Annotated in this window: 50 protein-coding genes and 1 pseudogene (1 of these 51 running past the window's edge); 34 read left to right on the top strand and 17 right to left on the bottom strand. The window is 69.5% G+C overall.

Features of this window, described 5'->3' with window-relative positions; all coding sequences use genetic code 11:
* From QIS99_RS27145 to QIS99_RS27100, 10 genes are all read left to right on the top strand, one after another.
* A protein-coding gene (locus QIS99_RS27145) for a nitrilase-related carbon-nitrogen hydrolase (protein ID WP_282516309.1) crosses the window boundary here: on the top strand, nucleotides 1-346 show its 3' portion. The gene continues 485 nt to the left of window position 1, outside the view; only the last 346 of its 831 coding nucleotides appear in the window; the start codon falls outside the window, past its left edge; it ends in the stop codon at nucleotides 344-346.
* A gap of 74 nt (nucleotides 347-420) precedes the next feature.
* Nucleotides 421-1,248, top strand: coding sequence for a DUF6282 family protein (locus QIS99_RS27140; RefSeq protein WP_282516308.1), 828 nt, complete (start codon nucleotides 421-423; stop codon nucleotides 1,246-1,248).
* 53 nt (nucleotides 1,249-1,301) lie between these two features.
* On the top strand, nucleotides 1,302-4,274 hold the full coding sequence (locus tag QIS99_RS27135; RefSeq protein ID WP_408909647.1) for an FAD-binding and (Fe-S)-binding domain-containing protein: 2,973 nt from the start codon (nucleotides 1,302-1,304) through the stop codon (nucleotides 4,272-4,274).
* Between the two features lie 62 nt (nucleotides 4,275-4,336).
* Complete coding sequence (locus QIS99_RS27130) at nucleotides 4,337-5,188, top strand: IclR family transcriptional regulator (RefSeq protein ID WP_282516307.1); 852 nt, start codon at nucleotides 4,337-4,339, stop codon at nucleotides 5,186-5,188.
* A 250-nt stretch (nucleotides 5,189-5,438) separates the two neighbouring features.
* Nucleotides 5,439-6,374, top strand: a complete 936-nt coding sequence (locus QIS99_RS27125) for an alpha/beta hydrolase (protein ID WP_282516306.1) — start codon at nucleotides 5,439-5,441, stop codon at nucleotides 6,372-6,374.
* Between the two features lie 13 nt (nucleotides 6,375-6,387).
* Nucleotides 6,388-7,035: an ABC transporter permease gene (locus QIS99_RS27120; protein ID WP_282516305.1), complete on the top strand. Its 648-nt coding sequence runs from the start codon at nucleotides 6,388-6,390 to the stop codon at nucleotides 7,033-7,035.
* 1 nt (nucleotide 7,036) lies between these two features.
* Nucleotides 7,037-8,206 carry an ABC transporter ATP-binding protein gene (locus tag QIS99_RS27115; RefSeq protein WP_282516304.1) on the top strand — a complete coding sequence of 390 codons (1,170 nt, stop codon included), beginning with the start codon at nucleotides 7,037-7,039 and terminating at the stop codon, nucleotides 8,204-8,206.
* Between the two features lie 3 nt (nucleotides 8,207-8,209).
* Nucleotides 8,210-8,962, top strand: coding sequence for an ABC transporter permease (locus tag QIS99_RS27110; RefSeq protein WP_282516303.1), 753 nt, complete (start codon nucleotides 8,210-8,212; stop codon nucleotides 8,960-8,962).
* A 34-nt stretch (nucleotides 8,963-8,996) separates the two neighbouring features.
* On the top strand, nucleotides 8,997-10,004 hold the full coding sequence (locus tag QIS99_RS27105; RefSeq protein ID WP_282516302.1) for a glycine betaine ABC transporter substrate-binding protein: 1,008 nt from the start codon (nucleotides 8,997-8,999) through the stop codon (nucleotides 10,002-10,004).
* Between the two features lie 276 nt (nucleotides 10,005-10,280).
* Nucleotides 10,281-11,027: a prepilin peptidase gene (locus tag QIS99_RS27100; RefSeq protein ID WP_282516301.1), complete on the top strand. Its 747-nt coding sequence runs from the start codon at nucleotides 10,281-10,283 to the stop codon at nucleotides 11,025-11,027.
* Between the two features lie 172 nt (nucleotides 11,028-11,199).
* Here the strand turns inward: QIS99_RS27100 and mgrA are convergent, their stop codons facing one another.
* On the bottom strand, nucleotides 11,200-12,237 hold the full coding sequence (mgrA, locus tag QIS99_RS27095; protein WP_282516300.1) for an L-glyceraldehyde 3-phosphate reductase: 1,038 nt from the start codon (nucleotides 12,235-12,237) through the stop codon (nucleotides 11,200-11,202).
* A 115-nt stretch (nucleotides 12,238-12,352) separates the two neighbouring features.
* On the opposite strand from mgrA, the gene QIS99_RS27090 reads away from it, so the two are divergent.
* The 4 genes from QIS99_RS27090 (at nucleotide 12,353) to QIS99_RS27075 (ending at nucleotide 17,456) form a co-directional block, all read left to right on the top strand.
* Nucleotides 12,353-13,114 (top strand): isoprenyl transferase, encoded by a 762-nt coding sequence (locus tag QIS99_RS27090; protein WP_282516299.1) that lies wholly within the window; start codon nucleotides 12,353-12,355, stop codon nucleotides 13,112-13,114.
* A gap of 342 nt (nucleotides 13,115-13,456) precedes the next feature.
* On the top strand, nucleotides 13,457-14,779 hold the full coding sequence (locus tag QIS99_RS27085) for a PhoH family protein (protein ID WP_282516298.1): 1,323 nt from the start codon (nucleotides 13,457-13,459) through the stop codon (nucleotides 14,777-14,779).
* A gap of 427 nt (nucleotides 14,780-15,206) precedes the next feature.
* Complete coding sequence (locus tag QIS99_RS27080; protein ID WP_282516297.1) at nucleotides 15,207-15,920, top strand: aggregation-promoting factor C-terminal-like domain-containing protein; 714 nt, start codon at nucleotides 15,207-15,209, stop codon at nucleotides 15,918-15,920.
* A gap of 123 nt (nucleotides 15,921-16,043) precedes the next feature.
* Nucleotides 16,044-17,456 carry an AI-2E family transporter gene (locus tag QIS99_RS27075; protein ID WP_282516296.1) on the top strand — a complete coding sequence of 471 codons (1,413 nt, stop codon included), beginning with the start codon at nucleotides 16,044-16,046 and terminating at the stop codon, nucleotides 17,454-17,456.
* A gap of 106 nt (nucleotides 17,457-17,562) precedes the next feature.
* Here QIS99_RS27075 and QIS99_RS27070 read toward each other — a convergent pair whose 3' ends face one another.
* Entirely contained in the window at nucleotides 17,563-18,093 is a 531-nt protein-coding gene (locus QIS99_RS27070) for an alkyl hydroperoxide reductase (RefSeq protein ID WP_282516295.1), read from the bottom strand.
* A 20-nt stretch (nucleotides 18,094-18,113) separates the two neighbouring features.
* Nucleotides 18,114-18,668, bottom strand: a complete 555-nt coding sequence (locus QIS99_RS27065; protein WP_282516294.1) for a peroxiredoxin — start codon at nucleotides 18,666-18,668, stop codon at nucleotides 18,114-18,116.
* Nucleotides 18,669-18,913: 245 nt separating this feature from the next.
* On the opposite strand from QIS99_RS27065, the gene QIS99_RS27060 reads away from it, so the two are divergent.
* A complete protein-coding gene (locus tag QIS99_RS27060) occupies nucleotides 18,914-19,900 on the top strand; it encodes a LysR substrate-binding domain-containing protein (protein WP_282516327.1) in 987 nt (328 codons plus the stop codon).
* A gap of 109 nt (nucleotides 19,901-20,009) precedes the next feature.
* On the opposite strand, the gene QIS99_RS27055 is transcribed toward QIS99_RS27060, so the two are convergent.
* Both QIS99_RS27055 and QIS99_RS27050 read right to left on the bottom strand, forming a co-directional pair.
* Nucleotides 20,010-20,291: a hypothetical protein gene (locus QIS99_RS27055; protein WP_408909646.1), complete on the bottom strand. Its 282-nt coding sequence runs from the start codon at nucleotides 20,289-20,291 to the stop codon at nucleotides 20,010-20,012.
* Entirely contained in the window at nucleotides 20,237-21,187 is a 951-nt protein-coding gene (locus tag QIS99_RS27050; protein WP_282516292.1) for an SPFH domain-containing protein, read from the bottom strand. The genes QIS99_RS27055 and QIS99_RS27050 overlap by 55 nt, the downstream gene beginning before the upstream one ends.
* A gap of 304 nt (nucleotides 21,188-21,491) precedes the next feature.
* On the opposite strand from QIS99_RS27050, the gene QIS99_RS27045 reads away from it, so the two are divergent.
* A complete protein-coding gene (locus QIS99_RS27045; RefSeq protein WP_282516291.1) occupies nucleotides 21,492-23,864 on the top strand; it encodes a transglycosylase domain-containing protein in 2,373 nt (790 codons plus the stop codon).
* A gap of 97 nt (nucleotides 23,865-23,961) precedes the next feature.
* Here the strand turns inward: QIS99_RS27045 and QIS99_RS27040 are convergent, their stop codons facing one another.
* The 4 genes from QIS99_RS27040 to QIS99_RS27025 all read right to left on the bottom strand — a co-directional run bounded on the left by QIS99_RS27040 (nucleotide 23,962) and on the right by QIS99_RS27025 (nucleotide 29,370).
* Nucleotides 23,962-26,088 carry a SpoIIE family protein phosphatase gene (locus tag QIS99_RS27040; protein WP_408909648.1) on the bottom strand — a complete coding sequence of 709 codons (2,127 nt, stop codon included), beginning with the start codon at nucleotides 26,086-26,088 and terminating at the stop codon, nucleotides 23,962-23,964.
* Between the two features lie 385 nt (nucleotides 26,089-26,473).
* The gene (locus QIS99_RS27035) at nucleotides 26,474-27,145 is read right to left on the bottom strand and encodes a class I SAM-dependent DNA methyltransferase (RefSeq protein ID WP_282516289.1); all 672 of its coding nucleotides are present in this window, start codon (nucleotides 27,143-27,145) and stop codon (nucleotides 26,474-26,476) included.
* 132 nt (nucleotides 27,146-27,277) lie between these two features.
* The gene (fomD, locus tag QIS99_RS27030) at nucleotides 27,278-27,940 is read right to left on the bottom strand and encodes a cytidylyl-2-hydroxypropylphosphonate hydrolase (RefSeq protein WP_282516288.1); all 663 of its coding nucleotides are present in this window, start codon (nucleotides 27,938-27,940) and stop codon (nucleotides 27,278-27,280) included.
* Nucleotides 27,941-27,963: 23 nt separating this feature from the next.
* Complete coding sequence (locus QIS99_RS27025) at nucleotides 27,964-29,370, bottom strand: class II fumarate hydratase (protein WP_282516287.1); 1,407 nt, start codon at nucleotides 29,368-29,370, stop codon at nucleotides 27,964-27,966.
* Nucleotides 29,371-29,485: 115 nt separating this feature from the next.
* Between QIS99_RS27025 and QIS99_RS27020 the strand changes: the two genes are divergently transcribed.
* Entirely contained in the window at nucleotides 29,486-31,039 is a 1,554-nt protein-coding gene (locus QIS99_RS27020) for a ricin-type beta-trefoil lectin domain protein (RefSeq protein WP_282516286.1), read from the top strand.
* A gap of 72 nt (nucleotides 31,040-31,111) precedes the next feature.
* Here QIS99_RS27020 and QIS99_RS27015 read toward each other — a convergent pair whose 3' ends face one another.
* Complete coding sequence (locus QIS99_RS27015) at nucleotides 31,112-32,821, bottom strand: fumarate hydratase (protein WP_408909645.1); 1,710 nt, start codon at nucleotides 32,819-32,821, stop codon at nucleotides 31,112-31,114.
* Nucleotides 32,822-32,992: 171 nt separating this feature from the next.
* On the opposite strand from QIS99_RS27015, the gene QIS99_RS27010 reads away from it, so the two are divergent.
* A complete protein-coding gene (locus QIS99_RS27010) occupies nucleotides 32,993-33,706 on the top strand; it encodes a DUF1707 SHOCT-like domain-containing protein (protein ID WP_282516284.1) in 714 nt (237 codons plus the stop codon).
* Nucleotides 33,707-33,842: 136 nt separating this feature from the next.
* A complete protein-coding gene (locus QIS99_RS27005; RefSeq protein ID WP_282516283.1) occupies nucleotides 33,843-34,232 on the top strand; it encodes a WhiB family transcriptional regulator in 390 nt (129 codons plus the stop codon).
* Nucleotides 34,233-34,313: 81 nt separating this feature from the next.
* Here QIS99_RS27005 and glpX read toward each other — a convergent pair whose 3' ends face one another.
* Nucleotides 34,314-35,345: a class II fructose-bisphosphatase gene (gene glpX, locus QIS99_RS27000; protein ID WP_282516282.1), complete on the bottom strand. Its 1,032-nt coding sequence runs from the start codon at nucleotides 35,343-35,345 to the stop codon at nucleotides 34,314-34,316.
* A 192-nt stretch (nucleotides 35,346-35,537) separates the two neighbouring features.
* On the opposite strand from glpX, the gene QIS99_RS26995 reads away from it, so the two are divergent.
* Nucleotides 35,538-36,050 carry a DUF4245 domain-containing protein gene (locus QIS99_RS26995; RefSeq protein ID WP_282516281.1) on the top strand — a complete coding sequence of 171 codons (513 nt, stop codon included), beginning with the start codon at nucleotides 35,538-35,540 and terminating at the stop codon, nucleotides 36,048-36,050.
* 187 nt (nucleotides 36,051-36,237) lie between these two features.
* Here QIS99_RS26995 and QIS99_RS26990 read toward each other — a convergent pair whose 3' ends face one another.
* From QIS99_RS26990 to QIS99_RS26975, 4 genes are all read right to left on the bottom strand, one after another.
* Nucleotides 36,238-36,828, bottom strand: a complete 591-nt coding sequence (locus tag QIS99_RS26990) for a malonic semialdehyde reductase (protein WP_282516280.1) — start codon at nucleotides 36,826-36,828, stop codon at nucleotides 36,238-36,240.
* Between the two features lie 176 nt (nucleotides 36,829-37,004).
* Nucleotides 37,005-37,301, bottom strand: coding sequence for an exodeoxyribonuclease VII small subunit (locus QIS99_RS26985; RefSeq protein ID WP_282516279.1), 297 nt, complete (start codon nucleotides 37,299-37,301; stop codon nucleotides 37,005-37,007).
* Nucleotides 37,302-37,367: 66 nt separating this feature from the next.
* Complete coding sequence (gene xseA, locus QIS99_RS26980) at nucleotides 37,368-38,606, bottom strand: exodeoxyribonuclease VII large subunit (protein WP_282516278.1); 1,239 nt, start codon at nucleotides 38,604-38,606, stop codon at nucleotides 37,368-37,370.
* 198 nt (nucleotides 38,607-38,804) lie between these two features.
* Complete coding sequence (locus QIS99_RS26975; protein WP_282516277.1) at nucleotides 38,805-40,181, bottom strand: APC family permease; 1,377 nt, start codon at nucleotides 40,179-40,181, stop codon at nucleotides 38,805-38,807.
* Between the two features lie 94 nt (nucleotides 40,182-40,275).
* Between QIS99_RS26975 and QIS99_RS26970 the strand changes: the two genes are divergently transcribed.
* Nucleotides 40,276-41,292 carry a 4-hydroxy-3-methylbut-2-enyl diphosphate reductase gene (locus QIS99_RS26970; RefSeq protein WP_282516276.1) on the top strand — a complete coding sequence of 339 codons (1,017 nt, stop codon included), beginning with the start codon at nucleotides 40,276-40,278 and terminating at the stop codon, nucleotides 41,290-41,292.
* Between the two features lie 170 nt (nucleotides 41,293-41,462).
* Nucleotides 41,463-42,227, top strand: a complete 765-nt coding sequence (gene ppgK / locus QIS99_RS26965) for a polyphosphate--glucose phosphotransferase (protein ID WP_282516275.1) — start codon at nucleotides 41,463-41,465, stop codon at nucleotides 42,225-42,227.
* Between the two features lies 1 nt (nucleotide 42,228).
* On the opposite strand, the gene QIS99_RS26960 is transcribed toward ppgK, so the two are convergent.
* On the bottom strand, nucleotides 42,229-42,822 hold the full coding sequence (locus QIS99_RS26960) for a DUF6542 domain-containing protein (protein ID WP_408909644.1): 594 nt from the start codon (nucleotides 42,820-42,822) through the stop codon (nucleotides 42,229-42,231).
* A gap of 420 nt (nucleotides 42,823-43,242) precedes the next feature.
* Here QIS99_RS26960 and ychF point away from each other — a divergent pair, with 420 nt between their 5' ends.
* The 4 genes from ychF (at nucleotide 43,243) to QIS99_RS26940 (ending at nucleotide 46,436) form a co-directional block, all read left to right on the top strand.
* Complete coding sequence (ychF, locus tag QIS99_RS26955; protein ID WP_282516274.1) at nucleotides 43,243-44,331, top strand: redox-regulated ATPase YchF; 1,089 nt, start codon at nucleotides 43,243-43,245, stop codon at nucleotides 44,329-44,331.
* A gap of 269 nt (nucleotides 44,332-44,600) precedes the next feature.
* A complete protein-coding gene (locus tag QIS99_RS26950) occupies nucleotides 44,601-44,885 on the top strand; it encodes a hypothetical protein (RefSeq protein WP_282516273.1) in 285 nt (94 codons plus the stop codon).
* Nucleotides 44,867-45,280, top strand: coding sequence for a DNA-binding protein (locus tag QIS99_RS26945; protein WP_282516272.1), 414 nt, complete (start codon nucleotides 44,867-44,869; stop codon nucleotides 45,278-45,280). Before QIS99_RS26950 ends, QIS99_RS26945 begins: the two co-directional genes overlap by 19 nt.
* Before the next feature lie 445 nt (nucleotides 45,281-45,725).
* Nucleotides 45,726-46,436 (top strand): helix-turn-helix transcriptional regulator, encoded by a 711-nt coding sequence (locus QIS99_RS26940; RefSeq protein WP_282516271.1) that lies wholly within the window; start codon nucleotides 45,726-45,728, stop codon nucleotides 46,434-46,436.
* A 28-nt stretch (nucleotides 46,437-46,464) separates the two neighbouring features.
* Here QIS99_RS26940 and QIS99_RS26935 read toward each other — a convergent pair whose 3' ends face one another.
* A complete protein-coding gene (locus QIS99_RS26935; protein ID WP_282516270.1) occupies nucleotides 46,465-47,331 on the bottom strand; it encodes a UbiA prenyltransferase family protein in 867 nt (288 codons plus the stop codon).
* 572 nt (nucleotides 47,332-47,903) lie between these two features.
* Here QIS99_RS26935 and QIS99_RS26930 point away from each other — a divergent pair.
* The 8 genes and pseudogenes from QIS99_RS26930 to ilvN all read left to right on the top strand — a co-directional run.
* On the top strand, nucleotides 47,904-48,803 hold the full coding sequence (locus tag QIS99_RS26930) for a sugar phosphate isomerase/epimerase family protein (protein ID WP_282516269.1): 900 nt from the start codon (nucleotides 47,904-47,906) through the stop codon (nucleotides 48,801-48,803).
* 49 nt (nucleotides 48,804-48,852) lie between these two features.
* Nucleotides 48,853-49,521, top strand: coding sequence for a cupin domain-containing protein (locus QIS99_RS26925; protein ID WP_282516268.1), 669 nt, complete (start codon nucleotides 48,853-48,855; stop codon nucleotides 49,519-49,521).
* Nucleotides 49,522-49,579: 58 nt separating this feature from the next.
* Entirely contained in the window at nucleotides 49,580-50,737 is a 1,158-nt protein-coding gene (locus tag QIS99_RS26920; protein WP_282516267.1) for an FAD-dependent monooxygenase, read from the top strand.
* Between the two features lie 18 nt (nucleotides 50,738-50,755).
* Nucleotides 50,756-52,582: an FAD-dependent oxidoreductase gene (locus QIS99_RS26915; protein WP_282516266.1), complete on the top strand. Its 1,827-nt coding sequence runs from the start codon at nucleotides 50,756-50,758 to the stop codon at nucleotides 52,580-52,582.
* Nucleotides 52,583-52,593: 11 nt separating this feature from the next.
* On the top strand, nucleotides 52,594-53,658 hold the full coding sequence (locus QIS99_RS26910) for a methyltransferase (protein WP_282516265.1): 1,065 nt from the start codon (nucleotides 52,594-52,596) through the stop codon (nucleotides 53,656-53,658).
* Nucleotides 53,659-53,688: 30 nt separating this feature from the next.
* A complete protein-coding gene (locus QIS99_RS26905) occupies nucleotides 53,689-54,903 on the top strand; it encodes an MFS transporter (RefSeq protein WP_282516264.1) in 1,215 nt (404 codons plus the stop codon).
* A 645-nt stretch (nucleotides 54,904-55,548) separates the two neighbouring features.
* Nucleotides 55,549-57,279: an acetolactate synthase large subunit gene (locus QIS99_RS26900; RefSeq protein ID WP_282516263.1), complete on the top strand. Its 1,731-nt coding sequence runs from the start codon at nucleotides 55,549-55,551 to the stop codon at nucleotides 57,277-57,279.
* Nucleotides 57,276-57,506: pseudogene (gene ilvN, locus QIS99_RS26895) on the top strand (acetolactate synthase small subunit); the annotation flags it as partial. The gene QIS99_RS26900 and the pseudogene ilvN, both read left to right, overlap by 4 nt.
* Nucleotides 57,507-57,671 lie beyond the last annotated feature (165 nt).

Below are 57,671 nucleotides of genomic sequence, written 5' to 3'. Positions count from 1 at the left end.
CGTGCCGACCAACAGCGGGGTGGGGCTCGCGCCCGGCGCCATCGACACCGCCGAGTACTGGCAGAGCCTGCTGCTCAACATCGCGCGGCTGCAGCAGTGCTGGGTGGTCTTCGTGAACCGGGTCGGCGAGGAGGGCAAGGCCACCTTCTGGGGCGGCTCGCGGGTGCTCGACCCGTGGGGCGAGGTCGTCGCCGAGGCCCCGCGCGACCGGGAGGCGCTGACCGTGGTCGACCTCGACATCTCCGCGGTGCGGCGGCGGCGCCGCGAGATGCCGCTGATCGAGGAGCCGCGCTTCGGCCTGGTCTCGCGCGAGGTGCGGCGCCTGATGAGCGAGGGCGTGGACTGAGCCGGTCCCTTCGGCGGTTGCCGTCGCAGCAACTGCCGTTGTCCTGAGCGCCGTCGTCGGCGCAGCCTTGCCCCGTGTTCGACCTCCATGTGCATGCCGCACCCGATGTCACCCCACGCCTTGCCGACGATCACGACGTGGTCGCGGGCTACGCCGCAGCCGGGTTCACCGGCTGCGTGCTCAAGGCCCACTACGAGTCCACCGTCGGCCGGGCGGCCGCCGCCGCCCGCGCCGCACCCCTGAAGGTCTACGGCGGCATCGCCCTCAACCAGCACGCCGGGGGCGTCAACCCGGCCGCCGTGGCCGCCGCCCTGGACGCCGGGGCCCGCGTCGTGTGGATGCCCACCGCCGACGCCCACACCCAGCAGACCGCCGGACTGCCCCGGCTCTGCGGTCTGCGTACGGGACTCTCCCCGCACACCTACGCCGTACCGCCGGTCGACCCGGACGCGGGCGAGGCCGCGCGCGCCGTGTGCCGGATGGTCGCCGAGGCCGACGCGGTGCTCGCCACCGGGCACCTGTCGGCCGCGGAGTGCCGGTGGCTGGTGGCCGAGGCGCGGGCCGCCGGGGTGCGCCGGATTCTCCTCACCCACCCCTCGTACACCGTGCCCGGCATGGACGCGGAGCTCGCCGCCGCACTGACGGCGCAGGGTGCACTCGCCGAGATCACCACCTTCCAGCTCCTGCACCAGCCCGGTATGACCCCCGCCCGGCTCGCCCGCTTCGCGCGCACCGTCGGCCTCGACCGGATCGTGCTGTCCTCCGACGCGGGCCAGCCGGACTCGCCGCCGCCGCCCGCGGCGCTGCGGCTCCTGATCGACACCCTGGCCGCCGAGGGCCTCGACCGGGGCGCGCTGACGGCCTGCGCGGCCGACCTCCCCGAGGCCCTGGTCACCCCCTGACCCACCGACAGCACAAGCCCCGCAAGACGAACCCACCCAGGAGGCACCCGCCCGTGACCGGCACAGACTTCGACGCCAGAGCCGAGGGGAGCGGCGGGCCCGCGTACGACCTCGGGGCCTTCGCCCAGGAGCTGCGACGCGCCGCGCCCGGCGCCTTCGCCCTCGACGCCGGGACCCGGGCGCTCTACACCACCGACGCCTCCAACTACCGGCGCGCCCCCGACGCCGTCCTGGTGCCCCGGCACACCGACGACCTGCTCGCGGCCGTCGACGCCTGCCACCGCCACGGCGTGCCCCTGGTGACGCGCGGCGGCGGCACCAGCGTCGCCGGGAACGCCTTCGGCGGCGGCCTCCTCGTGGACACCTCGCGCCATCTGACCGGCATCGGCGAGGTGGACCCCGGGCGGCGCACCGTCACCGTCCAGCCGGGCGTCGTCCTCGACGACCTGCGCGCCGCCGCCGCCCCGTACGGCCTGACCTTCGGGCCCGACCCGTCCACCCACGGCCGCTGCACCCTCGGCGGCATGATCGGCAACAACGCCTGCGGCTCGCACTCGGTCGCCTGGGGCACCACCGCCGACAACGTCGAGTCCCTGGACGTCCTGCTGCCCGACGGCACCCGCACCACCGTCGGCGCCACCTCGGGCGACGAGCTGGAGCGGCTGGCCAACCGCCCGGACCGCGTGGGCCGCCTGTACGCCGGGCTGCGCGACCTCACCGGACGCCACCGCGCCGCCCTGCGCACCCAACTGCCCACGCTGGCCCGGCGGGTCTCCGGCTACGCGCTCGACCAGCTGCTGCCGGAGAACGGCACGCAGGTCGCCCGCGCGCTCACCGGGTCCGAGGGCAGCTGCGCGGTGGTGCTCGGGGCGACCCTCAAGCTGGTCGAGGCGCCGGCCGCCCGCGCCCTCGTCGTCCTCGCCTACCCGGACGCCCCGGCCGCCGGGGACGCCGTGCCCGCGCTGCTCGCCCACCATCCGCTCACCGTGGAGGGCCTGGACCGCGGCCTGGTGCGGGCCTGGCAGTCCCGGCAGCCGTCGAAGGCGGCCGTGCGGCTGCCGGACGGCGGGGCCTGGCTGCTCGTGGAGACCGGCGGCGCCGACGCGGCCGAGGCCGCCGCGCACGCCCGCGCCCTGGTCACCGCCCTGGACGGCGGCCACCGCCCGCTCTCCGCCCGGATCGTCACCGAGCCCGCCGAGCAGCGGCTCCTGTGGCGGATCCGGGAGGAGGGCGCGGGCGTCGCCACCCGCGTGCCCTCCGCCACCCCGGGCGGCGCGACGGCCGAGGCCTGGCCGGGCCTGGAGGACGCCGCCGTACCGCCCGAGCGGCTCGGCGACTATCTGCGCGACTTCCAGAAGCTGATGTCGGACCACGGCAGGCAGGGCCTGGTCTACGGGCACTACGGCGAGGGCTGCCTGCACGTACGCCTCGACTTCGACCTGCTCACCGACTCCGGCACCCGGAAGTTCCGCGGGTTCATGGAGGAGTCGGCCGAGCTGATCGCCGCGTACGGCGGCTCGCTGTCCGGGGAGCACGGCGACGGCCAGTCCCGCTCGGAGCTGCTGCCGCGCATGTTCGGGCCCGAGGTGTGCGACGCCTTCACGGAGTTCAAGGAGCTGTGGGACCCGCGCGGCCTGATGAACCCGGGCGTCATCGTGCGGCCCGCGCGCATCGACGCCGACCTCCGCCCGGCCCGGGTGACGAGCCCGCCCGGCGGGGTGCTCCCGGTCTTCGAGTACGAGGACGACGAGGGCGACTTCGCCCGCGCCGTGCGCCGCTGCGTGGGCGTCGGCAAGTGCCGGCAGGAGGAGAGCCCGGGCGTGATGTGCCCCAGCTTCCGGGCCACCCGCGAGGAGCGGCACTCCACCCGGGGCCGCGCCCACCTCCTGTCGGAGATGATCGACGGCGAACTCCTCACCGACGGCTGGCGCTCCGAAGAGGTGCGCGAGGCCCTGGACCTCTGCCTGTCCTGCAAGGGCTGCAAGAGCGACTGTCCGGTCGGCGTCGACATGGCCACGTACAAGGCCGAGTTCCTGCACCACCACTACGCGGGACGGCGGCGGCCCGCCTCGCACTACTCGATGGGGCGGCTGCCGCAGTGGCTGCGCCTGCTCGCCCGGACGCGGACCGCGCCGCTCGTCAACCTGCTCGCCCGGGTACGGCCGCTGGCCGCGCTCGGCAAGCGGCTCGGCGGGATCGCCCCGGAGCGGGACCTGCCCGTCCTGCCGCCCCGGCCGTTCACCCGGGAGCGGCGCCGCGAGGACGCGCCGCCGGGCCCGGAGCGGCCCGCGGTCATGCTGTGGCCGGACACGTTCAGCAACCATCTGTCGCCGCGGGTGCTGCACGCCGCCGCCGGGGTCCTGGAGGACGCCGGGTTCCGGGTGCTGCTGCCCGAGGACGAGGTGTGCTGCGGGCTCACCTGGATCTCGACCGGCCAACTCGACGCCGCCAGACGGGTGTTGGAGCGGGCGGTACGGACCCTCGCCCCGGCCGTGCGGGCGGGGATACCCGTCGTCGGACTCGAACCGAGCTGTACGGCGGCGCTCCGCAGCGACCTCACGGAGCTGCTGCCGGGGGAGGAGGCGGAGCGTACGGCGGCGGCGGTGCACACCTTCGCCGAGTTCCTTGAGGCCTTCGCCCCGCACTGGGACCCGCCCGAGGTGGCCCGGCCCGCCCTCACCCAGGTCCACTGCCACCAGCACGCCGTGACCGGCACGGCCCCGGACACGTCCCTCCACGACCGGATGGGGCTGCGCCAGGAGCGACTGCCCTCCGGGTGCTGTGGGCTCGCGGGCAACTTCGGCTTCGAGAAGGGGCACTACGAGCTGTCGCAGGCCATCGGCGAGCAGGCGCTGCTGCCCGCCGTGCGCGCCGCCGCCGACGACACCCTGGTCCTGGCCGACGGCTTCTCCTGCCGCACCCAGATCGAGCAGGGCACGGGCCGCGGGGCACAGCACCTGGCCGAGGTGCTGTGGGAGGGCGTCAGGGCCCGCCGCGCGGGGTCCGGGGAAGGACGGCAGTCATGAATACGTTGCTCACAGGGCAACAGGGGTTGTCCTGCGCAACACCTCGCCCACATGATTCCGTCATGACAGTTGAGGGATCGACCGGGCTCCACCGCACCGTCGCCATCCTCACGGTCCTGGGGACCGGCGAGGCGGCGGAGCAGGGCGGACTCGGCGTCGTCGAGATCGCCCGCCGGGTCGGCAAGGAGAAGACCCAGGTGTCCCGGGCCCTCAAGTCGATGGAGCAGACCGGCCTGGTGGAGCGGGACCCGCACTCCCTGGTCTACCGGCTCGGCTGGCGGATGTTCACCCTCGCCGCCAACGCGGGACGGCCCCGCCTCCTCGCCGAGGGACCGGCCGTCCTCAAGCGCCTCGTCGGCGTGCTCAAGGAGCGCGTCCACGTGACCGTGCTCTGCGGCGAAGGCGTCCTGACCGTCCTCTCCGAGAGCCCGATGCGCGCCATCCAGGCGACCGGCTGGGTCGGCAGGGTCACCCCCCTGCACTCCACCTCGTCCGGCCGCGCCCTGCTCTTCGACCACTCGCCCGACGAGATCCGGCTGCTGTGCGCGGGCCTCTCCTTCGGCCCCGGCTCGTACGGCGCGGACGCGCCGGGCGCGTCGCGGGCACCCCGGGACGCCGACGACCTGATCGCCCGCGTGGGCCAGGCGCGGAAGACCGGATACGCCCTGGTGGACGAGGAGTTCGAGGCCGGGCTCGTCGCGGCCGCCGCCCCGGTGCGGGACTTCCGGGGCCGGGTGATCGCGGCGGTCAACGTCTCCGCGCCCGCCCACCGGATGAGCCGGGACCTCGACCGCGCGGGCCGCCTCACCCAGGCCGCCGCCGACCAGCTGTCCCGCGCGATGGCGGGCATCGGCTCCACCAACGGAACGAGGCCGCCCGCCGCCTGTGCGACGCCTTCGCCGGTACGCACCTGACCCGCTCGCCCGTACGCACCTGACCCGCTCGCCCGTACGCACCTGACCTGTCCGCTCGTACGCACCTGACTGTTCGCAGTACGACCTGACCCGACCGTCCGGACCGATCCGCACCCCCTCCGTACGCCACCGCCCTACCCACCCCTGCCCACATCCAGCTCACATCCAGCTCACATCCACCCAGATCCAGCCCAGATCCAGCCCAGAACCAGCCCAGAACCAGCCACATCCAGCTCACCGAGGAGCCCCCGTGATCACTCGCCCCTTCCCCTTCTTCAGCGAAGGCATCCGCCTCGACGCCGACCTCCACCTGCCCGACGACAACGGCGCCGGTGCCCCGTACCCCGTGCTCATCCCGTCCTCCGGCTACCAGGGCCTGAAGGTCATCCACCCCGAGCGGTTCGCCCGCGCCCTCACCCAGCGCGGTTACGCCGTCCTCGCCTTCGACTACCGCGGCTTCGGCCTCTCCGAGGGTGAGCGCGGCCGCCTCGCCCCGCAGGAGTGGGCCGACGACCTGCGCGCCGCCGTGGACCGCGCCGCCGCCGCCGAGCAGCTGGACGCCGACCGGATCGGCCTGATCGGCTGGGGCATGGGCGGCGGAGTCGTCGTCGCGGAGGCCGCGGACGACCCGCGGGTGCGTGCCGTCGCCTCGCTCAACGGCATCTCCGACGGCCGCCGCTCGACCCGCGCCATGCACGACGAGGAGTCCTGGAACAGCCTGGTCGAGCGGGTCGCCGCCGACCGCGGCCACCGCGCCGAGCACGGCCGCTCGGAGATCACCAGCCCCTGGGACATCATCCGCCTGGACCTGGACGGCCGTACGGACGGGTACGTCGGCGAGGAGCTGTACAAGGCGCCCGGCTTCGGCTCCGGCGTGAGCCTGGAATCCGCCGACCTGCTGCTCCGCTTCTCCGCCGAGGCCGTCGCCGACCGGATCTCGCCGCGCCCGCTGCTGATCATCCACGGCGCCGAGAACGAGCTGCACAAGCCGGAGGAGGCAGAGGCGCTGTACGCGGCCGCCAAGGAGCCCAAGCAGCTCAAGTTCCTCGAAGGGCGCGGCCACACGGAGTGGATGTTCGACGACGACCCGACGTTCAAGTCGGTGGTGGAGGACCTGGACGCGTTCTTCGGCTCGGCCTTCGCGCAGGAGCGGCAGCCGCAGCCCGCGACCGCCGACGCGCACTGATCTGCTCCCCGCCATGACCTTCCTCGACTACTTCGCGTCCAACTGGACGGACGTCGCCGACGCCACGCTCGCGCACGCCGTCCTGGTGCTCCAGGGACTCGGTCTGGCGGTGCTCATCGGGGTGCCGGTCGCGGTGGCCACCTACCGCACCGGCGCCCCGCGCACCGCGGTCCTCGGCTTCGCCGGACTGCTGCTCACGATCCCGTCGTACGCGCTGTTCGGCCTGCTCATCACCCCGCTGGGGCTCGGCACCGGCCCTTCGGTCGTGGCCCTGACGATGTACGCGCTGCTGCCGGTGCTGCGCAACGCGGTGGTCGGCCTGCGCGCACTCGACCCGGCGGTCGTGGAGTCGGCCAGGGCGATGGGCATGACGCGGCCACGGGTCCTGCTGACCGTCGAACTGCCGCTCGCCTGGCCGGTGCTGCTCACCGGCCTGAGGGTGGCGACCCAGCTGCTCCTGGGCATCGCCGCGATCGCCGCGGCGGTGAACGGGCCGGGCCTCGGCAACCTCATCCTCGACGGCCTGGCCAGCGCGGGCACGCCGTACGCCGCGTATCTCACCGTGGAGGGCTGCCTCGGCATCGTGCTGCTCGCGGTCGTCTTCGATCTGCTCTTCGCCGGACTGAACCGGCTCACCACTGCGAAGGGACTGGGTGCCTGACATGACGGACGCCACCCCCGGCACGGAAACAGCCGAGCGCCCCATGATCCGCCTCGACCGCCTCGCCAAGCGCTACCCCGGCCAGGCGCAGGCGGCCGTCGAGGAGCTGTCGCTCGACATACCCGAGGGCCGCATCGTCGCCTTCGTCGGGCCCTCCGGCTGCGGCAAGACCACCACCATGAAGCTGATCAACCGCCTGATCGAGCCGACCTCGGGCCGCATCCACCTCGACGGCCAGGACGTCACCGAGCTGCCGGTGCACGAACTGCGCCGCCGCATCGGGTACGCCATCCAGTCCTCCGGGCTCTTCCCGCACCGCACCGTCGCCGACAACATCGCCACGGTGCCCCGGCTGCTCGGCTGGCCCCGGCAGCGCGTCACGGAGCGGGTGGACGAACTCCTCACCATGGTGGGCCTGGCCCCGGCGACGTACCGCGACCGCTACCCGAAGCAGCTCTCCGGCGGCCAGCAGCAACGCGTGGGCGTGGCACGGGCGTTGGGCGGCGACCCGCAGGTGATGCTGATGGACGAGCCGTTCGGGGCGATCGACCCGCAGAACCGGGAGGCGCTGCAGGACGAGTTCCTGCGCATCCAGCGCACCGTCCGGAAGACCATCGTGTTCGTCACCCACGACATCGACGAGGCCTGCAGGATGGGCGACCTGATCGCGGTCTTCGGCGAGAACGGCAAGGTGCGCCAGTACGACACCCCGGAGCGCATCCTCGCCGAGCCCGCCGACGAGTTCGTGGCCGCGTTCATCGGCTCGGGCGCGGCCGTACGGCGCCTCTCGCTGACCCGGCTCGACGCCCTGGACGTGCCCGAGTGGCCCACGGTCGACGCGGACGCCGACCCGGAGCGGCGGCTCGCCGTCGCGCGTGCGCAGGACCGGGAGTACTGCCTGCTGCTCGACGCCGACCGGCGCCCCGCGGGCTGGCTGCCCACCGAGGAAGCCGACACCGAACCCCCGTCGCACTTCCCGGTGTTCTCCACCCTCGGCCCGCACAGCACCCTGTTCGACGCGCTCGACCTGATGCTGTCCGCGGACACCTCCACGGTCGTCGCGGTCGACGACGAGGGCCGTTACCGGGGCGTCCTGGAGATGGACACGGTGCGGGAGCTGATCAACGGTGAGCGGACCGCTGCCGGTCACGGCCGGCTCCAGGAGGCCTGACCGATGGAAACGGCCCCGTCCCCGCGCCTCCCACGCGCCGCCGCGTACGCGGTCACCCCGCTCTGCCTCGGCACCGCCCTGGCCCTGCTGCTCTGGTACGTGGCGGGCCGCCCGCACGACCTGATCGAGCAGCGCAGCCTCAACTCGGCCTATCTGCTCAGCCGTACGCTCACCCACCTGGAGCTGACCGCCGCCGTCACGGCGCTGATCCTCGCGATCGCCGTGCCGCTCGGGGTGGTGCTCACCCGCAGCTGGGCGCGGGCACTGTCCGGGCCGGTCCTCGCGGTGGCGAACATCGCGCAGGCGGTGCCGTCGATCGGCCTGATCGTGCTGCTCGCGGTGGTGTTCGTGAGCCTCGGCGTGCAGCAGATCGCGCTGATCGCGTTCGTCGCGTACGGGGTGCTGCCGGTGCTGCGGAACACCATCGCCGGGCTGCGCCAGGTCGACCCGGCCGTCATCGAGTCGGCGCTCGGCATGGGCATGAAGCGGTCCACCGTACTGTGGCGCATCGAACTCCCGCTGGCCGTACCGGTGATGCTCGCCGGCATCCGTACCGCCCTGGTCATCACGGTCGGCACGGTCGCGCTCGCCACGTTCATCGGCGCCGGCGGCCTGGGCGACGTCATCTCCAACGGCATCAACTCCGGCCGCAACCTGGTCCTCGTCACCGGGTCCGTGCTCGTCGCCGTGCTCGCGCTGCTCGTCGACTGGCTCGCCGGGATCGCCGAGGACACCCTGCGCCCCCGTGGCCTCTGAACCCGCACCCCCCTACCGGAGGGAGGCACCCGCCGTGCCCCGAAGCACCTCACACGCACCCCGGCGCCTGGCCGCGACCGCCCTCACCCTCGCCGCCCTCACGACGGCCTGCGGCCCCGGCGCCACCGGAGGCCCCGCGGCGCACCAGCTCCAACAGGGCTCCCTGGCCCGCGACTTCGACCTGAAGGGCACCCGGTTCACCGTCGGCTCCAAGGAGTTCACCGAGCAGCAGATCCTCGGCAAGATCCTCCTGTACGCGCTGCGTGCCGCGGGCGCGAGGACCACGGACCAGACCGGCCTGAACGGCACGAACGTGGTGCGCCAGGCCCTGAAGCAGGGCGAGGTCGACATTTACTGGGAGTACTCCGGGACCGGCTGGACCCAGTTCCTCCAGCACGACAGGCCGATCCGTGGCGCCGAGCAGCAGTTCCGCGCCACGGCTCGTGAGGACCGCGCGGAGAACGGCGTGACCTGGCTGGCGCCCGCCCGCTTCGGCAACCAGTACGCGCTGGCCAGGGCGGCGGACGCGACCGGCCCCGCGGCCGACGTGCACACCCTGTCGGACCTGGCCGAGTTCACCAGGAACCATCCGGAGCAGGCCACGCTGTGCGGGGCGTCGGAGTTCCTCGACCGGGAGCTGCGCTCCTTCCAGAAGACGTACGACGCCCGCTTCCCGCCCGAGCTGACCTACCAGAACGCCCTGGCCCTCAACTACGTCAACGTGGCCAAGGCCAGCCCCTGCCGTTTCGCCGAGGTGTTCACCAGCGACGCCCGGATCACCTCGCTCGACCTGAAGGTCCTGGACGACGACCGCGGCCACTTCACCACCGAGCTGGCGGCCGTGACCGTACGCAACAAGACGGCGGCCGAACACCCTCAACTCAAGCGTCTTGCGCAGAAGTTGGGCCACGCCCTGACGGAGAAGCAGATGATCGAGCTGAACGGCATGGTCGACCTGGAGGGCCGCACCCCCGACGAGGCGGCGCTGGCGTTCCTGGCGGAGCACGGCTTCATCGGCAAGGGCGCGGGCACGACCGCGTAAAGGTTCGGGGTAAATCCGGACAACTCGCCCTCTTCGATTCCGCATCGTTACCTGATCCGGTCGATCGCGATGTAGGCATCACGTAAGTTCAGACCAAGGCTCATTCGCGTCGGCAAAGCCACGCGGTGCGGCACCGCGCGGTGGAGGGGGCCGAGCGGTGCCGCAAGCCTCTCTCCGGAGCCGTACGCCTCTCTCCGGAGCCGTACGCCGCTACACCGCTCTCCGAGGCCGTACACCGCTCTACCCCGCCGCCACACCGCCCTCTACAGTCACCCCGTGCCCGCGCTGCTCGCCACCCTCGCCGCCGCCTACGGCGCACTCACCGGAGTGCTCCTGCCGCGCGCCGCCCACCGCCTCGCGGTCGCCCACGACGAACCCTGGCGCGCCGACTGCCCCCAGGGCCACCCCCTCACCGGCCCCGCGAACGGCTGGCTCGGCCCCGCCCGCTGCCCCAAGTGCCCACCGCACACACCCCGTTGGTACGGCCCGAGCACCCCGCTGCTCGCCACGCTCACCGCACTCCTGTGCGCCGCGCTCGCCGCCGCCGCCGGACCCCGCCCCGAACTCGCCGTCTGGCTGACCCTCGTCCCCTTCGGCGTGCTGCTCGCCGCCGTCGACCACGCCGTGCACCGGCTGCCCGACATCCTCACCCTGCCGCTCGCCGCCGCCGCCCTCGCCCTGCTCGGCGCCGCCGCCGCCCTCGACGGCACGGCCGGCACCTGGACCGGCGCCCTCCTCGGCGGCCTCGCCCTCGGCGGCACCTACCTGCTGCTCTTCCTCGCCCACCCCACCGGCATGGGCTTCGGCGACGTCAAACTGGCGGTCGTCCTCGGCGTAACCCTTGGGTGGTACGGCTGGGGCGTGCTCGTCCTCGGCTTCCTCGCGGGCCTCGGATACGGCGGCGGATACGCGCTCACCCTTGTGCTGCGCGGGCGAGCGGGCCGCAGGACGGCGATGCCGCTCGGGCCCTGCATGCTCGCCGGGGCCGCCACCGGACTCCTCGCCGGGGCACTCGCCGGATAGTCGCGCCGCGCCGCTGCACGCGACGCCCCGCAGGAGGGGTTATGGTGGAAACCCCCCCTCGGGCCGGTCCATCTCCCCCCCCATGGACCGGCCCGTTTTTCATGCCTGTTTCATGCCCTGTTTCATGCCCTGGTTCATGCCCGCACACAGGCGCCGTACGGGCTCCGCGCCGTCACCGCCGGCCGGCCCAGATGTTCGTCCCCGGCGTCGACACCGCGAACTCGTCGATCTCGGCCAGCTCCTCATCGGTGAGCTTCGCAGCGCTGAGCGCCGCGACGTTCTCCTCCAGCTGCCGCACGCTGGACGCGCCGATCAGCGCCGACGTCATCCGCTCGTCCCGCAGCACCCAGCTCAGCGCCAGCTGCGCGAGGGACTGGCCGCGCCGGGCCGCGATGTCGTTCAGGCCGTTCAGGCGGCGCAGCACCTCGTCGCTCAGCAGATCCGGGTCGAGCGACTTGCCCTGCGTGGCCCTCGAACCCTCCGGGATGCCCTTCAGGTACTTCCCGGTGAGCAGGCCCTGCGCGAGCGGCACGAACGAGATGCAGCCCATGCCCGACTCCTCCAGGACGTCGAGCAGCGCGTCGTCCTCGGTCCAGCGGTTGATCATCGAGTACGAGGGCTGGTGGATCAGCGGCCGCACCCCCATGTCGGTGAGAATCCGCACGGCCTGACGCGTCTGCTCACTCGTGTACGAGGAGACACCCACGTACAGCGCCTTCCCCTGCTGCACCGCCGAGGCCAGCGCGCCCATGGTCTCTTCCAGCGGGGTGTCCGGGTCGAAGCGGTGCGAGTAGAAGATGTCGACGTAGTCCACGCCCATCCGCTTCAGCGAGGCGTCCAGGGACGACAGCAGGTACTTGCGCGAGCCCCACTCCCCGTACGGGCCGGGGTGCATCAGATAGCCGGCCTTCGTGGACAGGACCAGCTCGTCCCGGTACGGCGCGAAGTCCTGCGCCAGGAGCTTGCCGAAGTTGAGCTCGGCCGAGCCGGGCGGCGGGCCGTAGTTGTTCGCCAGGTCGAAGTGCGTGACGCCCAGGTCGAAGGCGCGGCGCAGGATCGCGCGCTGGCTGTCGAGGCTCTTGTCGTCGCCGAAGTTGTGCCACAGTCCGAGCGAGATCGCGGGCAGCTTCAGGCCGGAGCGGCCGGTCCGCCGGTACTCCATGGAGTCGTATCGGTCACCGGCGGCGCGGTACACACGGTTGTCGTTCATGGCTACGAAGCTACCTTCAGGCGGGACGCACCCTGGGGCGGAGACGGCCGCGACCGGCGGTAAGGTGGCGCCTTCGGGGGCCGCATCTGCCATCTGCACGGAGGGGCTGAAGAGAGTGAACCTGCGCGACCTGGTGTACGGGCTTTACGCACGCCGGGTGGAAGGCCGCCTCGACCACTCCGCGGTGCCGGGCCACATCGGCGTCATCATGGACGGCAACCGGCGCTGGGCGAAGGCGGCGGGCAGCACGACCGTCCACGGTCACCGGGCCGGGGCCGAGAAGATCTCCGAGTTCCTCGGCTGGTGCTCCGAGACCGATGTGGAAGTCGTCACGCTCTGGCTGCTCTCCACCGACAACTTCGACCGCCCCCAGGACGAACTCGGCCCCCTCCTCGGCATCATCGAGAACGTCGTCCGCACCCTCGCCGCCGACGGCCGCTGGCGCGTCCACCACGTCGGCACCCCGGACATCCTGCCCGCCCAGCTGCGCGGCACGATCAAGGACGCCGAGGAGTCCACGGCGCACGTCGACGGCATAACGGTCAACGTGGCGGTGGGCTACGGCGGCCGCCAGGAGATCGCCGACGCGGTCCGCTCGATGCTCCTCGACCACGCGGAGAAGGGCACCTCGATGGAGGAGCTCGCCGAGGTCGTCGACACCGACATGATCGGCCGCCACCTCTACACCAGCGACCAGCCCGACCCGGACCTCGTCATCCGCACCAGCGGCGAGCAGCGCCTCTCCGGCTTCATGCTCTGGCAGACCGCGCACTCCGAGTACTACTTCTGCGAGGTCTTCTGGCCGGCCTTCCGCAAGGTCGACTTCCTGCGCGCGCTGCGCGACTACGCGGCCCGCCACCGGCGCTACGGAGGCTGACCCGCAGTCACCACGGGGCCTGACCCGCAGTCACTGCGGAGCCTGACCCGCAGTCACACGACGGCAGGTCACCGGACGTTCACCGACGCGTCGCCGTGCGCCGCGGCATGGCTGAGCCGGTTCGAGGGCATACCCATGTCAAGTGACCCCCCGGCCAGGGGAGTCGCACCTCAGCGGGTGGCACGGGGCCGCCCGCCCGGGAGGCCCTTTGCACCAGAAGGACCGTACTCCGTACGGACTCGTGGAGGGCCGGCGCTCGGCCCGTGCAAGGCGGCCCGAGCCCGGTCCAGTCCTCCGCGACGCCGTCGCTCCCCTACCTCATCCGAGGGGGTACGTCCTTCCGTGGTGACCAGCACAAAGCGCCGCACTCCCGACAGGCGCACTTACGTTCTCGACACCAGCGTGCTGCTGGCTGACCCGAACGCCATGAACCGCTTCGACGAACACGAAGTAGTGCTTCCGATCGTGGTGGTCACGGAACTAGAGGCCAAGCGGCACCACCCCGAACTCGGCTACTTCGCCCGGCAGGCCCTGCGCATGCTGGACGACTGCCGGATCAGGCACGGGCGACTCGACGCCCCGATCCCGATCGGCGAGCTGGGCGGGACGCTGCGGGTCGAGCTCAACCACTCGGATCCCGGAGTGCTTCCGGCCGGCTATCGAATGGGGGACAACGACTCCCGCATCCTCGCGGTCGCCCGCAACCTGCAGGCCGAGGGGTACGACGTCACGGTCGTCTCCAAGGACCTGCCGCTGCGGATCAAGGCGTCCTCGGTGGGCCTGCTCGCCGAGGAGTACCGCGCGGAACTCGCGATCACGGACTCCGGCTGGACCGGAATGTCCGAACTCGACCTCTCCGGTGAGCAGGTGGACCTCCTCTTCGACCAGGACACCCTGTACGTCCCGGAGGCGGCGGACCTGCCCGTGCACACGGGGCTCACGCTCCGCTCGGAGAAGGGCAAGGCCCTCGGCCGGGTCACGCCCGAGGGCAACGTCCGGCTCGTGCGCGGCGATCGCGAGGCCTTCGGGCTCAAGGGCCGCAGCGCCGAGCAGCGCATCGCCCTCGACATGCTGCTCGACCCCGACATCGGCATCCTGTCGATGGGCGGCCGGGCCGGCACCGGAAAGTCGGCGCTCGCGCTCTGCGCCGGCCTCGACGCGGTGCTCGAACGCAGGCAGCACCAGAAGGTGATGGTCTTCAGGCCGCTGTACGCGGTGGGCGGCCAGGAGCTCGGCTATCTGCCCGGCACCGAGGCCGAGAAGATGGGCCCGTGGGCGCAGGCGGTCTTCGACACGCTCTCCGCGGTCACGAACCGCGAGGTCATCGAGGAGGTCACGGCCCGCGGCATGCTGGAGGTGCTGCCGCTCACGCACATCCGCGGCCGCTCGCTGCACGACGCCTTCGTCATCGTGGACGAGGCCCAATCCCTGGAACGGAACGTCCTGTTGACCGTTCTGTCCCGAATTGGGGCCAACTCCCGCGTCGTACTCACCCATGACGTCGCCCAGCGCGACAACCTCAGGGTCGGGCGGTACGACGGAGTCGTCGCCGTCGTCGAGAAGTTGAAGGGCCATCCGCTCTTCGCGCATGTGACCCTGACCCGCTCCGAGCGCTCGCAGATCGCGGCGCTCGTGACCGAAATGCTGGAGGACGGGCACATCTGACCGGCCCTGCGTTCGGTGCCCGAAATGCAGTACAACCGCATAGCTACGCGGTAGTTGGCGCCGCCCGGCGAAGCCGAAGAGCTTAGCCGGGCGGCGTCGTGCCGTACGCGCATTTCCTCAAAACTCCTGAGGCAAACGGGGTGTGAGCTTTCACACGCAACGCAGAATTGCCTCACGGCATCCCGTTCCGGCAGAGTCGTGGTCCTGTCAGGCCCCGCATGCGGCACTTGCGCACCCCCAGCGGTGTGGAACCCCAGAACTTCATAGAGACCGCCGCATGCCACCCGCTTCACAGGAAGCCGCTCCCGTAAAGGAGTTGCTTCCTGGGGTCCGTGCTGCCCGTGACCATGTCTCAAGGGGTAGCCAGTGCCAGGGGCACGATTGCGCCCGAAAGGTCACCGACCGGGCGATGCTGGAAGGAATGCATGTGAGCCGGATCTCGGTCCGGGGATTCGCGGTGGCTTCGGCCACGGCGGTCACCACTGTCGGCGCCGTCGTGGGCGTTGCCTCGGGCAGCACCCAGCCCTCCAACGACATGGAGGCGACGGCAGCGTCGGGCGAAGGGACGCTGCTCGCCGACATCCCCGCGGGCCAGCAGGCCGAGGTGCAGACCGCATCTCTGGCCCAGCAGGCCGACGCACAGGCTGTCGCCGCCGATGCCGCTGCGCAGAAGTCCGCGGAGGAGTCGGCGCGCAAGAAGGCCGCCGAGGACGCGGTCGCCAAGAAGGAAGCCGCGGAGAAGAAGCTCGCCGAGGAGAAGGCCGCCGCCAAGGAGCGCGAGGCCGAGCTCAAGGCCAGCCGCTCCGAGGCCCGCGCGGACATCTCCGACATCGCGACGCAGAGCTCGTACACCATCGCGGAGACGCAGGCGATCGCCCGTCAGATGGTCCCCGCGGACCAGTTCCAGTGCTTCAGCAACATCGTGGACCACGAGTCCAGCTGGAACTACCGGGCCTCCAACCCGTCCTCCGGCGCGTACGGCCTCGTGCAGGCGCTGCCCGGCTCCAAGATGGCCTCGGCCGGCTCCGACTGGCAGACCAACCCGGCCACGCAGATAAAGTGGGGCCTCAACTACATGAACGACCGGTACGGCAGCCCCTGCGGTGCCTGGGACTTCTGGCAGGCCAACAACTGGTACTGAGATACGGCTGTTACGCCTGAAGCTCAACTTCGTGGAGCCCTTCACCGTCCTACGGTGGAGGGCTCCACGCATGTACGGTCGCAAGGAAAAATCCGGGGGACTCCGGGGGACAAGGAAAAGCTGATGACGCAAACGCCAGGGTGGTTGGGGCGGCTCGGGGGCCGGCTGACCCGGATGGGAGAGCGGTGGGAGGAGCGCCGCGCCGCCGCCGAGGGCGAGCCGCACCCCACGGACGTGCCGCCGCCGCCCGACTCCCCGCCGGACGTACCGGCGCCGCCCGACTCCCTGCCGGACGTACCGGCCGACCGGGTCCCCGCGCCGCCCGCCTACGCGCCCGCGGTCGCCGCCCGGCTCGAACCCGTGGCCGCCGTGCCCTGGGGGCTGCGGGTCGCGGCCGAGGCGGGGTGGCGGCTGCTCGTACTCGCCGCAGCGGTCTGGGTGCTGGCCCGCGCCATCACCTCGATCCAGCTCGTCGTCATGGCCTTCCTGGCCGCGCTCCTCATCACCGCACTCCTCCAGCCGACCGTCGGACGGCTGCGCTCCCTCGGCCTGCCGCGCGGACTCGCCACCGCCGTCACGTTCATCACCGGCTTCGTCATCATGGGCCTGGTCGGCTGGTTCGTGGTCTGGCAGGTGATGGAGAACATCGACACCCTCGCCGAGCGTGTCCAGGAGGGCATCGACGAACTCCAGAGGTGGCTCCTGGACGGTCCGTTCCACGTCACCGAGGACCAGATCAAGGAGATCGCGAAGAACCTCCGCGAGGCCGTCGGCACCAACACCGAGGAGATCACCACCGCGGGCCTCGAAGGCGTCACGGTCATCGTCGAGTTCATGACGGGCATCCTGCTCGCGATGTTCTCGACGCTGTTCCTCCTCTACGACGGCAAGCGCATCTGGAACTGGACCCTCAAGATCGTCCCGGTGCAGGCCCGCCCCGGAGTCGCCGGGGCCGGGCCGAAGGCGTGGCGCACGCTCACCGCGTACGTCCACGGCACGGTGATAGTCGCGTTGATCGACGCGATCTTCATCGGCATCGGCATCTACTTCCTCGACGTCCCGATGGCCGTGCCGCTGGCCGTGTTCATCTTCCTCTTCGCGTTCATCCCGCTCGTGGGTGCGGTGATCTCGGGGGCGCTCGCGGTGGTCGTGGCGCTGGTCACGCAGGGCGTGTTCACGGCGTTGATGGCGCTGGTCGTGGTGCTCGCCGTGCAGCAGATCGAGGGGCATGTGCTGCAGCCGTTCATCCTCGGGCGTGCGGTACGGGTGCATCCGCTGGCGGTCGTGCTGTCCGTTGCGGCGGGCGGCATGGTGGGGGGCATCGGGGGAGCGGTGGTCGCCGTTCCGCTGGTTGCCGTGGCGAACACGGTGGTGGGGTACTTGCGGGCGTACTCGCAGGAGCAGGCGTTGCGGCAATCGCCCCGTCCGCACGGGGCGACGGTGGCGGACCTGGCGCCGGTCGACGGGCCTGCGGCGCCGTCTGCGCCTCCGACTCCGACTCAGCCTCCGCCACCGACTCCGCCTGTGGCGGACTGATCCCCTCCCCGCCCCTGTCGGGGAAGGGGCGGGGTGGGGAACGACAAAGCGGCCCCCGCCCTGATCGCGTCAGGTGGGGGCCGCTTCGTACAGCCAACGTGCGGCGTTACGCGAGGACTTCCTCGGCGTCGAGCGTCGCGCCGACCGCCTGGAGGACGGCCGCGATCTTGACCGCCTCCTGGATCGTCTCGCGGTCGACACCCGCCTTGCGGAGCACCTGCTCGTGCGAGTCCAGGCACATCCCGCAGCCGTTGATCGCGGACACGGCCAGCGACCACAGCTCGAAGTCGACCTTGTCGACGCCGGGGTTGCCGATGACGTTCATCCGCAGGCCGGCGCGCATCGTGCCGTACTCCGGGTCGGAGAGCAGGTGACGCGTCCGGTAGAAGACGTTGTTCATCGCCATGATCGCCGCCGCGGACTTGGCCGCGGTGAACGCCTCCGGCGACAGGTTCGCCTTCGCCTCCGGCTCCAGCTCGCGCAGCACGCGCGGCGAGCGCGAGGTGATCGCGCAGGCGAGGACCGTGCCCCACAGCTGCTGCTGCGGCAGATCGGAGTTGCCGATGACCGAGCCGAGGTTCAGCTTCAGGTCCTTGGCGTAGTCCGGGACGGCGGACTTCAGGTCGTCGAGTGCCATGTCAGATCAGATCCCTTCCGTCACTCGCCGGAGAGCAGTGCGACCGGGTCGAGGGTGTCCTCGCCCTTCGACCAGTTGCAGGGGCACAGCTCGTCGGTCTGCAGGGCGTCGAGGACCCGCAGGACCTCCTTCGGGTTACGGCCCACGGAACCGGCGGTCACCATCGAGAACTGGATCTCGTTGTTCTGGTCGACGATGAACACGGCACGCTGCGCGAAGCCGTCCTCGCCCTCGACGCCGCAGTCGCGCATCAGCTCGTGCTTCGAGTCGGCCAGCATCGGGAAGGGCAGGTCACGCAGGTCGTCGTGGTCCTTGCGCCAGGCGTGGTGCACGAACTCCGAGTCGCCGGAGACACCGAGGATCTGGGCGTCGCGGTCGGCGAACTCGTCGTTCAGCTTGCCGAAGGCGGCGATCTCGGTGGGGCAGACGAACGTGAAGTCCTTCGGCCAGAAAAACACTACGCGCCACTTGCCCTCGTAGGACTTGTGGTCGATCTGCGCGAACTCGTTGCCGCTCTCCAGCGACACACAGGCGGTCAGGTCGTACGTGGGGAACTTGTCACCGACAGTGAGCACGCGCTCTCCTTGCGAGGTTCGGAGGCTCCCTTGTGAGGGTCCTCCAGAGGGTTGGACTGACGCCGATCCTGGCACGAACTGCATTGATCGCGGAAATAGCTAGACTTGGTCATGTTGATCGGAGGTGGTTATCAGTGACCGTTAGTAAAGAGACCGGTAGCAAAGAGACCGGCAGTAAAGAGACCGGTAGCAAGAGGAGCGGAGCAGGCAGGCGCAGTGCCGCGCGCGGCGGGAAGCAGCCCACCCTGGCGCAGCTGCGTGCCTTCGACGCCGTGGCCGAGCATCTGCACTTCCGGGACGCGGCCGCGGCGATCGGCATGAGCCAGCCCGCGCTGTCCGGGGCCGTCTCCGCCCTGGAGGAGGTGCTCGGCGTCCAGCTCCTGGAGCGCACCACGCGCAAGGTGCTGCTCTCGCCCGCGGGGGAACGGCTCGCCGCCCGCGCCACGGACGTACTGGAGGCGGTCGGCGCGCTGTTGGAGGAGGCCGAGGCGGTGCGCGGGCCGTTCACCGGGACGCTGCGGCTCGGCGCGATCCCGACCGTCGCCCCGTACCTGCTGCCGACCGTGCTGCGCCTTGTGCACGAACGCTATCCGGAGCTCGACCTCCAGGTGCACGAGGAGCAGACCGCCTCGCTCCTCGACGGACTGCTCGGCGGGCGGCTCGACCTGCTGCTGCTCGCCGTCCCGCTCGGCGTGCCCGGGGTGACCGAACTCCCGCTGTTCGACGAGGACTTCCTGCTGGTCACCCCGCTCGACCACTGGCTCGGCGGCCGCGAGGGCATCCCGCGCGAGGCGCTGCGCGAGCTCGACCTGCTGCTCCTCGACGAGGGGCACTGCCTGCGCGACCAGGCCCTCGACATCTGCCGGGACGCGGGCCGCGCGGACGCGCCGGTGACGACGACCGCGGCCGGGCTCTCCACGCTCGTGCAGCTGGTGGCGGGCGGGCTCGGGGTGACGCTGCTGCCGCGTACGGCGGTCAAGGTGGAGACCAGCCGTTCCAGCCAGCTGCTCACCGGGTCCTTCGCCGAGCCCGCGCCCACCCGCAGGATCGCCCTCGCGATGCGGACGGGCGCGGTGCGCTCCGCGGAGTACGAGGCGCTGGCCGCGGAGTTGCGCGGGGCGATGTCGGCGTTGCCGGTGCGGGTTCTTCAGGGGCGCGGGGGGGAGTGGCTGAACAGGGGCGCGGGGGAGGTGCCCCGTAAGGGGCGCGGGGAACTGCGCGCTCAGCCATGAACGGCCCGCACCCGCCGATGATGCGCACCCGACAGACGCGTCTGCCACCTTCGTGCCGTTGCCGGGTGCCGCCCGTCGTGGGTTGCTCGCGCAGTTCCCCGCGCCCCTTTCAGGGCGCCTTCGGCGGGCGGCCCCTGCGAGGCATCGGCCTGGCCTCGTTCGGCAGGCGGCCCGCCTCCGACAGCGCCCTGCGCAGCAGGTACTCGATCTGCGCGTTCGTGGACCGCAACTCGTCCCCGGCCCAGCGCGCCAACGCATCGTGCACCGACGGATCGAGCCGCAACAGCACCTGCTTGCGCTGCTGTTGCGGCTTCCGGCCCGGCGAGGGCTCCTCGCTCACTGGTACAGCGACCCGGTGTTGAGGACCGGCTGGGCCGCGCGGTCGCCGCACAGCACCACCATCAGGTTGGACACCATCGCCGCCTTCCGCTCCGAGTCGAGCTCCACGATGTCCTGCTCGGTGAGCCGGTGGAGCGCCGCGTCGACCATGCCGACCGCGCCGTCCACGATCTGCCGCCGCGCCGCGACCACCGCACCGGCCTGCTGGCGCTGCAGCATCGCCGAGGCGATCTCCGGGGCGTACGCGAGGTGCGTGAAGCGGGACTCGATGATCTGGACGCCGGCCGCCTCCACGCGCGCGTGCAGCTCGACCGCCAGCTTCTCGGTGATTTCCTCGGCGTTGCCGCGCAGCGAAAGCCCGGTCTCGTCGTGGGCGTCGTAGGGGTACTCGATCGCGATGTGGCGTACGGCCGCCTCGGTCTGCGTCGAGACGAACTCCAGGAAGTCGTCCACCTCGAACGTGGCCTGCGCGGTGTCCTCCACCTTCCACACGACGACCGCGGCCAGCTCGATCGGGTTGCCGTACGCGTCGTTGACCTTGAGGACGGCCGTCTCGTGGTTGCGGACCCGGGTGGAGATCTTCGTACGGGACGTCAGCGGGTTGACCCAGCGCAGTCCGTCCGTACGGATCGTGCCGCGGTACCGCCCGAAGAGCTGGACGACCCGGGCCTCGCCCGGCGCCACCATGTTCAGCCCGCACATCGCGAGGAACGCGGCGACGGCGACCAGGATGCCGCCGACGATCAGGGCGGCCTTCGCGCCCGCCGGGCCGGCGGTGGTGGCGAGCACCACGAGGCCGGCGCCGGCGGCCAGGCCGAGCAGGCCGAGGAGCAGGGCGAGGCCGCCGCCGATGGAGTGCGCGGCGAACTCGCGGACGCCGGGCTCGGGCATCTCGGGGGCGTCGGCGGGCGTGTGGTCGAGGGTTGGTGTGCGGTCGGGCGTGGTCATCGCTGTCCCCGTTTCTCTGTGTGCTTCTGCGCTGTGTCCAGCAGTGAGTGCTGTAGATGCTCTCAACAGTGAATCAAAGTGCTAACACTTTAATGCGCTGCCCCACTCCCTGCCAACCCATCCGTTGCCAAGCCTCCACACCACCCCAGGGCAACCCTTCGTACGCCCGGCGAGTCGGTTCCCATGGGGCAGGTGCTGATTGTCACGTCCGGAAAAGGCCGGATCAGCAGTCCTTTGTCCGCATGGCCGGTGTTAGCTTCATGAGCTGACCCGGGGGAGCCGAACTGACTGGAGCGACGGAGCAATGGGCCGAGCGGAAGCGAGACGAGCGCGGCAGCGCGGCGGGGAACGCCGGGCGGCGGCGCGTTCGCAGTCCGATGGCATACGCCCCCGTGGCGCCCGCCGGGCCGCCAGGGGCAAGGGCGGTGGCAAGGGCGGCATCCGCCGCTTCTTCACCTGGAAGCGGGTCCTCGGCACCCTCTTCGGGCTCTGCCTGCTCGCGATGGGCGGCTTCGTCGCGCTGTACGTGCTGGTCCCGGTGCCGGTGGCCAACGAGCAGGCCCAGCAGCAGAGCAACGTCTACAAGTACGCGGACGGCAGCCTGATCACCCGTACCGGCGAGGTGAACCGCGAGATCGTCGGGCTCGACCGGGTGCCGAAGGACGTGCAGAAGACCTTCGTGGCCGCGGAGAACAAGACCTTCTACAAGGACCAGGGCATCGACCTCAAGGGCACTGCCCGGGGCGTCTTCAACACCCTCACCGGCAAGGGCAAGCAGGGTGGTTCGACGATCACCCAGCAGTACGTCAAGAACTACTACCTGAACCAGGACCAGACGGTCACCCGCAAGCTCAAGGAACTGGTGATCTCCCTCAAGGTCGACCAGAAGCAGAGCAAGGACGAGATTCTCGCGGGCTACATCAACACCAGCTACTACGGCCGCGGCGCCTACGGCATCCAGGCCGCCGCCCAGGCCTACTACGGCATCGACGCCGAGGAGCTGACCGTCGAGCAGGGCGCCTACCTCGCGGCGCTGCTGCAGGCCCCCAGCCAGTACGACTGGGCCGTGGCGTCCCCGGCGAGCAAGAAGCTGGTCGAGGAGCGCTGGAACTACGTCCTCGACAACATGGTCGAGGAGGACTGGCTGGACGCAGGCGAGCGGTCCGGCATGAAGTTCGACAAGCCCGACAAGCCCAAGCCGGAGGCCGGCAAGGCGGGCCAGGCCGGATACCTGGTGGACGCGGCCGACCAGCAGATCGTCGCCGAGCTGATGCGCCGCGGCGACACCCGCGACGACGCCGAGGCCAAGCTCAAGGCGGGCGGCTGGACCGTCACCCTGAACATCGACCCGGAGAAGCAGAAGGCCCTCCAGAACGCGGTCGACGCGCAGCTCAACGACAAGCTGGACACCGACGAGCGGAAGGTCGACGCCGCCGTGCAGGCCGGTGTGGTCTCCGTGGACCCGAAGACCGGCGCGGTCATCGCCCTCTACGGCGGCGAGGATTACCTCAAGCACTACCAGTCCAACGCGACCCGCGACGACTACCAGCCCGGCTCCACGTTCAAGCCCGTGATCCTCGCGTCCGCCCTGGAGAACGACGCCACGACGCAGGACGGCACCCCGATCCGCGCGGGCACGGTGTACGACGGCACCAGCGGCCGTCCGGTCGAGGGCGGCGAGAAGCCGTACGCCCCGCCGAACGAGGGCAAGAAGGACTACGGCGACATCACCGTCCAGCGGGCCATGGACCACTCGGTGAACTCGGTGTACGCGCAGATGGGCGCCGACGTCGGCATGGACCGGGTCGCGCAGACCGCCTCCGACCTGGGCATGCAGAAGATCACCACGGAACCGGCGATGACGCTCGGCTCGATGGGCGCGAGCCCGATGGAGATGGCGGGCGTCTACGCGACCCTCGACAACCACGGCAAGAAGGTCACCCCGTCCATCCTGAAGTCGGCCACGCACAAGGACCGCGAGAAGGTCCAGCCGGAGCCGCTGGGCGAGCAGGTCGTGCAGCGCACCACCGCCGACTCCGTGACCTCCGTCCTGCAGGGCGTGGTCAACGACGGCACCGGCTCGGTGGTCGGCTCCGGGCGGTACGCGGGCAAGTACGAGGCCGCGGGCAAGACGGGTACGTCGGACAACAACGTCTCGGCCTGGTTCGCGGGCTACACCCCCGAAATGGTCACCGTGGTGGGCATGTTCGGCGAGGCGCCCGAGGGCGGCGGCGGCCTGAAGCGGCCCGGCGGGGCCCCGGCGGGCTCCGGCGACCACGTCTCGCTGGCCGGCGCGGGCGGCGACGGCAAGATCCACGGCAGCGGCTTCCCGTCCCGGATCTGGGCCGCGTACACGCTCGGCGCCCTGAACGGCGGCTCGGACGCGGAGTTCGACCTCGATACGGACATGGGGGCGGGCGTGGAACCGCCGCCGTCCGCGACGACGGAGCCTGAGTCGGCCGACCCGACTGAGACGCCCTCGGCGCCGCCGACTTCTCAGGACCCGACGACGGCTCCGCCTTCGACGGCGACGCCTCCGACGGACGGTCCGACGACCGTGCCGCCGACGACAGGCCCGACCGGCCTCCCGACCAGCCCGGCCCCGTCCGGCTCCTGGACCATCCCCACGGAGCCGGGCGAGGAGCCGGGGAACCCTGACCGGCCGGCGCGGGAGTAGGGGCCCCGGCAGGGGCGCGGGGCTGTGACATGTGCGGCTCCGCCGCGGGGCGCGGCCCGCCACGACGGCGCAGCAGCCGGACAAACGGCCTGAGACCTCAGCCCCGGTTCAGCTCGAACCACACCACCTTGCCGGTCGACAGCCGCGTCGCCCCCCACCGCCGGGCCAGCCGGTTGACCAGGTACAGGCCGCGCCCGCCCTCGTCCGTGGCGCGGGCCTGCCGCAGCCTCGGCAGCTGCGGCACGTCGTCCCCGACCTCGCAGCGCAGCACATCCGTACGGAGCAGCCGCAGCGTGACCGGCCGCGACGCGTACCGCACCGCGTTGGTCACGACCTCGCTGACCAGGAGCTCCACCGACTCCGTCAGGTCCTCCAGGTCCCAGGCGGCAAGGGCGCGACGGGCCAGCCGCCGGGCCCGGCCGGGCGCGGAGTCCTCCGGGTCGAGCTGCCAGTACGCGACGTCGCTGGGCGCGATCCCGTCGAAGCGGGCGGCGAGCAGCGCGATGTCGTCGTCCCGGTCGCCCGGTCCGAGCATGTCGAGCACCTCGTCGCAGAGCGCTTCGAGGGGCGGCGCGTGGTCCGGGCCGGTCAACTCGGCGGTCGCGGCGAGCCGTTCCCGCAGCTGCTCGATGCCGGTCCACACGTCACGGAGGCGGGACTCGACCAGGCCGTCGGTGTAGAGCAGCAGCGTCGCGCCCGCCGGGGCGTCCAGCTCGACGGCCTCGAAGTCGACCCCGCCGACGCCGATCGGCGCTCCGGCCGGTACGCGCAGCACCTCCGCGCGCCCGCCGATGTGCAGGAGCACGGGCGGCGGGTGGCCGGCGTTGGCGATGGTGATGCGGTGCGCGACCGGGTCGTAGACCGCGTACAGGCAGGTCGCCATGCGGTCGCTGCCGAGGCGCTGGGCCTGTTCGTCGAGGTGGTGCAGGACCTCCTGCGGGGGCAGGTCGAGCCCGGCGAGGGTCTGCGCGGTGGTGCGGAGCTGGCCCATGATCGCGGCCGAGGTCATGGAGTGGCCCATGACGTCCCCGACGACCAGGGCGACGCGGCTGCCGGGCAGCGGGATCGCGTCGTACCAGTCGCCGCCGACGCGGGCGGTCTCGGCGGCCGGGAGGTACCGGCTGGCGAGGCGGACGCCGGTGGGCTGCGGCAGCGTCTCGGGGAGCATGGTGCGCTGCAGCTCGTCCGCGATGTACGCCTCGCGGCCGTAGAGCACGGCCTTGTCGATGCCGAGCGCGGTGTGCGTGGCGAGCTGCGCGGCGACCAGCTGGTCGTCCTGCTCGAACGCGGCGCGCTCCGGGCGGCGCAGGAACACGGCCGCGCCGATCACCCGCCGCCGGCCCCGCAGCGGGGCGAGGATCGCCCGCCGGCCCTCGGGCAGCGTGTGCTCGTCGCCGAGGAGTTCGGGCAGCGCGGCGCGCGCGGCGGGGGTGTCTCCGAAGACCGGCCGGACCCCGCGAAGGACCTCGGCGAGAGCACCGCCGATCTGCACCTCGCACAGCTCGGCGGCGTTGGGCTCGCCCCGGCTCCAGCGCAGCTGCAGGGTCGGCGTCGGGTCGGGCTGCGCCGGCAGCGGGGGCAGCAGGACGCCGCCGTCGGACACCGTGTCGTCCAGCTCGTCGGGTATCCGGTCGGTGCGGCGCAGGCGCAGCACGACGGGGCCGACGGGCCGCTCGTCGCCGACCGGGAGCGGGTCGCGGAGGTAGACGAGGATCGCGTCGGAGAACGTGGGCACGGTCGCCCGGCACAGGCCCATCACGATCTCGTCGAGGTCTATGCCGCGGGCGATCCGCCGGGTCGCGGCGCCCACGAACCGCAGCCGGTCCCCGCCGTGCCGGGCCGCGCCGCCGCCGTCGCCGGACGGGGGCGCGGGCGGTACGGGCGGGGCGGGCGGCAGTCCGTCCGCCCGGACGTCGGCGGGTACGGCGGCGGGTACGGCGGCGGAGGTGCCGGGGTGCGCGGAGGGCTCGGGGTGCGTGGCGGGGCCGAGGCTGCCGCCGCTCTCGCCGCTCTCGCCGCCCGAACCGCCCATCCGGGCCGGGGGCACGGGCAGCGGGCCGGGGCGCGGGCGGTGCGCGTCCGGTTCGGGGGTGTCGGCGGGGCCGGTCTTGCGGTGCTCGCCGTCGTCGCCGGGCTGGTTCCGGGGACCCTGTGGCGGTAAGGCGGCAGCGGTCCGGGGCGGCGCGCTGGAGTGCCCGTCGGCCGCGGGGTGCGGGTTGGCCATGGGCTGCCCTTCGCCCAAGGGCTGCCCCTCGCCCAAGGTCTGCCCCTCGGCCACGGCCTGCCCCTCGGCCGCAGCCTGTCCGTCGGCTCCCGTCGGCAGGCCGGTCACGGGCGGCCGGTCGGTTCCGGGGAAGTCCGTGCCGTCGCCGTGGCCCGGCCGGTCCGGTCCTTCGGCGGAGTCCGGGGAACGCAGCAGCGCCCCGCGGGGGTCCGCGGGGTTCGGCCGGGCAGCTCTTGGCTGCCTGCCCTCGTGGGAGGTGGGGTGCTCCGTCACGCCTTTTGAATCCGTCCGTCCGGGGCTGCGCGCGGCGCGCGCCGAGATGTGGTGCCGTCGGTGCCGTCGTTGGGGGTGGTGGGCTCGGTGGGTCCGGTGCCGTCGATGTGCCTCACGCGCGGCGGCAGTTGAGGAACAGCTGGTGCTCGGGTGGGGCGTCGGGTCCGGCCGGTTCGTACGCGTACGCGTCCTCCCCGGCGATGTCCAGACCCGCGGCGCGCACGGCCTCGCGCAGGGCGTCCCGCCGGAAACCCGATACCCGGATCGTCCGGCCGAGGAACGGGATCGCCGTGTCGTCGAGGTCGGCCTCGACCATCGACAGCGAGAGCAGGCCACCGGGGCGAAGCAGCGAGCGCAGCAGCGCGAGCGCGTGCGGGATCTCCGCGCGCGGCAACATCAGCAGCGTGAAGAAGCAGGTGATGCCGTCGAACGTGCCGAGGCCGTCCGGCCCTTCGGCGCGCAGCGCGGCGAGGTCCCGCTGATGGAACGCGCCCTCGGGCACCCGCTCGCGCGCGAGGTCCAGCATGGTGCGGGACAGGTCCACGCCGACCACGGTGTGCCCGGCGTCCACGAGCTGCCGCGCCGTGGGGACGCCGGTACCGCAGCCCACGTCGAGGACCCGGGAGCCGGGCGGCAGCGTCTTCGCCAGCCACTCACCTGTGGCGAGCTGGCCCTCCTTGTGCGGGAAGGCCTCGTCGTACCGCGCGCCGATGGCGTCAAAGGCCTCGGCCTGCCCGGTACGGTCCGGCGCGGCGCCGCCGTACCCCTCGTACCCTTCGCTCACGTCACTGCCGCCCCTCGATGACGTACGGTCAGAAAGTTCGAAGGCCTGGTCAGTTGCCCTCGCTCCGCGCCGCACTACGCGCCCTTGTGGACGACGATCCTACGTTTGGACCATGGGGGCGCAGCAAGGGTCTCATGGGGACACATGCGCGGGCGTACGATCCCAGTCCACCGGCAGGAACGGCACATTCCACTCCGGATCGGGACGCCACTCCTCCCAGCCGGAGGTGTACGGCGGCCCCCACGCCTCGATCGACTCGACCGCCGCCCGGCCCGCCGAGCGCACCGCGCGGGCCTGCCGGGCGCTCATCAGGCCGTCCCGCTGGGCCTGTGCGAACTCGTCCTCGTCGTGCCAGCGCCAGCTGCGGTCCGGGCGCACGGAGATGTCCAAAAAGTGGTCCTGCGAGTCCACCCCGCCCGCCCAACGGGTACGCGGCTCCTCCAGGTTGACGTACCAGCTCCGGAACTTCCATCCGGGCTCCCAGAACAGCCACACGGACCAGGGCTCGCCGGGCCGCGCCAGCTTGAGGACGCCGGTGCCGAACCAGCGCTCGCGGTGCACCGTGCGGGGCCTGGTGTAGCGGGTGGCCAGCGGCTCCTCGTGGACCGAAGTGCCGTCCGCGAGGACAGGTTTGACGCATTCCGTGCCCGGCGCCAGCCAGACGGCGAGCAGTTCGTCGGTGTCCTGCACGACGGTGACGGGACGGCAGATGTGGAAGCGGGGGCTCGCGTTGTCCCGGTACCGCCACAGGACGGGGGTGCCGGGGGCCCAGTGCCCGCTCGTCTTGTGTGTCATGCACGGATTTTAGTGCGGTGCCGTCACGGGTGGGTCATCCGCAGGACGTCCAGGGCCTCGTCCAGCTGCTTGAGGGTGAGGTCGCCGCGTTCCACGTACCCCCCGTCGAGGACGACCTCGCGAATCGTCCGCCGCTCCGCGATCGCCCGCTTGGCGACCTTCGCCGCCTCCTCGTACCCGATGTACTGGTTCAGCGGCGTGACCACGGACGGCGACGACTGAGCGTACTCGCGGGCGCGTTCGGCGTTGGCGGTGATGCCGTCGACCGTGCGGTCGGCGAGCAGGCGGGACGCGTTGGCGAGGAGCCGGACCGATTCCAGTACGTTCTTGGCGAGCACCGGCAGCATCACGTTCAGCTCGAAGTTGCCCGCCGCGCCCGCCGTGGCGACCGTCGCGTCGTTGCCGACGACCTGCGCCGCGACCATCAGGACGGCCTCCGGGATCACCGGGTTGACCTTGCCCGGCATGATCGACGAACCGGGCTGCAGATCGGGCAGGTTGATCTCGGCCAGACCGGTGCGCGGGCCCGAGGCCATCCAGCGCAGGTCGTTGGCGATCTTCGTCAGGCCGACCGCGATCACCCGCAACTGCCCGCTGGCCTCGACCAGTCCGTCCCGCGCCCCCTGCGCCTCGAAGTGGTCCCGGGCCTCGGTGAGCGGCAGGCCGGTGGCGCGGGCGACCTCGGCGATCACGGCGGCCGAGAACCCGGCCGGGGTGTTGATGCCGGTGCCCACGGCCGTGCCGCCGAGCGGGAGTTCGGCCAGGCGCGGCAGCGCCGACCGCAGCCGCTCCACGCCGTACCGCACCTGCGCCGCGTACCCGCCGAACTCCTGGCCCAGGGTGACGGGCGTGGCGTCCATCAGGTGCGTACGACCGGACTTGACGACCTCGGAGAACTCGGCGGACTTGCGCTCCAGGGACTCGGCGAGGTGGTCGAGCGCGGGGATCAGGTCACGCGTGACGGCGGCGGTGGCGGCGATGTGGATGGAGGAGGGGAAGACGTCGTTGGACGACTGGGAGGCGTTCACATGGTCGTTGGGGTGGACGTCCCGGCCCAGGCGTTCGGTCGCGAGGGTGGCCAGGACCTCGTTGGTGTTCATGTTGGACGAGGTGCCGGAGCCGGTCTGGAAGACATCCACCGGGAAGTGCTCGTCCCAGCGCCCCTCGGCCACCTCTTCGGCCGCCTCCCGGATGGCCCGCGCCCGGTCCGCGTCCAGCACGCCGAGCTCGGCGTTGACCTTCGCGGCGGCGCCCTTGATGCGGGCCAGGGCCTCGATGTGGGCGCGCTCCAGGCGCTGTCCGGAGACGGGGAAGTTCTCCACGGCGCGCTGCGTCTGGGCCCGCCACTTGGCGTGCGCGGGGACGCGCACCTCGCCCATGGAGTCGTGCTCGACGCGGTACGCGGTCTCGTCCGTGCGGTCGTTCGTCATGTCCGTACGCCTCCGAAGTCGCTCTGAAAGTTGAGCACTTGTCTTGTTCGGCCTATTCCCCTCGGCCCTACCGCCGAGTAAATACCGGGGGTAACAGCGAACCCGGGGAGGCAGCATGCACCGAACGCAGCGCGCAAGACCCAGACCCAGGCTCACCATCCGGCGGAACGCCGTCGCCGTCCTGGCGGCAGCGGCGGCGGCCGTGGCCGGACTCCATGTTCCAGCCGCCCACGCCGCGCCGTCGGCCGCCACGCCCTCGCCGAAGAAGCCGGCTGCCGCACCCCTGCCGCCGGAACTGGAGAAGATCCGCGCCGCCGAGGCGACGAAGCTCTACGGCGACCCGGCCGAGCGCCCGCTCGCCGAGCGGAAGTCGGCCCTGATCTCACTCGGCGACAGCGAGATCTCCGGCGAGGGCGTCGGCACGTACGAGCCCGGCACCAACGGCCCCGACAACTGGTGCCACCGCTCGCCGGACGCCGCGATCCACCGCACCGGCATCGCCGCCGACGTCACCTACAACGTCTCCTGCTCGGGCGCCTCCACCGCCAACATCCGCATCGGCGGCAGCAAGCAGTACGCGGACGAGCTGGTGCAGAGCGACAGCCTCGCCGTGAAGGCCCGCAACACGAGGATCAAGATGGTGCTGCTGGTCGCGGGCGCCAACGACGACCTGCAGTTCGGGCCCGTCATGACGGACTGCGTCACCCGCTACCTGCTCAGCCAGGGCCCCTGCGAGCCCAAGTACGCGCCCGGCTGGCAGTCCCGCGTCGACGCTCTCGTGCCCAAGGTCGAGCAGACCGTGCGCGACCTGCGGACCGTGATGCGCGACGCCGGGTACGCGGACGGCGCGTACCAGCTCGTCGTCATGGGCTATCCCAGCCCGATCGGACCGGACTTCCGCGACAACCCGGACTTCCCCGGCAAGCTCGCCTGCGGCGGCATGGGGTACGACTCCGACACCGTGTGGGGCCGCAACGCCGCCGTGCCCGCCTTCGAGCGCGGCATCCGCGAGGCCGCCGCGAACACCGGCGCCACCTACCTCGACAACTCGCGGCTCTTCCACGGCCACGAGGTCTGCATGCAGAGCACCTGGGCGCGCGGCCTCTACATCGACCTCTCCAAACCCGGCCTGCCGGACGAGAACTCGCTGCGCCAGTCCTTCCACCCCAACAGGGCCGGCCACGCGGCCTTCGCCTCCTGCCTCACGCAGCTCTACGAGTCCGGGGCGCGCGAGGCGAGTTGTGCCGACGTCAACTCCTCGGGCGAGCCGGAGCTCGTCCCGTACGCCTGGGACGACGTCTTCAAGCCACTCAGGAACGCGGCCACCGGCACCTGCCTGGACGTCGACGGCGCGCAGAGCGCCAACGGCACCCGCGTCCTCGGCTGGGACTGCCACGACGGCCGCAACCAGAACTGGTGGTACGACGCCGAGCACGGCACCGTGCACACCGAACTCACCCAGGACCGCTGCCTGGACGCCAAGTCGGTGACGGCGGGCACGGACCTGGTCCTGTGGAACTGCCACGGCGGCGCCAACCAGCGCTTCGTACGCGACGGCCCGACGATCCGGCCTGCCTCCGCGACCGGGCTCTGCCTCACGCTCGCGGGCGCGCGGGAGCCACTGCGCCTGCGGGCGTGCGACGGCTCGGCGAGCCAGCGGTTCGCCTGAGCCTGAGCGTGCACGGGCGCCGTACGGACCGACTGCGGTCCGTACGGCGCCCGTTGAACGTGCCGGCGGGTGTTACGCGAGGCCGGGTCCGCGCACCGGAATGGACGTGAACGTCGGCTCCGGCGCCGGATTCTGGAAGAAGTCGTTGCCCTTGTCGTCCACGACGATGAACGCCGGGAAGTCCTCGACCTCGATCTTCCAGACGGCCTCCATGCCGAGCTCCTCGTACTCGACGACCTCGACCTTCTTGATGCAGTCCTGCGCGAGACGGGCCGCCGGACCGCCGATCGAACCGAGGTAGAAGCCGCCGTGCGCGTCGCACGCGTCCGTGACCTGCTTCGACCGGTTGCCCTTGGCCAGCATCACCTTCGAGCCGCCGGCCGCCTGGAACTGCTCCACGTAACTGTCCATGCGCCCGGCCGTCGTCGGGCCGAAGGAACCGGAGGCGTAACCCTCGGGCGTCTTGGCCGGACCCGCGTAGTACACCGGGTGGTCCTTCAGGTACTGCGGCATCTCCTCGCCCGCGTCCAGGCGCTCCTTGATCTTGGCGTGCGCGATGTCGCGGGCCACGACCAGCGGGCCGGTCAGGGAGAGGCGGGTCTTCACCGGGTACTTGGCGAGCTCGGCGAGGATGGTGTCCATCGGCTGGTTCAGGTCGATCTTCACCACGTCGGACTCGGAGTCCTCGGACAGGTGCTCGTCCGTCGTCTCCGGCAGGAACCGCGCCGGGTCCGTCTCCAGCTGCTCCAGGAAGACGCCCTCGGCGGTGATCTTCGCGACGGCCTGGCGGTCCGCCGAGCAGGACACCGCGATCGCGACCGGGCAGGACGCGCCGTGCCGCGGAAGGCGCACCACGCGCACGTCGTGGCAGAAGTACTTGCCGCCGAACTGCGCGCCGATGCCGATCTTCTGTGTCAGCTCGAAGACCTTCTCCTCCAGCTCCTTGTCCCTGAAGCCGTGGCCGAGCGCGGAACCCTCGCTCGGGATCTCGTCCAGGTAGTGCGCGGAGGCGTACTTGGCGGTCTTCAGGGCGTACTCGGCGGAGGTGCCGCCGACCACGATCGCCAGGTGGTACGGCGGGCACGCGGCCGTACCGAGCGAACGGATCTTCTCCTCCAGGAACTTCATCATGGAGGCCTCGTTGAGGACCGCCTTCGTCTCCTGGTAGAGGAACGACTTGTTGGCGGAGCCGCCGCCCTTCGCCATGAAGAGGAACTTGTAGGCGCCGCCGTCCGTCGCGTACAGCTCGATCTGCGCCGGCAGGTTCGAGCCGGTGTTCTTCTCGTCCCACATGTTCAGCGGGGCCATCTGCGAGTAGCGCAGGTTCAGGTTCTGGTACGCGTCGAAGATGCCCTTGGACAGCGACTTCTCGTCCTCGCCCGCGGTGAGCACGTTCTGGCCGCGCTTGCCCATGACGATCGCGGTGCCGGTGTCCTGGCACATCGGCAGCACGCCGGCCGCCGCGATGTTCGCGTTCTTCAGCAGGTCGAGCGCCACGAACTTGTCGTTGCCCGACGCCTCCGGGTCGTCCACGATGCGGCGCAGCTGCGCGAGGTGGGCCGGGCGCAGGTAGTGCTGGATGTCGTGGATGGCCTCTTCGGCGAGCTTGCGCAGCGCCTCCGGCTCGACCTTCAGGAACGTACGGCCGTCCGGCCCCTCGGCGGTGGAGACGCCCTCCGAGGTCACCAGGCGGTACGGGGTGGTGTCCTCGCCCTGGGGGAGCAGATCGGTGTACGCGAACGCTGGGCGGGTTGGGGGGGAAGTATGCGGCATCTCGCCCATTCCTCTTTCGGCCGGGTAGCAGCTGGCATCCGTTGGCAGCGCCAACCAGCGTAGAACCTGGCGGCGCGGGCGGGTCTGTGAGGTAAGGCTCAGTTCGTTCCCCCGCATCGTTGCCCGCATCGTTCTCCCGTACGGCTGTCGCGATCTATCGCGTTTGGGTACGCTGGTGGGGTGGACCTCGAAAAGCGCCCCCAGCAGTCCGCCCCGGCGGCGGAGCCCACCGGCCTGCGCGCCTCCGACGCCGACCGCGACCGCACGGCGGACATCCTGCGCGAGGCGCTGGCCGAGGGCCGCCTCACCACGGAGGAGCACGCCGACCGCATCGAGGGGGTGTATGGCGCCAAGACCCTCGCCGAACTGGAGCCCTACGTAAGGGACTTGCCGGGCGAGCACCAGTCCCGCCCGGCCCCCGCGCCGTACGCCACCGCGCACGCCCCGGCGCACTCCGGCGCGCCCCTGCCCGGCACGATCCCCGCCGATCCCGACGAGAACCTGGTGGCGGTCCTCAGCAGCACCACCCGCAAGGGCCGCTGGCGCGTGGGCCGCAGAACGCACGCGTACGCGGTCTTCGGGAGCGTGGAGATCGACCTGACCGAGGCGGTCTTCGAGTACCCCCAGATCGTCATCAGGGCCTGGTCGGTCTTCGGGAACGTCGAGGTCAGAGTCCCGGAGAACATCACGCTGCGCGGCACCGGCAGCGGCGTCTGCGGCAACTTCGAGGTGGACACCCTTGAGGCGGAGGACCCCCAGGCGCCGGTGGTCTTCATCGACGGCTACTCGGTCTTCGGCAACATCGAGGCCAAGCCCAAGCGCGGCAAGCTGATCGCGGACCTGCACAAGTACATCGGCCGGTCCACGGCCAGGCATCTGCGCAAGCACCTCTGACGGCGTCAACCTCCGTGGGCGGGTGGGAAGTTGAGCCGGTCGACGCATGGGAACTCAGTGCATAGGGCCGCGTACAGCGGGTAGGGACGGTTCGTCGCCTTCTTCTCGCTCGCGAAGCCGTCGTCAGGAGTAGACCGTGCTGCAAACGCCGCATCAGTCCCTGCAGGTCGCTGCCGTTCCGGCACAGCGAAGTCAGGGGCAGGAGGGCGCCCCGGCACGGGACCAGGACGTGCCCTGGCACTCCGACGCGGTCTGCCGCCGGGACGAGGCGGGCCTCTTCTTCGCCCCCTCCAAGGAGCCCACAGCCGCCCGCCTGGCCCGCGAAGAGGCCGCGAAGCGGGTCTGCGCCCGCTGCCCCGTGATGGTCGAGTGCCGCGAGCACGCCCTGCTCCAGCCCGAGCCGTACGGAGTGTGGGGCGGGCTCACCGCCGCCGAGCGCCGTGTGGTCCTCGCCCGGCGCCGGCGCCGCGACATGGAGCTGAAGAAGGCGGCCCGCGCGGCGGACGCGATAGCGGCGGCCGGCTGACGAGGCCGGTGCGTACGCGAACGGGGTGCCCCTCCGCACAAGGGACACCCCGGTCGCTTCGTATCAGCCTGCCTTGAGGTGCTACTTCGCGCGGTCGAAGTCGATGGCGCTGTAGGCGCGCAGCTTCTCCAGGCGGTGCGTGGAGTCGATCTGCCGGATCGTGCCGGACTTCGAGCGCATCACCAGGGACTGCGTGGTCGCGGTCTCGGCGCGGTAGCGCACCCCGCGAAGCAGCTCGCCGTCGGTGATGCCGGTGGCGACGAAGAACACGTTGTCGCCGGAGACCAGGTCGCCGGTGTACAGCACCCGGTCCAGGTCGTGCCCGGCGTCCAGGGCGCGCTGCTTCTCCGCCTCGTCCTTGGGCCACAGCTTGCCCTGGATGGTGCCGCCCAGGCACTTGATGGCGCAGGCCGAGATGATGCCCTCGGGCGTACCGCCGATGCCCATCAGGAGGTCGACGCCGGTGCCCTCGCGGACCGCCATGATCGAACCGGCCACGTCGCCGTCCGAGATGAACTTGATCCGGGCGCCCGTCTCGCGGATCTCCTTGACGATGCCCTCGTGCCGCGGCCGGTCCAGGATGACGACGGTGACGTCCTCGGGCGCCGAGCGCTTGGCCTTCGCGACCCGGCGGATGTTCACCGACACCGGCGCGTTGATGTCCACGTAGTCCGCGGCTTCCGGGCCCGTGACCAGCTTGTCCATGTAGAACACGGCCGACGGGTCGAACATCGCGCCGCGGTCGGCGGCGGCGAGCACGGCGATCGCGTTCGGCATGCCCTTGGCGTTCAGGGTGGTGCCGTCGATCGGGTCGACGGCGATGTCCACCTCGGCGCCGGTGCCGTCACCGATCCGCTCCCCGTTGAACAGCATCGGGGCCTCGTCCTTCTCGCCCTCGCCGATGACGACGACGCCGTTCATCGAGACGGTCGAGACGAGGGTGCGCATCGCGCGTACGGCGGCGCCGTCGGCACCGTTCTTGTCGCCGCGGCCGACCCACCGCCCGGCGGCCATGGCGGCGGCCTCGGTGACCCGGACCAGTTCCAGGGCGAGGTTGCGGTCGGGGGCCTCGGGCGAGACCTCCAGAGCGGACGGCAAGTGATGCTCGGTCATCGGAGCGCACCTTTCTGATACGACCAGCAGGCCGCGCCCGAAGTGCCGAGCGGCGGTGGCGGGCGTCGGGTGGGCGGCCGAGGAGGGTGTGGTTCGCACTCTATCCGGAGGCCGACAAATTGAGCAGTGGCCCCCACGCATGAGCAGACGGGGCACCTGCGACGATGGGGGCGTGGCAGGGAGATGGAGGGCGTGGCAGGTATGAGAGGCACCAAGACGCTTCGGGACATGGTGCTGTCCCTCGCGGTGATCGGCGCCGTCGTGGCGGTCATCTACGTCTTCATCCCGCACGACGAGTCCCAGAACCCCGTCAAGGCGGTGAGCTACGACGTCGAGCTGGCGACGGCCCAGCGCGCGGCCACCTACCCAATCCTCGCGCCCGAGGGCCTCGGCAAGGGCTGGAAGGCGACCTCGGTCCGCTTCGACGGCGCCGAGCAGGACCACTGGCACCTGGGCTTCCACGGCCCGGACGACCAGTACATCGCGATCGAGCAGTCCACCGAGAAGACCCCGGTCTTCGTCGACGACGTCACCCGTGGCGCCGAGGAGACGGCCCGCAGCGAGCGGATCGACGGCGCCACCTGGACGCGCTACGAGGGCGAGACGTACGACGCGCTCGTGCGCACGGAGAAGGGCGCGACGACGGTGGTCACCGGCTCCGCCACGTTCGCGCAGCTCGCGGAGATGGCCGGGGCGCTGAAGTGATGCGGGCATGAAGCGGACGTCGTGACTGACTCAGGTGTGAAGCGGACGTCGTGACTGGCGCAGGCGTGAAGCGGACATCGTGACTGGCGCAGGCATGAAGCGGACATCGTGACGCAGACGTGCAGGGGCCCCGGCGACCACTGGAACTCAAGTGATCGCCGGGGCCCCTGCACGTGGCGGATGTGGCTCAGACGGAGGTGACGACCTCTTCGTAGTCCAGGCGCGGGGAGCGCGGGAACCAGGCGTCCTCGCCGGGCTTGCCGATGTTCACGACCATCAGCGGGGTGTGGTCGTCGTCCAGGAACTCCTTCTGGACACCGGCGAAGTCGAAGCCGGTCATCGGGCCCGCGGCCAGGCCCGCGGCGCGTACGCCGACGATGAAGTAACCGGCCTGCAGCGCACCGTTGACGGCGGCGGCCTGCTCACGCACCGGGCGCTCCGAGAAGAAGGCGTCCTTGGCGGCCGGGAAGTGCGGGAACAGCTTCGGCAGCTCGTCGTGGAACTCGTTGTCCACGGAGAGGATCGCGACCAGCGGGGCGGTGGCGGTCTTCGGCTGGTTGCCCTCGGCCATGTGCTTCACCAGGCGCTCGCGGGCCTCGGGGGAGCGGACCAGGGTCACGCGCAGCGGCGAGTTGTTGAAGGCGGTCGGGCCGTACTTGACCAGGTCGTAGATGGCCTGCACCTGCTCCTCGGTCACCGGCTCGTCGGTGAAGGTGTTGGCGGTGCGGGCCTCGCGGAAGAGGAGGTCCTGGGCGGCGGCGTCGAGGGCGAGGGACATGCGGTCAACCTTCTTCAGAAGACGATCGTGGAACGCTTGCGGTGATCACCGTACGCCCATACAGGTTTAAATTTCAACCAAAATGAGGCCGAGGTGATCGGCCTCACAGGCGGAGTGCGCGGGGCTGCTTGCGGAGGGCGCGGAGGGCGCGGAGGGCTGAGGGCTACTCCCCGTCCCTACTCCCCGTCCTCCCCCTCTGCCTCGTCCCCCCGCTCCGCGAGCGCCGCGTCGAGCCGGGCCCGGGCGCCGTCGAGCCAGCGGCGGCACACCTTCGCCAGCTCCTCGCCGCGCTCCCACAGGGCGAGCGACTCCTCAAGGGACGTGCCGCCCGCCTCCAGGCGCCGCACCACGTCGATCAGTTCGTCCCGCGCCTGCTCGTAGCCGAGCGCGCTCTCGGTCGCGGTGGCCGTCGTGGCCGTCGTGGCCGTCGTGCCCGTCGTGCCGGTCGTGCCCGTCGTGCCGGTACTGCTCATGTGCTCCACCCTAGATTTCCGAAGGTTCCCGAAGATTTCCGATACGAGGACGATGTCGCGGCAGGACTAACGCTGCCCGCCGGACTCCGGGTCCGGCGCCTCGGTCACCGTGACCCGGAACTCCCCGCCCGAGACCCGGGCCCGCAGCGCGTCGCCCGTCCCGACCTCGCCCGGGTCGCGGACCACGTGGCCGTCGTCCCGCTGCAGCACCGCGTACCCCCGCTGCAGTGTGGCCGCGGGGGAGAGCGCCACCACGCGCGCGTGCGTGTGCGTCAGCTCTGATTCGGCGCGGTCCAGGAGGTGGCCGAGGGTGCGCCGGCCGCGGTCGAGGAGGGCCGTGACCTGCTCCTCGCGCTCGCCGATCATCCGGTGCGGATGGGCCATCGAGGGGCGCGACATCGCGACGTCGAGCCCGCGCTCCTCGCGGTCCAGGTGTATGCCCACCGCGCGCCGGGCCCGCTCCTGCAGCAGCCGCACCCGGTCGTACTCCTCGCCCACGTCCGGCACGACCTTCTTCGCCGCGTCCGTCGGCGTGGAGGCGCGCAGGTCCGCCACCAGGTCGAGCAGCGGCGCGTCCGGCTCGTGCCCGATCGCCGACACCACGGGCGTACGGCACGCGGCCACCGCGCGCACCAACTGCTCGTCGGAGAAGGGCAGCAGGTCCTCGACGCTGCCCCCGCCGCGCGCCACGACGATCACGTCCACGCCCGCGTGCCCGTCCAGCTCCTTGACCGCCTGCACGACCTGCGGCACCGCGTGCACACCCTGCACCGGGACGTTGCGCACCTCGAAGCGGACGGCGGGCCAGCGGTGCCGGGCGTTCTCCAGGACGTCCCGCTCGGCGGCCGAGGCGCGCCCGCACACGAGCCCGATCAGCTGCGGCAGGAACGGCAGCGGATTCTTCCGCTCGGCCGCGAACAGCCCCTCGCTCGCCAGCGCCTTCTTCAACTGCTCAAGCCGCGCCAGCAGTTCGCCCACACCGACCGGCTTGATCTCGGCCGCCCGCAGCGACAGCTGCCCCCGGGGCGCGTACCACTCAGGCTTCGCGAGGACCACCACCCGCGCACCCTCGGACACGACGTCCGCGACCGCGTCGAACACCTGGCGGTAGCACGTCACGCTCACCGAGATGTCGTACGACGGGTCGCGCAGCGTCAGGAACACCACCCCGGCGCCGGGGCGGCGGTTCAGCTGCGTGATCTGCCCCTCGACCCACACCGCGCCGAGCCGGTCGATCCACCCGCCGATGAGCCGCGAGACCTCGCCCACGGGCAGGGGCGTGTCGGGGGAGGTGTTGAGAGCCATGAGGGGGAGCGTAGCGGCCCGCACTGACAGCCCATTCCTTCCAGCCCGTCCGGCACCTGCGGACGAGCGCGCAAGCGCGATCGACGGCGCCGCAGGCTTACGGGAAGGGGCGGGGAGGGGAGCAGATCAGCCGGTCCGGCGCCTGCGGACGAGCCCGCAGGGCGATCAACGGCAACCGGGCCGACGGCACGAACCCCGCTACGCAAGAACCCGCCGCCCGCGCTGAGCGAACAGCACCACAAGCCCCACCGCGCACCACACCGCCCCCACCACCTGCGCCGTCCGCGAGGCCTCCACGATCACCGCGACCGTGATCACCGCACCGGCGACCGGGATCAGCACATGCCGCCACCAGCTGACCGCCCCGCCCCGCCCCCGTACCGCGAACCACGCCACCACGGACGCGTGCAGCATCGTGAACGCCACCAGGGCGCCGATGTCGACCACCGACACCAGGTGGTCCATGCCGTCGTCCCGCCGCGCCGCCCACACCGCGGCCACCAGCGTGATCACCGCGGCCACCCCGATCGCAAGCCGCGGAACGCCCGAGTCCGTACGGGAGAGCACCCTCGGGAGCCGCCGCTCGCGCGCCATCGCGAACACCAGCCGGCCCGCCGCGGCCTGCCCGGCCAGCGCCGCGAACGCCGCGCCGATCGCCTTGCTCACCGCCACCAGGTCGTGCAGCCAGGTCCCCACCGAGGCGTCCACCGCGTCGTAGAAAGCGGACCCCTGCTTGCCGGGTTCGGCCGCGAGCTGCGCCGACGACAGCGGTTCGAGCAGCGCGACCAGATAGGTCTGCGCCACGAACAGGAACCCCGCGAGCGCCAGGCAGAACAGCACCGCGCGTGCGACCTTCGCCGACCCTCCGGTGACCTCCTCGGCGAACGAGGCGATCGCGTCGAAGCCCAGGTACGAGAGGACGGCGATGGACACCGCCCCGAGGACCGCGCTCACCGCGAACGCCCCGTCCCCGGTCAGCGGCGTCAGCCACCCCCGCTGAGCCCCGTCCCGTACGAGCACCACCACCGCCGACACGACGAAGACCAGCAGCACCACGATCTCCATCGCGAGCACGGCGAAGCCCACACGCGCGGCGGCGCGTACGCCCCACAGGTTCAGAGCCGTCGTGACCACCACCGCGAGCGCCGTCCACACCCACTGCGAGACCGACGGGACCAGCGCGTTCATCGCGATCCCGGAGAACAGGTACGCCACCGCCGGGATCAGCAGGTAGTCCAGCATCGCCATCCAGCCCGCGATGAAACCCGGCCCCTGACCGAGCGCCACGCGCGCGTAGGCGAAGACCGAACCCGCCTGCGGGACCACCTGCACCATCTGCGCGTAGCTGTACGCGGTGAACGCCATCGCGACCGTCGCCACCAGGTAGACCAGGGCGACAGCGCCGTGCGACTTGGCGTCGAGGGTGCCGAAGACGCCGACCGGCGCCATGGGGGCGATGAAGAGCAGCCCGTAGACCACCAGGTCCTTGAAGCCGAGACTGCGCCGCAGGCCCACATGGGTGTCGCCGCCGACAGCCTCCGGCTGTGTGGTGCTGCCGCCGCCGCCATCCGACATCGCGCGCCTCCCTGGCTCCGTCCGCCCGGCGCGGACCCGCCCGCTCCAGTCTCCCCAAGGTGTCGATCTCTGACGCGCTGGAAGCGCCCTTACGATGGGGGGCATGACTGCACAGACCCAAGCCCGCCGCGTCCTGCTTGCCGCCCCGCGCGGCTACTGCGCGGGCGTGGACCGCGCCGTGATCGCCGTCGAGAAGGCCCTGGAGCAGTACGGGGCGCCCGTCTATGTCCGGCACGAGATCGTGCACAACAAATACGTGGTGCAGACCCTGGAGAAGAAGGGCGCGATCTTCGTCGACCAGGCCACCGAGGTGCCGCCGGGCAACATCGTGATGTTCTCCGCGCACGGTGTCGCCCCCTCCGTGCACGAGGAGGCCCGCGAGGGCAGCCTCGCCACCATCGACGCCACCTGCCCCCTGGTCACCAAGGTCCACAAGGAAGCCGTCCGCTTCGCGAACGAGGACTACGACATCCTCCTCATCGGCCACGAGGGACACGAGGAGGTCATCGGCACCTCCGGCGAGGCCCCCGACCACATCACGCTGGTGGACGGCCCCGAGGACGTCGCAGGCGTCGAGGTCCGGGACGAGTCCCGGGTCGTCTGGCTCTCCCAGACCACCCTCTCCGTCGACGAGACGATGGAGACGGTCGACGCCCTCAAGGAGAAGTTCCCGAACCTGATCTCCCCGCCCTCGGACGACATCTGCTACGCCACTCAGAACCGCCAGACCGCCATCAAGGAGCTGGCCCAGCAGTCCGACCTGGTCATCGTGGTCGGCTCCAAGAACTCCTCCAACTCGCAGCGCATGGTCGACGTGGCCCTGCAGGCCGGCTGCCCCGCCGCGTACCTGGTCGACTTCGCCGCCGAGATCGACGAGACCTGGCTGGACGGCGTCGCCACGGTCGGCGTCTCCTCGGGCGCCTCCGTCCCGGACGTCCTGGTCGAGGAGGTCCTGGCCTGGCTGTCGGAGAAGGGGTACGGCGACGTCGAGATCGTGAAGACCGCCGAGGAGTCCCTCACGTTCTCCCTGCCGAAGGAGCTCCGCCGCGACCTGCGCGCCGAGGCGGCCGCCCTGATCGAGGAGCGCACGGGGCGTACGCCGGCTTCGTAGCCGTACGGGGTCAGGGGCCCGGCTCCAGCGGCCCGGCCCCAGCGGCCCGGCGCCGGCGTTCACATCGTGACTGTCGGTTCGTGGCTGTCCGTTCTTGACTGTCGGTCCGTGGGTGTCGGTTCGTGGCTGTCCATTCGTGACTGTCAGTGCCGCGTCGTAACGTGGAGTCCATGCAGATCTTCGGCGTGGACATCGGCGGATCCGGCATCAAGGGCGCCCCGGTCGACCTGGACCGGGGCGAATTGACCGAGCCCCGGCACAAGGTCCTGACCCCGCACCCGGCGACGCCGGACGCGGTGGCCGACGGCGTCAAGCAGGTCATCGGCCACTTCGGCTGGTCCGGCCCGATCGGGGTCACGTTCCCCGGCGTCGTCACCGGCGGCAGCACGATCCGCACGGCGGCCAACGTGGACAAGAGCTGGATCGACGTCGACGCCCGCGCCCTGCTCGCCGAGCGCACCGGCTGCGGCGCGGTCACGGTACTCAACGACGCGGACGCCGCCGGGGTCGCCGAGATGCACTGCGGCGCCGGACGCGACCGCAAGGGCACGGTCCTGCTGCTCACTCTCGGCACGGGCATCGGCAGCGCCCTCTTCACCGACGGCGTCCTGGTCCCCAACACCGAGCTGGGCCACCTGGAACTCCACGGTCACGACGCGGAGAAGCGCGCCTCCACCAAGGCCCGGGACGACGAACATCTGAGCTGGGAACACTGGGCCCGCCGCGTGCAGAAGTACCTCAAGCACGTGGAGATGCTGTTCTCGCCGGAGCTGTTCATCATCGGCGGCGGAGTCAGCCGTAAGGCGCAGAAATTCCTGCCCCTGATCGAGGGCGTCAAGGCGGAGATCGTCCCCGCGGAACTCCTCAACAACGCGGGCATCGTGGGCGCGGCGATGGCGGCGGGCGAGGCCGAAAAGACAGCCCCTCCGGCGTGATTCAGGAAGGCTGGGCGGGCATCCGCCGCCGCTGGGACGGCTGACGCGCACCTGCCCCGCCCGACCCGCCCGCCCCCGCCTGCGCACGCAGCGCCCGCTTCCGCGCCATGAGCCGGATCTTCCGTACGGAAGCGATCACCCCGGCGATCAGCGTCCCGCCGTACAACCACCCCGCGTGCATCGCGAGCCCGGTGAACAGCCCCATCACCTGGCCGGTGAACCCGTCCGAGCCGCCCGAGACCGGCAGCATCCCGACGGCGAACGCGATCGGCACCGCCACCGGCGCCGTCACCAGGTCCGCGGGCCGCACCCACACCGCCGTCAGCGCACTGACCGGCAGGAAGAGCAGCCCGTACGCGAGCGCGGAGCCGCCGAGCAGCAGCCGGTCCAGACCGGCGATCAGCAGCATCACCACCGTGCAGAACAGCCCGCTGCCCAGCCCGGTCAGACGCGGATTGGGCAGCGCGCGCACGGCGAGCACGAACCTGCACACGGCGAGCACGATTCGGCGTACGCCCCGCACCACCGCGCGTACGCCCCGGGCGAGGGGCGAGCCGCCGCCGGGAAGACGAGGCCGGACGGCGGCCCGGTACACGGTGCCGCTCCCGCCTCCGTCCCGGCCGCCGGGGCGCTGACCGCGTTGGCTCTGACCGCCGGGGCGCTCACCGCGTTGGCTCTGACCGCCGGGGCGCTCACCGCGTTGGCTCTGGCCGCTCACCGGCCGGGGACGTGTGGGCGGCGGCCCGCCGGCCTGCGGCGGGAGGGGTGCCGCTCGTCGCGCTCTGTCCCCGGGCGGTCGCGTCCTGTGTTGCTCCACCGCTCCAACCTAGGTCGGCCGCGCCCGGAAAACCGCCCTTGGACACGCGTTTTGGCGCAGCTTGGCCCGCGTTCGACGCGTACCGGCCACCTCGCTCACGGGCGGGCGGCGGCGGCGCGCGCGACGCGCCGTAGACTGGTGGATCGGCCCGGCAGCCATCGGGTCTCCCACCAGACCTCACGTACGGGAAGTCGCAACGTGTCGCTCACGATCGGAATCGTCGGCCTGCCCAATGTCGGCAAGTCGACCCTGTTCAACGCCCTGACCAAGAACGACGTGCTGGCGGCCAACTACCCGTTCGCCACCATCGAGCCCAACGTCGGTGTCGTGGGCGTCCCCGACACCCGCCTCGACAAGCTGGCGGAGATCTTCGCCTCGCAGAAGATCCTCCCGGCGACGGTCGACTTCGTCGACATCGCGGGCATCGTGCGCGGCGCGAGCGAGGGCGAGGGCCTCGGCAACAAGTTCCTCGCGAACATCCGCGAGTCCGACGCGATCTGCCAGGTCATCCGCGCCTTCCACGACGAGAACGTCGTCCACGTCGACGGCAAGGTCTCGCCGAAGAGCGACATCGAGACGATCAACACCGAGCTGATCCTCGCCGACCTGCAGACCATCGAGAAGGTCCTGCCGCGCCTCCAGAAGGAGTCGCGCATCAAGAAGGACATCGCCCCGAAGGTCAAGGCGGTCGAGGAGGCGAAGGCCATCCTGGAGGAGGGCCGCACGCTCTTCTCCGCGGGCATCGTCAACGGCGGCGACAACGAGGAACTCCTCCACGACCTCCACCTCCTCACCACCAAGCCGTTCCTCTACGTCTTCAACGTCGACGAGGACGAGCTGACCGACGAGGCGTTCAAGGAGGAACAGCGCGCCCTGGTCGCCCCGGCCGAGGCGATCTTCCTCAACGCCAAGCTGGAGGCGGACCTCGCCGAGCTGGACGAGGAGGACGCGATGGAACTCCTCCAGTCGGTCGGCGCCGAGGAGCCGGGCCTCGCGACCCTGGCCCGCGTCGGCTTCAACACCCTCGGCCTGCAGACCTACCTGACGGCCGGCCCCAAGGAGTCCCGCGCCTGGACCATCCCGCAGGGCGCCACGGCCCCCGAGGCGGCCGGCGTCATCCACACGGACTTCCAGAAGGGCTTCATCAAGGCCGAGGTCATCTCCTTCGGCGACCTGATGGACATGGGCTCGGTCGCCGAGGCCCGCGCGAAGGGGAAGGCGCGGATGGAGGGCAAGGAGTATGTGATGCAGGACGGGGATGTGGTGGAGTTCCGCTTCAACGTGTAGTGGGTGACATATCACCACGTCGCTGATCTGGCAAACATGCAGTTCAGAGAGGGTCCGACTCTTCGGGGTCGGGCCCTTGGTTTTTCCCGTGCTGGGATGGTGCTGGGATAGCTGACCCCTCGTCACCTGTCGTCATCCCTGGTCATCCGTACCGTGCTGGGATCGTGCCGGGATGGGATGGGGACGCCCGTGCTGGGAAGTGTGCTGCTCGGCGCTTGCGGGCAGCGCGGATCGTGGCGCTTTTCCTACTCGTTTGACACACTCGGGGTATGGGTGAGACGGCGTACGGCATCGGGGAAGGGCCGGCGACACGGGTGAGCCTGTCGCTGCCGGAGGGGACCGCAGAGGCGATCCGGGCGCGGGTGGGCAAGCGGGAGTTCTCCGCGTTCATCGCGGAGGCGGTCGAGCGTGAGCTGCGCGGGCAGGTTCTTGACGAGTACCTGGCGGACTATGAGAACCGCAAGGGGCCGGTCTCCGAGCCGGCCCGCCGGCGGGCGCGGCAGGTCTTCGACGAGGTGTTCGCCGAGGAGGCCGAGTGGCCCGCCGCAGGCTGAGTCACGAGGGGACGTTGGTCCTCGACAGCGAGGGGCTCTCGAAGCTGCTCGCCGACGACGAGCAGGTGGTGGCGCTGATCGCCGAGGCGCGCTCGCGTGGCATGGAGGTCGTGATCAGTGCGCTCACCATCATCGAGGCCGTCCACGCGCGTACGAACAAGTCCCGCCTTAACTGGGTGCTCTCCGGATTGCGCGTGGTCCCGGTGGGCGACGAGGAGGCGAGGGCGGCCTCGAAGCTGCTGATGGATGCCGGCTTGCATGGGCACAAGTACGCGATCGATGCGGCGGTCGCCGAGGCCGCGCTGCGGCAGCACCGTCCTGTGGTCATGCTGACCTCCGACATCGACGACATGACCCAGCTCTGCGGCGATCGGGTCCGGCTCGTGGCGGTGTGATTCCCCTGGGGCGAGGCCCTGCCCATTGTTGGGGGCCTTCTGCTCGGTCAGTATGTGTCCGGCGAACCGTGAGACACCGCAGGGCAGCTGGATGCTGCGACCTTTGGGGGCCCGCTACGTGGTGGGTTCAATACCAGTCTCGTCTTGTGCTTGTTGGATCCACTGCCGTACTGGACACCCTTGCCGCTCATCGCGTTCCAGCACCAGGCCGAACATGACCTTCCCTCAGCACCAGGCCGAACTGACCTCCCCTGGCCGCCTCCGATGAGGTGACGAGACCGGCAGACCCCGGGTGCGGATTCCGTTGGTACCACGGGACATCTGGGCTGGTGAGGCCCCGCGTGGGCCTGTTCGGTATCGTGGTTGAATCGAACATCATCGCGCTGAGGTGCGGCCTCGAACTGTGTATCCGGCTCGTTCGAGAGGGCTGTAGCAGGGAGGGGCCTTGCATTACCCAGCTGCGGCGCAGTTTCTGCGCAACGCGGTACCAGACGTCATCCATGCCTATCAGATGGCGTTGAGAAGGGTCCGCAGTCCTTTGGCCATACGCAAGGAGGTGTGGCCGAAGTGCCGCGACCAGGCGCGGGCAATCGTCGAGGATTGCGTTGCGAGACTGAACGGGGACGGCCCGCTCGAGGCGGCCGAAGCCTGGCGGTACTCGCACCTCGTGGGCACGGACCGTGCCGCCCAGGGAATCGCGGTCGCTGAGTCGGTCCGTGCGGTGGAGATCCTGTGGAACGCCATGCAGCCGACCATCCACTCCGCCGTACAGCACGAGGCGCCCGCGCGACGGGCACCCGCGCTGTTGCTGATCAGTGCCGCGTTCCGCTCCAGCGCCGGAACCCGGCTCTACGCGGGCGCCGTCGGCTATGGCGGGGCCACCGCCCAGGCGTCCGACACCCTGCCGAACGACGACGACGTAGTCGCAGCGGGTGTCTCGGAGGCGGCGCCGATGCACGCTGTGGTGGGCGTGGCGTTGTCCCGGCGTGAGAAAGAGGTGCTTGAGGGGGTCGCGAAAGCGATGACCAACAGTCAGATAGCCCGCCAGCTCGGCATTACTACGGCGACCGTGAAGCGGCATCTCAACAACATCTACGGAAAGTTGGGCGCCGTCTCCCGCATCGACGCCGTCAACAAGGTCTTCGGGCGCTACTGACACGCGGGCTGGTACACGGGCGCGGCAGTCACGCAGGTCCGTGCAGCAGTAGCGCGAGCATCATGGTTAGGTTTGCCGCGAACTGGGTGCGCATGAACACGCGGTACGCACTGCGGTGGGTCCTCTTGTCCACGTTGGCGGCCCTGGCCGTACGGACGATCTGCACCATCATGCAGACGGCCCCGATCACCACGGGAACCGCTTCGGCCAGCGTCAGCGGAGCCCAGGCCAGCGCCGCCAACACCCCGCCTGTTCCGACGAGGAGCGCACCCGTCACCGCGACCGCGCGGGCCCGGGCGGCGCCGTACCGCACCGCCACGGTGCGGCGCCCGCCGACGGCGTCTCCTTCGACGTCACCGAGGTCCTTGACGACCGCTCCCACCAGGGCCATCCAGGCGCTCATCACAGTGGCGAAGACCATTCCGGCCGGGCTCAGTTCGCCTCCCACGGCGGCGGCACCCGACGCGAACGAGGTCCATCCGAGACCGAACACCACCACCGCGCAGGTGCTGCTCCAGCGTTTCGCGGGAAACGGCGGCGCCGAATAGAGCCAGCCCAGCAGCAGGAACAACGCCACCCACAAGGTGAGCCCAGGGACGCACAACGACAGCAGAAGGGACCCCGCGGCCACGACCGCAGTGAGTACCGCGGCCGTCCGCTCCGGCAGATCACCCCGGGCGATCGGACGGGAGGACCCGTTGGCGCGGTCCTCCTTGACGTCCAGCACGCCGTTGACGAGGTAGGCGGCCACCATGGCCAGCCACCAAACGAGGACCCCGACGGCCAGATGCGGTCCCTCCGCCAGATCCTGAGAGGAGAAGGCGGCGCCCACCACGAACCGCATCAGGAACACGATCTGAACGACAGGCCGTGCCTCGACCAGGCTCAGATGCACGTAGCGGAGGCAGCGGCGAAGCGAAACACGAGGCCGCGATGCAGGGGTGAGAACTCTGCCGGAGGTCACTGTCACGGCGTTCAGCGTACGAGGACCGTGTCGTCCCAGGCCGTGAGTGCATCCAAGGGTGCATGCAGGCCCTCGTCCTGATCGCGATCGCCCCACTGCCCAGGCCCTGCTGGCCGGCGCGGACGCCGACTTCACCGAGACCACCGCGATCGACGACGACCGCAGGCACGGCCGCACCGAGCGCCGCCCGGTGCATCCTTGGTTGTAGTTCGGCCTGCTCCGGTACTCCTGGTTGACATCGTATGGGGCGACCGAGGAAGTAGGAGCGTCGAAAGCGAACCGCTCCGGTGCTTCTTCGATAATGCAGTCCAGGGGCGCCAGAAGGCCAAAATCACCTGAAACCGCCCACAGGGATACTGCCGATGAATTCAGGCTGGTTGAACTGATCGACTCAGGAAGTCGGGAATAAGTTCACTGCATTCTTTGCGCCAGTCAACTGGTTGATCTAGGTTTCGATTTCGCTGCCGATGATGGCTGCACCCGGATGACCCTCAACGCTCCACGTGACGGCAAGAGTTATTGATCTGCACTGTGACGTGCCGTTCCGTTATCGAGAGGTAAGCGAAGTGGATTACCATATTGGTACGGTGACCTTGGGTGGCGCCCTGCCGGATAAAATGGAAGCAATCGCTGAAGCCGGATTTTCTGGCATCGAATTGATGGAATGGGACCTGCAAGGATCCTCGGAGTCTGCCGCCCAAGTCATGGCGGAAGGCCTCGGCCTGGAAATCGTAAATTACCAGCCGCTCAGAGACTTCGAAGGTGGCCCCAGGGATCAGCTGGTGCCCAAGCTGGACCGAATCGAGCGAATTTTCGACGGTATGGAGCAGCTGAGGACGAGCACGCTGATCCTGTGCAGCAACGTCAGCGACGTTTCGGACCTTGACGATGATGCCGTCGCCGATGACCTGGCGCGCTTGGGCGAACGGGCCGCAGCCAGAGGGTTTTCGATCGGTTACGAAGCGCTGTCTTGGGGCCTCCGAGTCAATACGTTCCGTCAGGCTTGGAGAATGATCGAGCGTTCTGGTGCCAGCAATATCGGTCTGGTGCTGGACAGCTTTCACACTCTTGCACTGAACGACCATTTCGAAGATTTGGCCGATGTGCCCCCTGATCGCATCGCGCTGATACAGGTATCGGATGCTCCCCGGATGGATCTTGACGTGAAGTCCTGGAGTCGGCATCACCGCTGCTTGCCGGGTGAGGGAGATTTCGATGTAGCCGCGTTCCTGGCGCCTGTCCTGGCCAACGGCTATGACGGCCCGATTTCACTCGAGATATTCAATGATCATTACAAGGCGCGGCCTCCTGCGCCGCTGGCGCGACAAGGCATGACCGCTTTGCGTGAAGTCACATCGGCGGCGATGAATCTAGCAACTAGGCCATTGATTACAAACCCGTGATGCAACGACGGCACTTGGCTGCCGGCTCCCTGAGAAGAAAGACGATGCAATGAGCACAGAGTACGAAGTATTCGACTTCCCGGAGATCAAGCGTGGCCCGGAGAAGCCGTTGGTACTCGGCCCGGCAGGCGAGGTCTTCGACTTCGTGCAAACCGGCGAAAGCAACGGCGGCAAGTACCTGTTCTCCAAGCTGACCGTCCCGCCGCACGTTGGCCCACCGCCGCATATCCATCACCGTACCGATGAATGGTTCTATGCGCCGAACGGCGGATTCAGCATCTTCATGGGGCCTAACGAATTCCCTGACTTGGACATCACGCCGGGTAATGGTGCCGAAAAGGAAACGGTCTCCATGCTGCCGATGCGTCCGAAAGAGCTGCTTTACGTTCCGCGCAACTACACGCATGGTTTCGTCAATACAAGCAGCGTCACCCAAGAGATGTGGCTGGTCTGGACGCCGGATACGCCGGAGAGCTCAATCCTCCCGTATTTCATGAACGCAGGTAAGGTCGTGACCAGCAAGCAGGAAATAGCGGAGCCAGATTTCATGTCCCGCATTCGCCTTATTTCCATGGCTCGCGACTACGGCATCAATCAGAGTGCGGACTTTTGGGACTTTGTCCAACACGTCGTAGAAGACAGGCCCGACTGGCTGCCGAGCGACAGGCGCGCGACGTTGCTGAACCTGATCCACGATGAAATTGAGGCACAGGCCTAGTCTTACGCCACTTACGCCATCGAGTCCGGGAGAAAGCGCATGAGGGGTCGAGAGTCCCATGGGCATCGATAACAAGAATTCCATGGCCGTCGTCGGCGGCGGATTGGGCGGAGCCGCGACCGCCGTGTTGCTGCAGCAAGCCGGTTATTCCGTAGCGGTATTCGAACAGGCGCGCAAATTTGAGCCCGCTGGCGCCGGGATTCATCTGACGCCTAATGTGATGCGCATCTTGGGCCACATTGGGATCGATGATGCGCTTATCAGGTCCGGGTGCTTGCCCGGATCGTTTACCAGCCGGAACCTGGTATCGAATTCCGTCAGGTGCACATTGTCGCTCGGTGACCAAGCGAAGGAGAGGTATGGAGCTCCCTATCTCACCGTCGGCCGCGGCGTGCTCCATCGAGAACTAATCAATGCCCTGCGGCCGGGCAGCGTGCAGTACGACAAGCGACTGGTTTCGCTCGACGATTGCGGCAAGGTGGTGCGGATGCGCTTTGCCGATGGAAGCACCGCCGAAGCCTCCTGCGTCATCGGTGCCGATGGTCTGGGGTCCCAGGTCCGTGAAGTGATGCACGGCGCTGAACGCCCCAGTTTTGCTGGCCAGATCGCGTACCGGGCGATAGTGCCTGCGGACACCCGAGTCCCTGTCGACAGGCGGTGCATTACCAAGTGGTGGGCCGACGACAGTTTTGTCATCGGCTACCTGATCGATTCCCGGAGCGATGACTATTACTTTGTCGCCGGCACGGCGGCTGATGCGTGGACGCATCCACAGTCCTGGGTCGACGGCGATAGGGACGAGATGCTGGACGCCTTCACCGGCTCTTGCGATGAAGTCCGCAGCCTACTAAATGCGGCTGAATCCTTGAGCAAATGGCCGCTCTTCGAGCGCCCGCCGTTGCAGCAATGGGGCCGAGGGCGAATTGCGCTACTGGGCGACGCCTGTCATCCCATGAGGCCGCACATGGCTCAAGGGGCGGCCATGGCCATCGAGGACGGCGTGCTGCTGCTGCGTTGCCTGGAAGTTGAGGACGAGATCGAGGCGGCATTCTGGCGTTACGCCGAGAGTCGCAAGCAACGTACCGGTCGGATCCAAGCCGTGTCCGCGGAAAACTCGTGGCTCAAGGATGCCGAAGACCCAGCTTGGGTTTTCAGCCATGACGCGATGAACATTGATCTTGCGCCGCGCAGGTCCAGCACCCTCACCGTTATATGAATTCAGGAGACATTTCACGTGTACGACACTGACGTCCTGATCGTCGGGAGCGGTCCGGCGGGGTCATCCGCGGCATTGATGCTGAGTACTTACGGCATCGATAACCTCGTGATCACGAAATATCGGTGGCTTGCCGACACTCCGCGTGCGCATTACAAGAATCAGCGCACAATGGAGGTCTTCCGAGACTTGAACGTGGCAGGCGAAATTCTTGCCAAGGCTTCACCTAAAGAGATAATGGGAAACGTCGTCTTCTGCACCAGCCTGGTAGGCGATGAACTGGGTAGATTGCCCTATGGCGCCAACAGGCCACAACGGCAGAGCGATTATTCGTTGGCCAGCCCGGCCGAACATTGCGACCTTCCGCAGAACTTGCTTGAACCCATCTTGTTGTCCAATGCTGCTGAGCGCGGCAGTCATGTGCGATTCGACACGGAATTCCTGCGGCTCGACCAGGACGAGCATGGTGTCACCGCGCATGTCTTGGACAGATTGAAGCGCGAGCGTTATGTGATTCGGGCCAAATACCTGATCGGGGCGGACGGCGGCAATAGTCTCGTAGCGGAGCAGATCGGCCTGCCCATGGAAGGCCACATGGGGCTCGCCGGAAGTATCAGCATCATTCTGCAGGCGGATCTCTCCCACCTGGTGGCGCACCGTCCCGGCTATCTTTGGTGGGTTATGCAGCCGGGTGCCAATGTCGGGGGCATCGGCATGGGCCTACTTCGCATGGTCAGACCATGGAACGAGTGGCAGATCGTGTGGGGATACGACATGAGTGCAGGCGAGCCCGATGTCTCTGAAATCGATGCGGTCGGCATCGCCCGTCAATTGATCGGCGACGATTCAGTGGACATCACCATACGCTCGGTCTCGACGTGGACAGTGAACCAGAAGTACGCCACCAAGTATTCCCAAGGGCGGGTATTTTGTATGGGCGATGCGGTGCATCGTCATCCACCGTCGAACGGCTTGGGCTCGAACACGTCGATTCAGGATTCCTATAATTTGGCGTGGAAAATGGCGATGGTCTTGAAGGGGCAGGCTTCGGACCGATTGCTGAGCACTTACGATCAAGAACGCGCGCCGATTGGCAAGCAAATCGTCGAACGCGCAAACAGGAGCATCGAGCAATTCGGAGGCATCTTTTCCGTACTCGGCTTGGACGCGAACCTGGATGCGGAGCAGATGCGTGCCAATATGTCCGTCTTGAAGGAGGCTTCCGCGGCGGGTGTCGAAAAGCGCAGAATGTTGCGGGAGGCTATCGAGCTCAAATCCTATGAGTTTGCAACGCAAGGCGTGGAACTCAATCAGCGTTATGAATCCGACGCTGTCTGCCCGGACGGTACGGCGCAGCCCGCATGGCAGCGCGATCCTGAGCTGTACTACCAGGCGTCCAGCCGGCCCGGCGCGCGCTTGCCGCATGCGTGGCTTGACCGGCAGGGTACGCAGGTCTCGAGCCTGGACGTGGTGGGCAAGGGAAGATTTACCTTGCTGACGGGGCTGAACGGGCAAATTTGGCTAGAGGCCGCCAAGCGCCTTTCGGAAGAGCTGAACATCGAGATTGCTGCGCATGTCATCGGCCCCGGCCATGCCTTGCAGGATCTCTATGGTGATTGGGCGGATGTGGCGGAAGTGCCGGAAGACGGTTGTCTACTGGTGCGGCCGGATGCATTTGTCGCCTGGCGCAAGGCGGATTCCGCTGCAGCCGTGGATTCGCTGCGCACGGCCTTGTGCGAGGTTCTTGGGCGAGATTCGAAAGAACAGGGCGATCGGGATGGGCTGATTCGCTCTGGAGATGAGCGGGCCTCAGCGGCTCGTCCAGATATGGCGATGACCGAGTAGAAGAGGTGCGCATGACTATCCAGACGTCTTTCCAGGCGGAGCCCGTTACGCACGAAAATGCTGAGATCGGGGCATCGGCTGCCAGCAACATCCGGAGGATGCAAGAGCTGATTCGCGGCATGGCGGTCACCCAGATGATTGCTGCGGCCTGCGAAGTCGGACTGCCCGATGCAGTGGACGAAGAGGGAACCTCGCTGACCCCTCTGTCTGAACACTTGAAGGTTCACGCAGACGTATTGACTCGAGTTGCCCGAGCACTGTCGTCCCATGGCATATTCGAGGTCGATGCGGACGGCAGAATTCGCCACAATGAAGCCTCGCGCCTATTGAGGACCACGACCGGCCCCTCGCTCCACTGGGCTGCACGGTTTTGGGCGATGCCGGGCGTCTGGCGGTCCTGGGGAGCATTGAGTCACTGCGTCGATACCGGCGAGGAAGCGTTCTCGCACGTCAATGGTCAAGACTTCTTTTCGTATATGAACGGAAGTCCTGAAGAGGAAGCGCTCTATCAGCGCTATATGGCAAGCGGATATCCGGGGCGCTACGCGGCGATCGCCGATGTACTCACTGTGGCCCCAGGTGAACGAGTGATCGATGTCGGCGGAGGAACTGGCAGCCTGGCGCGGACGATTCTCGAACGAAATCCGACCGTGCAAGCCGTGGTATATGACCAGGCCAGCGTAATTTCGGCCGGGTCCGGGGCGTCTGGGCACGATCGACTGAGCACGTGTGTGGGCAGTTTCTTCGACGCGGTGCCAGCAGGAGGGGATATCTACATCCTGTCGTGGATTCTTCACGATTGGCCGGATGAGAAGGCGGAGTCCATTCTCCGCAATTGCCGCAAGGCGATGGACGCCGGCGCACGGCTCGTTGTCGTAGACCGCGTCCTGCAGGAATCGCCGCAGGAGTGTGATCCGCTCGATCTGGTGCTGGATCTGCAAATGCTGCTACTGCATGGAGGGCGTGAGCGGACACTGGATGACTTCAATCGGCTTCTGAATGCGGCAGACTTTTCCGCTCCTCAAGTGCTGTCTGCCCGTCCGGAATTTTCGGTCATCCAAGCATGTGCCGTGTGAACCTCGAGTCCCTATTTTGTCGAGAGAGCAATGACCACTGAGAGTGAAACAAGCCAGACGGCGCAGCTACGCATGTCACGCGGACTGACCTTCTTGATGGCTCTGGCCTGCGGCGCGGTCGCAGCCAACATCTATTACGCGCAGCCCCTGGTGGCTTTGATCGGCCCCGATGTGGGGTTGAACGTGAATGCCTCCAGTGTGGTTGTGACCCTGACTCAGATCGGCTATGGCGTCGGCCTTGTTGTGCTGGTTCCGTTGGGCGACATCTTTGAGAACCGTCGTCTCATCATGGTCACATTGGTGGCATGCATGGCGGCGCTGCTGAGCGCGTCCGTTGCATCGAACGCCGGCTTTTTTCTTGCCGCTTCGCTGGTGATCGGCCTGAGTTCGGTCGTGGTGCAGATGCTGGTGCCCTTCGCGGCTCATCTGGCCCCGGAAGAAAGCCGCGGACGGGTCGTCGGCAACGTCATGAGTGGATTGCTGATGGGCATCCTGCTTGCGCGGCCCGTAGCCAGCATGACGACAGATCTGCTCGGCTGGCGTGCGATATTTGCCATCTCCGCCGGACTGATGCTGGTGCTTGCCGTGACCTTGCGCTCGGCCCTTCCGGAAAGAAAGCCGAGCACGTCCTTCCACTACCTGGCGTTGTTGGGGTCGATGGGTCAGCTGCTCGTCCGCACGCCGATCCTGAGGCGACGGGCGTTCTACCATGCCTTGTTGTTCGGGGCGTTCAGTCTGTTCTGGACTGCTGTGCCACTGATCCTGGCGAGCCCGGCGTGCGGCCTGAGTCAAGGCGGCATTGCCCTATTCTCCCTGGCGGCGGTGCTAGGAGCTTTTGTCGCGCCGGTTGCGGGCCGTGTCGCCGACCGTGGTCTGACGAAACCTGCGACGGCCTTCGCGATCCTGACTGTCGTGGCCTGTTTTCTCTTGGTGTTTGCAAGCGGCGGACACGGTGTCGCGGCCCTGTTCATCGCGGCGCTACTGCTCGACGTTGGGGTCTCGTGCAACCTGGTGCTGGGGCAGCGTGCGATCTTTTCGCTGGGGGCGGAAATGCGCAGTCGACTGAACGGTCTCTACATGGCGATTTTCTTCGTTGGAGGCGCGGTGGGGTCGGCCGTGGCCAGTTCGGTGTATGCGACGTACGGTTGGGTGGGTATCGCATGGTGCGGTATTGCCTTCCCGTTGCTGGCGAGCCTTTACTATCTGACGGAGCTGGTGCCGCGGCGTCCCGCGACGGCCGGGTGATCCGGAGGATTCCGCATACGCCCTCGTGATCCGAACGCAAAACGTGGAGGGTGCGGAGCCTCAACCAACTCGCTCTGGGTCCTGAGTGGTTGACCGCATTTGCGGGAGTGCGGATGTCACACTGACGATGCCGCCAGAGGCGCCGCCCCGGCGCGCCTTGCGTCGTCCGGGCCGTCCGGGCCGTCCGTCAGGAATCCGTGGCCCTGCACACTTGGGCCGATGGTCCGATTATCTCGTTCCATCGGGCCGCCTGGTCCCGGGAGTTGGGCAAAATCCAACCCCCGCACGATCATGGGCGGAGCGACTGCCCGGAGCCCGGGGGACTGGCATCGCCACGCAGCGGGAAGATAAGCTGGAACCTCGCGTTCCCGTGATTTGCTGCGGGAACTTGCTTGAGCCGTCACGAACGGACTCGCTCTGCTCCGACGAGAGTTTCGGTCCCTCGGAGCCGCCGAGCGCATTGTCGTCACCCGACACCGCTCCCAGCGCGCCACCTCGTAATACTTCCCGGACTTACCGTCCGTGAACTGCCGAGTTCTGCGCGCTGCCCTTCGAATCATTCGTGCGAACGGGCGTCTTTCCTCTCATCCCATTCGGGTCAGCAGGCACGCCCAGCATTCGAACCAAGCCAACAGGAACGAGCAGATGACGGAACAGATGACAGGTGCTCAAGCTCTGGTCAGGGCTTTGGAGCACGTCGGCGTCGACACCGTGTTCGGATATCCAGGCGGCCACATTCTGCCCGCCTACGATCCGCTCCACGACTCAACCAAGGTCCGCCACGTACTTGTTCGGCACGAGCAGGGCGCCGGACACGCTGCGGAAGGGTACGCCCAGGCCACCGGCAAGGTCGGCGTCTGTATGGCCACCTCCGGCCCGGGCGCCACCAATCTGGTCACCCCGATCGCCGACGCGTACATGGACTCTGTCCCGATGGTCGCCATCACCGGTCAGGTGCCGAGCGGCTTGATCGGCACGGACGCCTTCCAGGAAGCCGACATCTGCGGGATCACCCTTCCGATCACCAAGCACAACTTCCTGGTGACCGACCCCGACGACATCCCGCGCACCATCGCGGAAGCCTTCCACATCGCCTCCAGCGGCCGTCCCGGTCCGGTGCTTGTCGACATCTCCAAGGACGCGTTGCAGGCCCGCGCCGAATTCCACTGGGAGCCGACGACGCACCTGCCGGGCTACCGGCCGGTCACCCGGCCGCACGCCAAGCAGATCCAGGAAGCGGCCAAGCTGATCTCCGAGGCCGAGTGCCCGGTGCTGTACGTCGGCGGCGGCGTGCACAAGGCCGGCGCCTCGGCGGAACTACTCCGCCTGGCAGAGCTGACCGGTATTCCGGTCGTCACCACGCTGATGGCCAGGGGAATCTTCCCCGACAGCCACCCGCTCCACATGGGGATGCCCGGCATGCACGGCAGCGTCTCGGCGGTGGGCGCACTGCAGAAGGCAGACCTGCTGATCGCCCTGGGCGTGCGGTTCGACGACCGGGTCACCGGGCAGCTGTCGTCGTTCGCACCGCGGGCCAAGGTCATCCACGCGGACATCGACCCGGCGGAGATCTCCAAGAACCGGGTGGCGGACGTACCGATCGTGGGTGACTGCAGGGAGGTCATCGGCGCCCTCGTCCACGCGATCGATCGCCCCGGTGACTACGTCAAGTGGCGTGCGCTGCTCCACAGGTTGAAGGAGACCTACCCGCTGGGGTACGAGGACTTCGCGGACGGCTCGCTGGCGCCGCAATATGTCCTGGAAAGGCTCAGCTCCGTCGTCGGGCCGGACGCCCTCTACGTGGCCGGCGTCGGCCAGCACCAGATGTGGGCGTCCCATTTCATCGGCTTCGAGAAGCCCGGCGCCTTCATCACCTCTGGCGGCCTGGGCACGATGGGCTTCGCCGTGCCCGCCGCGATGGGCGCCAAGATGGGGCGGCCGGACACGATGGTTTGGGCGATCGACGGAGATGGCTGCTTCCAGATGACCAATCAGGAGCTGGCCACCTGCATGATCGAAGGTGTGCCGATCAAGATCGCGGTCATCAACAACGGCAATCTCGGCATGATCCGCCAGTGGCAGTCGCTCTTCTACGACCAGCGGTACTCCAACTCCGATCTGCAGACGGCCCAGCGCGTCCCCGACTTCGTGCAGCTGGCGGAAGCCTACGGCTGCGTCGGTCTGCGGTGCACACGGCCCGAGGACGTGGACGGCACGATCGCCAAGGCAATGGAGATCAACGACGTGCCGGTGGTCGTCGACTTCGTGGTCCACGAGGACGCCATGGTCTGGCCCATGGTCGCCGCCGGGACCAGCAATGACGACATCAAGATCGCCCGAGACATGACTCCGAGGTGGGAGAGCGACGACTCATGAGCAAACACACGTTGTCGGTCCTCGTCGAGGACAAGCCCAGCGCGCTCACCAGGGTCACCGCCCTCTTCAGCCGGCGCGGCTTCAACATCGACTCCCTCGCCGTCGTTCCGGCTGAGGGAGGCGGCTTCTCCCGGGTCACCCTCGTGGTCGACGCGGACGACACACCGCTGGAGCAGGTAACCAAGCAACTCGACAAGCTCATCAACGTGCTGAGCGTCACGGAAGTCGGCCGTGCGCGGCCGGAGTCCGTGTACGAATCGGTGGCGGACTGACCCGCGGCGGGGACGTGGCACTCACCGGAACAACGCCTTGAGTTCCAGCTCGCCCCGTCCCCGTCGAACAGTCCGTCCCGCTCGCCCAGTCGGCCTCACGGTCAGGACTCAGCGAAACCC

This window comes from Streptomyces solicavernae (assembly GCF_029968095.1).
GTDB lineage: Bacteria > Actinomycetota > Actinomycetes > Streptomycetales > Streptomycetaceae > Streptomyces > Streptomyces solicavernae.
The sequence above is the reverse complement of the archived record's forward strand: the minus strand, read 5'-3'. Positions and strand labels throughout refer to the sequence as shown.

Bases quoted from the DNA above. Each gene is read 5' to 3' on its own strand.
- QIS99_RS27130 (WP_282516307.1), top strand. From the start codon at position 4,337: ATGACAGTTGAGGGATCGACCGGGCTCCACCGCACCGTCGCCATCCTC.
- QIS99_RS27120 (WP_282516305.1), top strand. From the start codon at position 6,388: ATGACCTTCCTCGACTACTTCGCGTCCAACTGGACGGACGTCGCCGAC.
- QIS99_RS27115 (WP_282516304.1), top strand. From the start codon at position 7,037: ATGACGGACGCCACCCCCGGCACGGAAACAGCCGAGCGCCCCATGATC.
- QIS99_RS27110 (WP_282516303.1), top strand. From the start codon at position 8,210: ATGGAAACGGCCCCGTCCCCGCGCCTCCCACGCGCCGCCGCGTACGCG.
- mgrA (WP_282516300.1), bottom strand. From the start codon at position 12,237: ATGAACGACAACCGTGTGTACCGCGCCGCCGGTGACCGATACGACTCC.
- QIS99_RS27075 (WP_282516296.1), top strand. From the start codon at position 16,044: ATGACGCAAACGCCAGGGTGGTTGGGGCGGCTCGGGGGCCGGCTGACC.
- QIS99_RS27070 (WP_282516295.1), bottom strand. From the start codon at position 18,093: ATGGCACTCGACGACCTGAAGTCCGCCGTCCCGGACTACGCCAAGGAC.
- QIS99_RS27050 (WP_282516292.1), bottom strand. From the start codon at position 21,187: ATGACCACGCCCGACCGCACACCAACCCTCGACCACACGCCCGCCGAC.
- QIS99_RS27045 (WP_282516291.1), top strand. From the start codon at position 21,492: ATGGGCCGAGCGGAAGCGAGACGAGCGCGGCAGCGCGGCGGGGAACGC.
- QIS99_RS27040 (WP_408909648.1), bottom strand. From the start codon at position 26,088: ATGGCCAACCCGCACCCCGCGGCCGACGGGCACTCCAGCGCGCCGCCC.
- fomD (WP_282516288.1), bottom strand. From the start codon at position 27,940: ATGACACACAAGACGAGCGGGCACTGGGCCCCCGGCACCCCCGTCCTG.
- QIS99_RS27025 (WP_282516287.1), bottom strand. From the start codon at position 29,370: ATGACGAACGACCGCACGGACGAGACCGCGTACCGCGTCGAGCACGAC.
- QIS99_RS27020 (WP_282516286.1), top strand. From the start codon at position 29,486: ATGCACCGAACGCAGCGCGCAAGACCCAGACCCAGGCTCACCATCCGG.
- QIS99_RS27015 (WP_408909645.1), bottom strand. From the start codon at position 32,821: ATGGGCGAGATGCCGCATACTTCCCCCCCAACCCGCCCAGCGTTCGCG.
- glpX (WP_282516282.1), bottom strand. From the start codon at position 35,345: ATGACCGAGCATCACTTGCCGTCCGCTCTGGAGGTCTCGCCCGAGGCC.
- QIS99_RS26990 (WP_282516280.1), bottom strand. From the start codon at position 36,828: ATGTCCCTCGCCCTCGACGCCGCCGCCCAGGACCTCCTCTTCCGCGAG.
- QIS99_RS26985 (WP_282516279.1), bottom strand. From the start codon at position 37,301: ATGAGCAGTACCGGCACGACGGGCACGACCGGCACGACGGGCACGACG.
- xseA (WP_282516278.1), bottom strand. From the start codon at position 38,606: ATGGCTCTCAACACCTCCCCCGACACGCCCCTGCCCGTGGGCGAGGTC.
- QIS99_RS26975 (WP_282516277.1), bottom strand. From the start codon at position 40,181: ATGTCGGATGGCGGCGGCGGCAGCACCACACAGCCGGAGGCTGTCGGC.
- QIS99_RS26970 (WP_282516276.1), top strand. From the start codon at position 40,276: ATGGGGGGCATGACTGCACAGACCCAAGCCCGCCGCGTCCTGCTTGCC.
- ppgK (WP_282516275.1), top strand. From the start codon at position 41,463: ATGCAGATCTTCGGCGTGGACATCGGCGGATCCGGCATCAAGGGCGCC.
- QIS99_RS26950 (WP_282516273.1), top strand. From the start codon at position 44,601: ATGGGTGAGACGGCGTACGGCATCGGGGAAGGGCCGGCGACACGGGTG.
- QIS99_RS26925 (WP_282516268.1), top strand. From the start codon at position 48,853: ATGAGCACAGAGTACGAAGTATTCGACTTCCCGGAGATCAAGCGTGGC.
- QIS99_RS26920 (WP_282516267.1), top strand. From the start codon at position 49,580: ATGGGCATCGATAACAAGAATTCCATGGCCGTCGTCGGCGGCGGATTG.
- QIS99_RS26910 (WP_282516265.1), top strand. From the start codon at position 52,594: ATGACTATCCAGACGTCTTTCCAGGCGGAGCCCGTTACGCACGAAAAT.
- QIS99_RS26905 (WP_282516264.1), top strand. From the start codon at position 53,689: ATGACCACTGAGAGTGAAACAAGCCAGACGGCGCAGCTACGCATGTCA.
- QIS99_RS26900 (WP_282516263.1), top strand. From the start codon at position 55,549: ATGACGGAACAGATGACAGGTGCTCAAGCTCTGGTCAGGGCTTTGGAG.